Source organism: Marinobacterium ramblicola (assembly GCF_019084545.1).
In the GTDB taxonomy this organism is placed as follows: Bacteria; Pseudomonadota; Gammaproteobacteria; order Pseudomonadales; family Balneatricaceae; genus Marinobacterium_D; species Marinobacterium_D ramblicola.
The window spans coordinates 112234-169904 of record NZ_JAHREP010000002.1; the positions used below are offsets into that span (position 1 = coordinate 112234).

The 57671-nt window shown below is 61.2% G+C and carries 46 protein-coding genes and 4 tRNA genes (1 of these 50 running past the window's edge); 8 read left to right on the forward strand and 42 right to left on the reverse strand.

Features of this window, described 5'->3' with window-relative positions; translation table 11 throughout:
• From KQ940_RS01765 to KQ940_RS01845, 17 genes are all read right to left on the reverse strand, one after another.
• Positions 1-77: transfer RNA gene (locus KQ940_RS01765), tRNA-Met, on the reverse strand.
• 24 nt (positions 78-101) lie between these two features.
• Positions 102-176 (reverse strand) — tRNA-Gln (locus tag KQ940_RS01770).
• Between the two features lie 23 nt (positions 177-199).
• Positions 200-276, reverse strand: a tRNA-Met gene (locus KQ940_RS01775).
• 104 nt (positions 277-380) lie between these two features.
• Positions 381-1472 (reverse strand): redox-regulated ATPase YchF, encoded by a 1092-nt coding sequence (gene ychF / locus KQ940_RS01780; RefSeq protein WP_217411074.1) that lies wholly within the window; start codon positions 1470-1472, stop codon positions 381-383.
• A gap of 22 nt (positions 1473-1494) precedes the next feature.
• Positions 1495-2091, reverse strand: coding sequence for an aminoacyl-tRNA hydrolase (pth, locus tag KQ940_RS01785; RefSeq protein WP_217411076.1), 597 nt, complete (start codon positions 2089-2091; stop codon positions 1495-1497).
• A 22-nt stretch (positions 2092-2113) separates the two neighbouring features.
• On the reverse strand, positions 2114-2704 hold the full coding sequence (locus KQ940_RS01790; RefSeq protein WP_217411078.1) for a 50S ribosomal protein L25/general stress protein Ctc: 591 nt from the start codon (positions 2702-2704) through the stop codon (positions 2114-2116).
• Positions 2705-2822: 118 nt separating this feature from the next.
• The gene (locus tag KQ940_RS01795; RefSeq protein WP_217411309.1) at positions 2823-3764 is read right to left on the reverse strand and encodes a ribose-phosphate pyrophosphokinase; all 942 of its coding nucleotides are present in this window, start codon (positions 3762-3764) and stop codon (positions 2823-2825) included.
• Between the two features lie 75 nt (positions 3765-3839).
• Positions 3840-3914 (reverse strand) — tRNA-Gln (locus KQ940_RS01800).
• Positions 3915-3997: 83 nt separating this feature from the next.
• Positions 3998-5350 carry an HlyD family type I secretion periplasmic adaptor subunit gene (locus tag KQ940_RS01805; protein WP_217411080.1) on the reverse strand — a complete coding sequence of 451 codons (1353 nt, stop codon included), beginning with the start codon at positions 5348-5350 and terminating at the stop codon, positions 3998-4000.
• Between the two features lie 14 nt (positions 5351-5364).
• On the reverse strand, positions 5365-5847 hold the full coding sequence (locus KQ940_RS01810; protein WP_217411082.1) for a toxin-activating lysine-acyltransferase: 483 nt from the start codon (positions 5845-5847) through the stop codon (positions 5365-5367).
• Positions 5848-5901: 54 nt separating this feature from the next.
• The gene (locus KQ940_RS01815) at positions 5902-15027 is read right to left on the reverse strand and encodes a cadherin-like domain-containing protein (RefSeq protein ID WP_217411084.1); all 9126 of its coding nucleotides are present in this window, start codon (positions 15025-15027) and stop codon (positions 5902-5904) included.
• Positions 15028-15031: 4 nt separating this feature from the next.
• Positions 15032-16234 carry a hypothetical protein gene (locus KQ940_RS01820; RefSeq protein WP_217411086.1) on the reverse strand — a complete coding sequence of 401 codons (1203 nt, stop codon included), beginning with the start codon at positions 16232-16234 and terminating at the stop codon, positions 15032-15034.
• 143 nt (positions 16235-16377) lie between these two features.
• Positions 16378-17256, reverse strand: coding sequence for a hypothetical protein (locus tag KQ940_RS01825; protein ID WP_217411088.1), 879 nt, complete (start codon positions 17254-17256; stop codon positions 16378-16380).
• A gap of 32 nt (positions 17257-17288) precedes the next feature.
• Positions 17289-17774, reverse strand: coding sequence for a GNAT family N-acetyltransferase (locus KQ940_RS01830; protein WP_217411090.1), 486 nt, complete (start codon positions 17772-17774; stop codon positions 17289-17291).
• Positions 17771-19969, reverse strand: coding sequence for a peptidase domain-containing ABC transporter (locus KQ940_RS01835; protein ID WP_217411092.1), 2199 nt, complete (start codon positions 19967-19969; stop codon positions 17771-17773). Before KQ940_RS01835 ends, KQ940_RS01830 begins: the two co-directional genes overlap by 4 nt.
• 222 nt (positions 19970-20191) lie before the next feature.
• Complete coding sequence (gene lolB, locus KQ940_RS01840; RefSeq protein WP_217411094.1) at positions 20192-20758, reverse strand: lipoprotein insertase outer membrane protein LolB; 567 nt, start codon at positions 20756-20758, stop codon at positions 20192-20194.
• Positions 20758-22479, reverse strand: coding sequence for a tetratricopeptide repeat protein (locus KQ940_RS01845; RefSeq protein WP_217411096.1), 1722 nt, complete (start codon positions 22477-22479; stop codon positions 20758-20760). The genes lolB and KQ940_RS01845 overlap by 1 nt, the downstream gene beginning before the upstream one ends.
• Positions 22480-22671: 192 nt before the next feature.
• On the opposite strand from KQ940_RS01845, the gene hemA reads away from it, so the two are divergent.
• From hemA to KQ940_RS01875, 6 genes are all read left to right on the forward strand, one after another.
• On the forward strand, positions 22672-23943 hold the full coding sequence (hemA, locus tag KQ940_RS01850) for a glutamyl-tRNA reductase (protein WP_217411098.1): 1272 nt from the start codon (positions 22672-22674) through the stop codon (positions 23941-23943).
• An 11-nt stretch (positions 23944-23954) separates the two neighbouring features.
• Positions 23955-25043 carry a peptide chain release factor 1 gene (gene prfA, locus KQ940_RS01855; RefSeq protein WP_217411100.1) on the forward strand — a complete coding sequence of 363 codons (1089 nt, stop codon included), beginning with the start codon at positions 23955-23957 and terminating at the stop codon, positions 25041-25043.
• A complete protein-coding gene (gene prmC / locus KQ940_RS01860) occupies positions 25033-25875 on the forward strand; it encodes a peptide chain release factor N(5)-glutamine methyltransferase (RefSeq protein WP_217411102.1) in 843 nt (280 codons plus the stop codon). Before prfA ends, prmC begins: the two co-directional genes overlap by 11 nt.
• Before the next feature lie 45 nt (positions 25876-25920).
• Positions 25921-26676 carry a molybdopterin-synthase adenylyltransferase MoeB gene (locus KQ940_RS01865; protein ID WP_217411104.1) on the forward strand — a complete coding sequence of 252 codons (756 nt, stop codon included), beginning with the start codon at positions 25921-25923 and terminating at the stop codon, positions 26674-26676.
• 5 nt (positions 26677-26681) lie between these two features.
• Positions 26682-27089: a CoA-binding protein gene (locus tag KQ940_RS01870; RefSeq protein WP_217411106.1), complete on the forward strand. Its 408-nt coding sequence runs from the start codon at positions 26682-26684 to the stop codon at positions 27087-27089.
• A gap of 92 nt (positions 27090-27181) precedes the next feature.
• A complete protein-coding gene (locus KQ940_RS01875) occupies positions 27182-27625 on the forward strand; it encodes a DUF192 domain-containing protein (RefSeq protein WP_217411108.1) in 444 nt (147 codons plus the stop codon).
• Positions 27626-27649: 24 nt separating this feature from the next.
• Here KQ940_RS01875 and KQ940_RS01880 read toward each other — a convergent pair whose 3' ends face one another.
• From KQ940_RS01880 to KQ940_RS02000, 25 genes are all read right to left on the reverse strand, one after another.
• Entirely contained in the window at positions 27650-28264 is a 615-nt protein-coding gene (locus KQ940_RS01880) for a hypothetical protein (RefSeq protein WP_217411110.1), read from the reverse strand.
• A 35-nt stretch (positions 28265-28299) separates the two neighbouring features.
• A complete protein-coding gene (locus KQ940_RS01885; protein ID WP_217411112.1) occupies positions 28300-29256 on the reverse strand; it encodes an AEC family transporter in 957 nt (318 codons plus the stop codon).
• Between the two features lie 80 nt (positions 29257-29336).
• Positions 29337-29831 (reverse strand): SixA phosphatase family protein, encoded by a 495-nt coding sequence (locus tag KQ940_RS01890; RefSeq protein ID WP_217411114.1) that lies wholly within the window; start codon positions 29829-29831, stop codon positions 29337-29339.
• Positions 29832-29951: 120 nt separating this feature from the next.
• A complete protein-coding gene (locus KQ940_RS01895; RefSeq protein ID WP_217411116.1) occupies positions 29952-30473 on the reverse strand; it encodes a DoxX family protein in 522 nt (173 codons plus the stop codon).
• Between the two features lie 12 nt (positions 30474-30485).
• A complete protein-coding gene (locus tag KQ940_RS01900) occupies positions 30486-31256 on the reverse strand; it encodes an HvfC/BufC N-terminal domain-containing protein (RefSeq protein ID WP_217411118.1) in 771 nt (256 codons plus the stop codon).
• A complete protein-coding gene (bufB, locus tag KQ940_RS01905; RefSeq protein ID WP_217411120.1) occupies positions 31253-32206 on the reverse strand; it encodes an MNIO family bufferin maturase in 954 nt (317 codons plus the stop codon). Before bufB ends, KQ940_RS01900 begins: the two co-directional genes overlap by 4 nt.
• 46 nt (positions 32207-32252) lie before the next feature.
• Positions 32253-32549: a BufA1 family periplasmic bufferin-type metallophore gene (locus KQ940_RS01910; RefSeq protein ID WP_217411122.1), complete on the reverse strand. Its 297-nt coding sequence runs from the start codon at positions 32547-32549 to the stop codon at positions 32253-32255.
• A gap of 211 nt (positions 32550-32760) precedes the next feature.
• A complete protein-coding gene (locus tag KQ940_RS01915; protein ID WP_217411124.1) occupies positions 32761-34224 on the reverse strand; it encodes an MFS transporter in 1464 nt (487 codons plus the stop codon).
• 164 nt (positions 34225-34388) lie between these two features.
• On the reverse strand, positions 34389-35090 hold the full coding sequence (locus KQ940_RS01920) for an ABC transporter ATP-binding protein (RefSeq protein WP_217411126.1): 702 nt from the start codon (positions 35088-35090) through the stop codon (positions 34389-34391).
• A gap of 2 nt (positions 35091-35092) precedes the next feature.
• The gene (gene livG, locus KQ940_RS01925) at positions 35093-35860 is read right to left on the reverse strand and encodes a high-affinity branched-chain amino acid ABC transporter ATP-binding protein LivG (RefSeq protein ID WP_217411128.1); all 768 of its coding nucleotides are present in this window, start codon (positions 35858-35860) and stop codon (positions 35093-35095) included.
• On the reverse strand, positions 35861-37111 hold the full coding sequence (locus tag KQ940_RS01930) for a high-affinity branched-chain amino acid ABC transporter permease LivM (protein ID WP_217411130.1): 1251 nt from the start codon (positions 37109-37111) through the stop codon (positions 35861-35863). It lies immediately after the preceding gene.
• Positions 37111-38040 (reverse strand): high-affinity branched-chain amino acid ABC transporter permease LivH, encoded by a 930-nt coding sequence (gene livH, locus KQ940_RS01935; protein ID WP_217411132.1) that lies wholly within the window; start codon positions 38038-38040, stop codon positions 37111-37113. Before livH ends, KQ940_RS01930 begins: the two co-directional genes overlap by 1 nt.
• Before the next feature lie 84 nt (positions 38041-38124).
• On the reverse strand, positions 38125-39246 hold the full coding sequence (locus tag KQ940_RS01940) for a high-affinity branched-chain amino acid ABC transporter substrate-binding protein (RefSeq protein WP_217411134.1): 1122 nt from the start codon (positions 39244-39246) through the stop codon (positions 38125-38127).
• Between the two features lie 135 nt (positions 39247-39381).
• Positions 39382-40332, reverse strand: a complete 951-nt coding sequence (locus KQ940_RS01945) for a LysR family transcriptional regulator (protein ID WP_217411137.1) — start codon at positions 40330-40332, stop codon at positions 39382-39384.
• A 72-nt stretch (positions 40333-40404) separates the two neighbouring features.
• A complete protein-coding gene (locus tag KQ940_RS01950) occupies positions 40405-41187 on the reverse strand; it encodes an IucA/IucC family C-terminal-domain containing protein (RefSeq protein ID WP_217411140.1) in 783 nt (260 codons plus the stop codon).
• The gene (locus KQ940_RS01955; protein ID WP_217411142.1) at positions 41184-41975 is read right to left on the reverse strand and encodes an ABC transporter ATP-binding protein; all 792 of its coding nucleotides are present in this window, start codon (positions 41973-41975) and stop codon (positions 41184-41186) included. The genes KQ940_RS01950 and KQ940_RS01955 overlap by 4 nt, the downstream gene beginning before the upstream one ends.
• Before the next feature lie 12 nt (positions 41976-41987).
• The gene (locus KQ940_RS01960; RefSeq protein WP_343222599.1) at positions 41988-43031 is read right to left on the reverse strand and encodes a FecCD family ABC transporter permease; all 1044 of its coding nucleotides are present in this window, start codon (positions 43029-43031) and stop codon (positions 41988-41990) included.
• Entirely contained in the window at positions 43024-44013 is a 990-nt protein-coding gene (locus tag KQ940_RS01965) for a FecCD family ABC transporter permease (RefSeq protein ID WP_217411144.1), read from the reverse strand. The genes KQ940_RS01960 and KQ940_RS01965 overlap by 8 nt, the downstream gene beginning before the upstream one ends.
• A complete protein-coding gene (locus KQ940_RS01970; protein WP_217411146.1) occupies positions 44010-44948 on the reverse strand; it encodes an ABC transporter substrate-binding protein in 939 nt (312 codons plus the stop codon). The genes KQ940_RS01965 and KQ940_RS01970 overlap by 4 nt, the downstream gene beginning before the upstream one ends.
• A gap of 147 nt (positions 44949-45095) precedes the next feature.
• Positions 45096-47207: a TonB-dependent receptor gene (locus KQ940_RS01975; protein ID WP_246589609.1), complete on the reverse strand. Its 2112-nt coding sequence runs from the start codon at positions 47205-47207 to the stop codon at positions 45096-45098.
• A 240-nt stretch (positions 47208-47447) separates the two neighbouring features.
• Positions 47448-48674, reverse strand: a complete 1227-nt coding sequence (locus tag KQ940_RS01980; protein WP_217411150.1) for an MFS transporter — start codon at positions 48672-48674, stop codon at positions 47448-47450.
• The gene (locus KQ940_RS01985; RefSeq protein WP_217411152.1) at positions 48667-50517 is read right to left on the reverse strand and encodes an IucA/IucC family protein; all 1851 of its coding nucleotides are present in this window, start codon (positions 50515-50517) and stop codon (positions 48667-48669) included. The genes KQ940_RS01980 and KQ940_RS01985 overlap by 8 nt, the downstream gene beginning before the upstream one ends.
• Positions 50514-51743, reverse strand: coding sequence for a type III PLP-dependent enzyme (locus tag KQ940_RS01990; protein ID WP_217411154.1), 1230 nt, complete (start codon positions 51741-51743; stop codon positions 50514-50516). The genes KQ940_RS01985 and KQ940_RS01990 overlap by 4 nt, the downstream gene beginning before the upstream one ends.
• A gap of 1 nt (position 51744) precedes the next feature.
• Complete coding sequence (locus tag KQ940_RS01995; RefSeq protein ID WP_217411156.1) at positions 51745-53568, reverse strand: IucA/IucC family protein; 1824 nt, start codon at positions 53566-53568, stop codon at positions 51745-51747.
• Positions 53568-54785, reverse strand: coding sequence for an ATP-grasp domain-containing protein (locus KQ940_RS02000; RefSeq protein ID WP_217411158.1), 1218 nt, complete (start codon positions 54783-54785; stop codon positions 53568-53570). The genes KQ940_RS01995 and KQ940_RS02000 overlap by 1 nt, the downstream gene beginning before the upstream one ends.
• A 123-nt stretch (positions 54786-54908) precedes the next feature.
• Here KQ940_RS02000 and KQ940_RS02005 point away from each other — a divergent pair, with 123 nt between their 5' ends.
• The gene (locus KQ940_RS02005) at positions 54909-55487 is read left to right on the forward strand and encodes an RNA polymerase sigma factor (protein ID WP_217411160.1); all 579 of its coding nucleotides are present in this window, start codon (positions 54909-54911) and stop codon (positions 55485-55487) included.
• Positions 55488-55658: 171 nt separating this feature from the next.
• Positions 55659-57671: the 5' portion of a TonB-dependent receptor family protein gene (locus tag KQ940_RS02010; protein WP_217411162.1), read on the forward strand. Its footprint extends 162 nt past the window's final position; only the first 2013 of its 2175 coding nucleotides appear in the window; its start codon is at positions 55659-55661; its stop codon lies beyond the right edge, outside the window.

Sequence of the window (57671 nt, forward strand, 5' to 3'; positions counted from 1 at the left end):
TGGTGGCAATAGCGGGACTCGAACCTGCGACCCACGCATTATGAATGCGTTGCTCTAACCAACTGAGCTATATTGCCACATTTTGAATGTCTGAATCGTGATGGCAGGGGTAGCAGGATTCGAACCTGCGCATGACGGGATCAAAACCCGTTGCCTTACCGCTTGGCGATACCCCTGCAACAGTTCCAAAGCGTTTTAATGGTGGCAATAGCGGGACTCGAACCTGCGACCCACGCATTATGAATGCGTTGCTCTAACCAACTGAGCTATATTGCCACGCTTCAGAGGCGCGCATTATTCTCTGTTTACCTTTTGCTGTCAACAGCTTGAAGGGAAAAATAAAGCCCGCCGTGAGAGGCGGGCTTATCCGGGAGCGGGCGTCAGACGTTGAAGCGGAAGTGCACCACGTCGCCGTCCTTGACGATGTACTCCTTGCCCTCCAGGCGCCACTTGCCTGCATCCTTGGCGCCCTGTTCGCCCTTGTAGGCGATGAAGTCGTCGTAGGCGATCACTTCGGCGCGGATGAAGCCCTTCTCGAAATCGGAGTGGATCACGCCCGCGGCCTGGGGCGCGGTGGCACCGACCTTGACCGTCCAGGCGCGCACCTCTTTCACCCCGGCGGTGAAGTAGGTCTGCAGGCCGAGCAGCTTGTAACCGGCGCGGATCACGCGATCCAGGCCCGGCTCCTCCATCCCCATCTCGTCGAGGAACATCGATTTTTCGTCGTCCTCGAGTTCGGCGATCTCGGCTTCCAGCTTGTTGCAGACCGGTACTACGCTGGCATCTTCGCCGGCGGCGAACTCTCTGACCTTATCCAGCCAGGGGTTGTTCTCGAAACCGTCCTCGGCCACGTTGGCGATATACATGGTCGGCTTGGTGGTCAGCAGGTGGAAGCTGCGCACCAGTTTCTGTTCGCTGTCGTCCAGCTCCATGCCGCGTACGGGCAGGCCCTCGGACAGGCGGGGGATCAGCTTCTCGAGCAGGTTCTTGGCCGCGACGGCCTCCTTGTCGCCGCCCTTGGCGGTGCGCTGGACGCGCTGCAGCTGTTTCTCGCAGGATTCCAGATCCGCCAGCGCCAGCTCCAGGTTGATCGTCTCGATATCCTCGATCGGATGGATGCGGTTGGCGACGTGGATGACGTTGTCATCTTCGAAGCAGCGCACCACATGGGCGATGGCATCGGTTTCACGGATATTGGCGAGGAACTTGTTGCCCAGCCCTTCACCCTTGGATGCACCGGCCACAAGCCCGGCGATATCGACGAACTCCATGGTGGTGGGCAGTACCCGCTCCGGTTTGACGATCTCGGCCAGGGCGTCCAGACGCGGGTCCGGCATCGGCACGATTCCGGAGTTGGGCTCGATGGTGCAGAACGGGAAGTTCTCCGCCGCGATGCCCGATTTGGTCAGTGCATTGAACAGGGTGGACTTACCGACGTTGGGCAGGCCGACGATGCCGCATTTGAATCCCATGATGAAAATCCTGTCTAGGGCCCTATTGGGCACCGGCGTTAAAACTATGCAGATGGTTCATGGCACGTGGCCAGTCACCCTTGATCGCCAGTGGCAGCTGGCGGAGCGCTTCATCGATTGCCGCCTGGGTCAGTTCGCGCTCCTTCGGCGAGGCCTTGCTCAGCACGAAGTTGGAGACCTGGCTGGCGTGTCCGGGATGGCCGATACCAAGGCGCAGACGGTAGAAGTCGCGGTTGTTGCCGAGCTGGCTGATGATGCTGCGCAGGCCGTTATGTCCGCCATGACCGCCGCCCTTTTTCAGGCGCGCCGTGCCCGGTGCGATATCGAGCTCGTCATGTGCCACCAGAATGGCCGTGGCCGGGATCTTGAAGAAGTTGGCGAGCGCGGCAACGGCTTGGCCGCTCAGGTTCATGAAGGTGGTGGGTATCAGCAGGTGTACCGGCTGACCTTCAATCAGAATCTTGCCGTACAGACCGTGATAACGCTTGTCGGTCTGCAGGGTGGTGTGCTGGTGGGCAGCAAGCTGCTCCACCAGCTCGGCGCCGGCATTGTGGCGGGTGTGCTCGTATTGGGCCCCGGGGTTGCCGAGGCCGACGATCAGCTGTATCCGATCCTGCATGCCGGTGCCTTAGCGGCAGCTATTACTTGCCGGCTTTGGCGCCACGCGGAGCGTAGCAGTAGCCAACGCCCTGGTCGTGGTCTTCACCGCGACGCAGCGCAACGACCTCAACACCTTCCGGCAGGGTGATGTCGGACAAGTGAGCGATCTGGCCCATTTCGATCTTGGACAGATCCACTTCCAGTGCTTCCGGCAGGTCCTTCGGCAGGCAGAGGATCTCAACGGTAGCCGCTTCAGCGGCAAACTTGGCGGAGGCCTTGGATGCAGCGGACTTTTCGAAGTTAACGAACTTCAGCGGTACCTGGATCTTGATCTTCTTGCTTTCGTCCAGACGCTGGAAGTCAGCGTGCAGAACGACCGGCTTGGCCGGGTGGCGCTGCAGATCCTTGATGAACACGGAAGTTTCCTTGCCATCCAACTTCAGGGTCAGCTTGGAGGAGTAGAAAGTGTCGTCCTGCAGAGCCTTGGCCAGCTCATTTGCGGAGATGGCGATAGCAACCGGGGTTTCGCTACCGTAGACGATGCCCGGCACTTTGCCTTCACGACGCAGGCGGCGGCTCGCACCTTTCCCCTGATCGTTACGGGCTTCGGCGTTAATTACGAAAGTACTCATTGTAGTTACCTTATATAGTTCAAAAGCTGCAGACCCCCGCGACCAGGAGTGTGCAGCATTTTTATCCCTTTCGGGGCATGTTGCCGACCGTTGTCGGCGCGTTCAGCGCATGTTGCCGTTATCGGAACATGGCGCTGATCGATTCTTCGTTGCAGACGCGGCGTACCGCCTCTGCCAGCATCGGTGCCAGGGTCAACTGGCGAATCTTGTCACACTTCTGCGCCGCTTCGGAGAGCGGAATGGTGTCGGCCACGACCAGTTCGTCCAGCTCCGAGTTGCTGATGTTGCTGATCGCAGGTCCCGACAGCACCGGGTGGGTGACATAGGAGATCACGCGGGCAGCCCCTTTGTCCTTCAGTGCCTTGGCGGCCTTGCACAGGGTGCCGGCGGTGTCGCACATATCGTCGACCAGGATGCAGGTACGCCCGGCAACATCGCCGATGATGTTCATCACCTGGGCTTCGTTGGCGCGCTCGCGACGCTTGTCGATGATCGCCAGGTCGCAGTCGAGCTGTTTGGCCACGGCGCGGGCACGGACTACGCCGCCCACGTCAGGGGATACCACGATGGGGTCGTCGTAACCCTGGTCCATGATATCGTCGAGCAGAACCGGCGAGCCGTAAACGTTGTCCACCGGGATATCGAAGAAGCCCTGGATCTGGTCGGCGTGCAGATCGACGGTCAGGACGCGGTCGATGCCGACGTTGGAGATCATGCTGGCCACGACTTTGGCGCTGATCGGTACGCGGGCGGAACGCGGACGGCGATCCTGGCGGGCGTAGCCGAAGTAGGGGATGACCGCGGTGATACGGGTGGCGGAAGCGCGGCGCATCGCATCGGCGAAGACGATCAGCTCCATCAGGTTGTCATTGGTCGGTGCGCAGGTGGACTGGATGATGAACACATCCTTGCCGCGCACGTTCTCCTGAATTTCGACGCTGACTTCGCCGTCGCTGAAACGGGCGACGTTCGCTTTCCCCATCGGGATATCCAGCCGCTCAACCACTTTCTGAGCCAGTGCAGGGTTAGCATTGCCGGTGAAAACCATCATTTTAGACACGGCGAGTACCTTCTCGATTGCATCAGGGTTGGCGGATGAGGTCGCTGAAAGGGAGTCAGTCATCGATACTTTATTTGGCAGGGGTAGTAGGATTCGAACCTACGCATACTGGAATCAGAATCCAGTGCCTTACCGCTTGGCGATACCCCTGTATCCATGGGTGGCGAACCACCAATCCAAGAAGGCGCGTATTTTCGATAAACAGGCCGCGAAAATCAACCCCTATGAATGGATTAACGTTCCTTACCCGCTTCTAGCCAGACTTTTCTTATTGGTGAAAGCAGGTATTCCATTACAGTTCTGTATCCCAGATGTATGTCAGCGCTGAGCTGCATGCCGGGAGTGAGTTCCAACTGACCGCCTGTCGTCGTTAAATTTTGGGAGTTTAGCCGTATCAGCGCCTTATAGCCTGAAGTTCCGGCACCCACATTCGTAGAGTCTGTTGAATTGCCACCCAGATCCACTGAATCCGCGCCAATATTCACGAGGGTTCCAGTGATCATTCCATATTTTTGGAAAGGATAAGCTGCAAGTTTGAGTTTGACCTCCTGTCCTTCATGCACGAATCCTACATCCTCGTTTTTGATATAGACCTCCGCCTGAAGCGACTCATCATGGGGGACGAGCGTCACGAGTACGGTGCCGGGGGACACGACAGTGCCAATCGTATGGGTAGCCATATCCTTTATGATGCCCTTTTGAGGTGACTTCAGTGCAAGGAACTCCGACTTGTGCTCCAACTTTTGGAGCTCTTCCCTGAGACGGTTGAACTGTGACTCGGCGTCCACCCGTTCGTCTTGCAGATTGCTGCGATAGCTTGATGTAAGACGATCAAGTCTTCGCTCACCGGCAAGGACGGTCGACTCCAGACTGGCGACGCTCGCTTTCTGGGCTTTCAGTTCCTGCTGCTTCTCCAATAACTCGCGCTTTTTATCCTCGACTGCCAATTCACTGTAGTAGCCCTTTTGGGCTAACTGATCGAACGCAAGAACATTGCGTTTATAAACAGGAAGCGTTTCTTCGAGCCGGTACAGTATCTCCTGTGCCGCCTTTAGGTCGTGGTATGCTTTTTCGAGAGCGGCATTCTCCGTAGCGACCGTATCCAGGTACGCCTGCTTATGGGCTTGAAGCTGGCGAGCGATCTGATCGTAAAGGTCTTTGGAATCCCCCGGTTTCAGGACCATCTCTTTACCAGATAACTCCGCATCGATTCGTCGCAGCTGTAGCTGTTTAAGCTCGAACTCCAGGCGTAGCCATCGTTCATCAGCGTTGGCTAAAGACGGGTCCATGCGTATCAGCACTTGCCCCGCGTCCACGGTTTGTCCCTCGTGTACCAGTATTTCACGCACGATGCCGGAATCGGCAGGCTGAACGATCTTCACATATGTTTCAGGTACGAGACGACCTTCTGCCGAGGCCACTACATCGAGCTGCCCGAAGAGAGACCATACAAGCAGAATTCCGAATAGAGTCGCCACACTGTAAAGAATGGTACGTGGCATTTTGGGAGGCGGACTATCCTGTATGACCAAAAGACCGGGGGAAAACTCGAGTATGTCACGTGACAATTTCTTTGCAGTGGCCATGAAAGGAATCCTTTTCAGCAAGACGCTTTCATTTCACTGGCCGGCCAGTCGTGTACCACTACAGCCCCGGCTTTTGACGGGTCGGGCAGCAGAGCACTGACCGGGAGGCCGGGGAAGATGTTTTCCCGCAACTCTTTTATGGTCTCCTCGAGTTGTCCGAAGGGTGCTACTGCGTCAATGATCCATACGTGTTCACCGCAGTTCCATTCGTGAGGGGCGAGTTTGGCATGGGACGTGCGCAGACGTGAGTCTATCTGGTCATTGACTCGCGCCCAGGTGAAAAAGGCGTAGGGCAGTTCCTCTTTGGTATACAAGCGACACTGATCGAGAACGACCGGAGGTAGTAATACCCAATCGATATCTCCCATGAACAGATACTTCTTCATTGGGTCGCGTGCATACAACCACAGGGCCGGCCCCAGAATCGGCAGTTTGGAGAGTGCGCCGCGGGCATCGTTTAATGCGGCCAGGGCTGCATCCGCGTTCTTATCTGTCATTTCATACTCCTTAAATATTAATTTTGCCTTTGCAAAGCCGGTCGGTTCAATTTTTTACCCAATCCGGAAAGCCTGCAGGCTGTCGTTGAATTGGCGACCTACGGTTTGTGCAGTGCTGCCGTATATAGGGTTACTGAGTACTTTTTGGGTCGCTCCGGCGGACAGGGTGATAGCACCGTCCTCGGCATAGTCCATTGCCAGTTCTCCACCTATAACGACGTTGGTACTGTTTTCCAGATGGGCATCGAGCAGACCGTTCATCAATGACCAAGAGGTTGTCGACGTTGTCCCGGACTGCGCTGTATCGAAGTGCTCAACCAAGTTTTGGAAATCGAAAAGTTCGACAGATGTCGTTTTGTTCGATCCATTGTCTGGATTGGTATCGATAACCTGAAGGGTACGAATACTTTGGTGGGCAGTATCCTGATACCAGTCTTTAAAGGTGATCCCATTCTTATTGCCGATCTCTAATAGCAGGTCTGGTCCGATGTGACGGAAGGCGAGATCTTCCACTTGAATGCCACCGCCCAACGAGAGTGTGTTTGTCGCATCGGCAGAAGAGAGTACGGTATCGCGACCATCGCCCAAATTGAAGGCGATAACGTTAGAGCCGCCGCCGGCCTGAATCGTATCGTTATGGCTACCGCCGGCAATAAAGTCGGCGCCGGAACCGGCCTCAACGAGATCGTCCTGGGAGCCGCCCAATAAGATGTTATTCCCTTCAGAGCTGCGTAGAACGTCCCGACCGTTGTAACCAAACAGTATGTTGTCACCGCAGCCACCGTCCAGAACGTCGTCGCCGGTGCTGCCCAGAAATACGTCGTTTCCACCTTCCCCGTATGCCTGGTCACCGCCGGATCCCGCATAAATTATGTCATGTCCCGTTCCGGAGTATACGGTGTTGCCTCTCGGACCTGCGTAGATGACATCATCATTCCTCCCGGTCACGATCTCAGTGTCGTGTGCCGTTCCTATATGAACGACGGTCTTGATCAACAGATCGTCGAAAGCGGCTTGGCTATCGTCAGCGAATATGAACCTCTCGATGGGTGAGATATAACGGCCCTGATCGTCCATGCCGATAACGAGGTCGAAACCCTGATCGGGTTGCTCACAACCGCATTCGTCCAGTACCCGGATATGCGCGGTATATACACCGTTCTCCTGTGTGACCCTCAAGGCTACATTATCGAGGTTAAGCCCCTCCCCGAATCGAACGGTATCGGTACCTTCAATATCTTCGATTCGGTCAAGTCCGTTGTTTAGATTGATGATGTAGGTGTCATCGCCTAGTCCTCCGTTGAGTAGATCGTCTCCGGCACCGCCGTCGAGTCGATCATCACCGCCGTTGCCGATCAGGGTGTCGTTGCCGTCCAGGCCCAACAGGGTGTTGGCGGCATCGTTACCGGTCAGGGTGTTGTCGAGCGCATTGCCGGTGCCGTCGATGGCGGCCGAACCGGTCAGGATCAGGTGCTCCACCTGCTCAGGCAGCACATAGCTGATGCTGGAGTAGATGGTGTCGATCCCTTCGTTAGCATTCTCGATGACCTTGTCGTCGGCGTTGTCGACGATATAGATATCGTTGCCGGCACCGCCGGTCATGATATCGGCACCGCTTCCTCCATCGAGAGTATCGTCACCGCCGTTGCCGATCAGGGTATCGTTGCCGGCCAGGCCCTTCAGGGTGTTGGCACCGCCGTTACCCACCAGAGTGTTGTCGAGGGTGTTGCCGGTGGCATCGATATCGTCGCTGCCGAGCAGCTCAATACGTTCCACGTTGTCCGGTGCGGTATAGCTGATAGAGGAGTGGACGGTATCGATGCCCTCGTCGGTGGCTTCGATCACCTGGTCACCGATCTCGTCGACGTAGTAAAGGTCATCGCCGGTTCCGCCGGTCATGATATCGGCGCCGCGACCGCCATCGAGAGTATCGTCACCGCCGTTGCCGATCAGGGTGTCGTTGCCGGCCAGGCCCTTCAGGGTGTTGGCACCGCCGTTACCCACTAGTGTGTTGTCGAGGGTGTTGCCGGTGGCATCGATATCGTCGCTGCCGAGCAGCTCGATACGTTCCACGTTGTCCGGTGCGGTATAGCTGATAGAGGAGTGGACGGTATCGATGCCCTCGTCGGTGGCTTCGATCACCTGGTCACCGATCTCGTCGACGTAGTAAAGGTCATCGCCGGTTCCGCCGAGCATGATATCGGCGCCGCTGCCGCCGTCGAGAAGGTCGTCACCGCCGTTGCCGATCAGGGTGTCGTTGCCGGCCAGGCCCCGTAGAGTGTTGGCGGCAGCGTTGCCGGTCAGGGAGTTGTCGAGCGCGTTACCGGTGCCATCGGTAGCAGCTGAGCCGGTCAGGATCATGTGCTCCACCTGCTCAGGCAGCACATAGCTGATGCTGGAGTAGATGGTGTCGATCCCTTCGCTGGCGTTCTCGACGACCGTATCGCCGGCATTGTCGACGACATAGGTATCGTCACCGGCACCGCCGGCTAATGTATCCGCGCCATGGCCACCATCGAGTCTATTGGATCCGCTATTACCGATCAGCAGGTTCGCAGCGTTGTTGCCGGTGCCGTCGATGTTGGTTGTGCCAGTAAGACGTAGATTTTCCAGATTCTCTCCTAGTGTCCAGGAGAGGCTTGAAACTACTGTATCGTTCCCTTCATTTGCGAACTCGATGATATTGTCGGCTTGATCGTCCACCACATAGGTATCGTTACCCAGACCACCGAACATTCGGTCGGCGCCTGCTCCGCCATCCAACAGGTTACTCCCGTTGTTACCGGTCAAGATGTTGTTCATTGAGTTTCCGGTGCCTGAGAGGGCGGCGGAGCCCATGAGCATCAAGTCTTCGACATTGTCGCCAAGGGTGTATGAGGCTTCGGCAAGAACGGTGTCATGCCCTTCATTAACCAGTTCTACAACGACGTCATTGGTGTTATCCACGACGTAGGTATCATTACCTGTTCCACCGACCAGTATGTCAACACCGGCCCCACCATCAAGTCTGTCATCACCGGCATATCCGTAGAGGAGGTTGTCGGCCAGATTGCCCCGGATAATGTTGCCGTGCATATTGCCTTTGGCAGTTGTGGCCACGAGAGAACCATCGGGGTTAGAGTCATTTTCCGTATTGCTCAGGAACAGGTTTTCGAAATTCTCGCTGAGGACGTAGTTGTCCAGGTTGGTGATAACTGTGTCATTGCCCTCGTCTGCAAGTTCGGTGATCTTATCCTCCTGGTTATCGACCAGATAGGTATCGTTTCCTGGCCCGCCGATCATCTCGTCCGCGCCGGAGCCGCCATCCAGTCGGTCGTTACCGGCGCCACCGTTGAGGTAGTCGTCATCGTCCATGCCGAGCAGTTCGTCATTGCCGTCGCCACCGAATAGCGCGTCGCGACCGGATTCGCCGAATATCCGGTCGTCACCCTCATCGCCTGAAAGGACGTCATTCCCCCAGCCGCCGGAGATCAGGTCGTTGCCTGCACCACCGAATACCAGGTCGTTGCCGCCTTCGGCAAAGAGTGCGTCATGCCCGTCGCCGCCGAAGACTATATCGCTGCCAAGCCCCGCATGAATCGTGTCATTACCATCGCCGCCAAAAACCAGATCATTGTCAGCGCCGGAATAAACCTGATCGTTGCCATCGCCCGCATCGATAATATCGTTTCCGCCGTCTTCGAGAATTACGTCATCGCCTGCAAAGGCGTTGACTATGTTGTTACCGCTCTTTCCTAGAATCAGGTCGTCCTGTTCAGTACCGTTTATCTCCTCGCCGCTCGGTGAAAAAGGGGAAGTCGATGCGGTTTTGACAGAGCCGTCTGCTTGCGGTATCTGAACCTCGTTGCTGAACGCGAGGGTGACATCGGCGATATCCAGTGGGCTGCCATCGGTCAGACTCATCGAACCGATACCGTGTACCGTCTGGCCATCGATGATCTGGAACTGACCGTCGCTGGTCAGCTCGACGGCGGTCACGCCCAGATCGGACAGTGAACGCAGTTCGCCTTCATCGGTGATGCCGTTCTGGTTGGCATCCTGCCAAATACCGAATTGCGCCCACTTCTCGTCGTCGGCGTCGAAGCGGCCGTCGCCGTTGCTGTCGAAGGCAGCAAGCCCCTCCAGATCGGTTTGTGCGTTATCGTCATAACCTGCGAAGCTGATCTCCTCCGATTTGTCGATCAGGCCGTCACCTTCTACGTCGTAAACCAGCAGGCCATCGTCCTTACCTACCCAAGCGGTACGATTCTTCCAACCGTCGCCGTTTACGTCGAAGAACACGTTGGAGTCATCTAAGTCCACAAATGAGAAACCGTCCCCGTTCAAATCCACGGCTATTGGTTTCCCTCCTCCACCGGATGGGGTCGATGGAATATAAGGACCGTAGTGTGCTACCGAGATCGACTCGATCGTGCTTGCGCCATGGGGATCTGTGATTCTTACCTGGAATACATCTTGAGTTGGATAAACAGCATACTTGGGCAAGTTGGATGCAGTATAGAATTTACCGCTCTGGAAGACCGCATATTGGCCATTTATAACACTGTAGTTACTTGGCGTATCAGGTGAACGCCAGCCCGTATATTTAAACGTGCCATCTGGATTTACGTTGACGCTACCGTACTGAGGTGCGTTGACTAGTTCATAGGTAAGCGTGGATGCGTCATCATCCGGGTCCGCCCCGGTTATTCGACCTGCACCACTTTCATCATATGCGATTCTCGTGGTGTGATAGTCTATGTACCACTTGCCTGCCGGTGGGTTAAGGGTAACGTATGAGTCTCCGGATTCAGGTGGGTGCACAATACCATATGGACTATAGATTGGATTCCCTCCACCATAATAGAACTTGGTGCCCGACTCCGAGTAGTCGTATTTTATATCCGTATATCCATAAACCGACCGCATCGTGTGATCCACATGATCCAGCGTCGGCGCATCGTTAACACCCTGTATCACCACATCGACCGTTGCAGTGCCCTCCTGACCGTTTTCGGCACTGACGACATAGTCAAAGCCGGCATCGTCACCAGAATAGTCTGTTTTCGGCGTGAAGTGCACAAAGCCATTGGTGTCGATAAAGCCGGTGCCGTGGCGGAAATTAGTGAGCCCGGTAATGTTCAGGTCGCGACCGAGAACCCCGCCAAGTGTATCGTTGGCCAGCAGGTCAGCGGTGCTGACGATGACTTCCACATCCTCGTAACCGGTTACCCCATCCCGGTTGGCTTCGACCTCCGCCTTGTCGTCGATGCGGGTGACCAGCAGTGACAGATGACCTTCGCTGCTCTCCTGAATCAGAATCCCCTCAGGTACGACGGAGACGCGGGTGCCCTCCTTGTCGGCCTCCTGGTCAGGGCTGCCCAGCTGTTTCTTAATACCATCCTGGGTGAAAGTGCTCATCGAGTAGTTGAGTTCGGAGATACCGATATCATCGAGCCCGACCGTCTCGCCTTCATCCTGCATACCGTTCTGGTCCAGGTCGCGCCAGAGTTTGAGCTCATCCCAGACTGGATCGGCGCTGGTGAGCTTGCCGTCGTAATTGGCATCCACCCATGCCATGCCAGCTAGTCCTCGGCGGGAACGGTCAACAGCAGCGTTGCTGAACATCTCCTTGCCGCTATCGGTCTGGCCGTTGTAGTTGCGGTCCAGCGTCAGGAAAGCATCGTCGCTGCCGAGCCAGCCTGTGTGCTTGAGGTAGCCGGAGTCGTCCACGTCGAAGTGGATTGCTGAGTCGTCGCGGTCGATGGTCTCGATTCCGTCGCCATCCAGGTCCAGCATCACCGGGCGGAATATCTGGGTATCGCCCTCGACCGGTGCGGCGAGCTTGCCGTCGCGCCCGGCGCGGGCCTCCTCGGTGAGGCCCGCCTTGGGGTCACCTGCCACGGCTTGCATCCTGGCGGTCTGCACCTCCCACTGCGGCGCGATCGCGCCGTGCTCCAGTGCGGAGTAGATCATCCCCTCGACGATGGACTGGTAGGATTCGTCACTGCCTGGTTCGGCATTGTAGGGGTTGCCGTCGGTATCGAAGCGTAGAGCCGGGTGTTGTTCCTCGCCGGTGAGCGGGTCGATATCGGTATAGCGGTAACCGGACATATCGTAGCCCACCGTGGGCATACGGTTGGGGATAATGCCCAATTGACTGCCGGGGTTGGCCTGACGTTGCTGTTCGATCAGCGCGTTCAGCGTGGCGAGGGTGCTCTGCATCACGCCGGTGACGGCCTCTTCACCGCCGGTTTCGCCCGCAGCTCGTATTTTGATGCCGGTGCCATCCCAGACGAACTGACCTGAACCCCAGGGGTCGGGGATATCTTCGCTGTTGAAGATCGAGTCGACGATGGTATAGACGGCGTAGGCCCAGCCGACAGCAGGAACCGCGATGCTGATGGCCGCCACGGCAGCTCCGACTTCGTCACCATGGGCGAGGCTGTTAATAATGCTCAGGTAAGGCAGGGCGTCACTAATTGCGCCAATCGCTTCTGTTGCTGCACCGAACGTATTAGTACTGCTGAGAGCAGCGCCCAAGCTTTTTTGCCCCACGAAATTGGCATAAGCCGTTGCACCGAAGGTGATTGCCTGTGCGCCGGCCGTCACCGCAGCTAGAGTGTCGCCGCGCTTTAGAGCTGCATCCAGACTCATCAGGCTTAGAATGCCGCTGCCGACGTTGGCGGCGCCGGAGAGGTTGTAGTCGACGAGTTTTTGTCCCTGGACAGCGTCTATGGGGTTCTCATTGTAGACGGTGTTAACCAGATCATTGGTCAGTCGTAAACCAGAGACTGTTATCGGTAACGGTTCCCCGGACTGGATAGCTTTGACCAGGGATAGTGCGTCCAAAATAGCCGGACCATAGTGGTCGATGGCATCTGTAACCTCTTTGTATACGCTGGGGTGATCCTGCTCATACTGCTCGATTGCGTAGGCACTTTGTTCGAGCGTTGCCTCGCTGTTTGAGTCCGATCCAATATGAATAAAGTCTTTCGCGTCGAGGTCTGCGGCATTCAACTGGTCAATGAGCGCCGCTTGGTCGGAGATAGAACTTCCGTTGAGTTCGACAACCTCGGCCAACTCTATTGTCGAGCTGGAATCGCCGGCATACTTCAGTACGATATGGTTGCCGCCGATATCGGCGGAGACGGTCTGGGTTATTTGTCCGTCGAGCTGTGTTGTTTCGATTGTAGCGGTTAGCTGATTCCGGTAGTTATAGACTTCTACTCTGTCGATTTGGGTCAGTTGGCCGTTCTCCCGAAGGATTTGCGAGTTGGTTTCCTTGATTCGCCCGGTCATGCTGTTCGGGCCATATCCTGTACGTTCGGTCACTACCGACCACGAACCATCCCCATTGCTTTGGGCGACTTTGATTTCTTGCTCGGTTATAACTGTCGCAGTTGAACCATCTGCGTTGGTTATTTCCTGAGTTTTGTATCGTCTCAGGACCTCGCTGCCATCCGTGATCTCCCCCAACTTCAACTGTTCGAGAATATAGCCGTCGCCACCGCCGACGAGCGTAAGGACCGGTGTGCCTTCCAGCAGAGAGGTGTATTCGTATTTGCCGCCACCTTCCCACCCCGGGACATCCAGCGTAGCGTGCGAAATCGATGCTGCCTCGCCGTTTATCATAACGCCACACTCGTCGCTACCCGGCGGCGGTGGCATGTATTGGATCTCCAGATTTTGTTGAGTGATCGATCTTTGTTGCAGGACAATACCGCCTAGATCACCGGCTTTGATAACGGTATTGGGGAGAACTGCCCCAAGGGTCTGCGTGCCATATGTGAGAGTGGCGTAAGGGCTATCGGCCTGCCATGTAACGGTAAAGCCGGCCGGGGATGTACAGACTTCAGTCGTTCCCGTGATAGAGGACTTCCATATGCCGCCATCCGGGGTGAGAACCTGATAACGGGTCATGATTTCATTGGTGTCTTTGACCACGGTGGTCAGGTTGCCCGCGGGGTCGTAGGTCTGGAAGGATGTCCTCTGTAGGCCCGTGTGAACCGGATCGAAGCCGAGCGCTGCCAACTGCTCGTTCGATACCTGGTCAGACGTCAGATGAGCCAGGTTGGCAATGCCGAGCTCGGCAATCACCGTTTCCAGCCAGGCGATGGGGTTGGCGATCAACAGCATCTTGGAGATCACTTCTACACCTGCGCCGATAGCGGTTCCCGCCTCTTCGCCGAGGTAGCGCGAGGCGATGTCGCTGACCAGCTTCGCTGTATCGCCTGGCGGGCTCAGTGCCGCACCGACCAGCAGCGCCACGCCCATACGGGCGGCGCTCTCGGTACTGTCCATCTGCCCGTTGCTGCCGATGAGGGCGACGGCCGCGCCGATCTGCTGAAGATCGGCGGTATCCAGCGTCTGCTGTGGAGAGGCGGTCAGGCCAGCGAAGTCGGAGTCGATCTTCTCCAGCGAGTCCCAGAATCCGAGGGTGATGCGGTGCAGGTAGCCGACATCGCCCTGGCCATCGGTGGGCAGGTAGTAGATATCGGTGTTGCTGCCCACCATGGCGCCGCCCACCATATTGATCGCTTCGCCCTGGGTGGTGTAGTGGTATGACGCAATCTGTTGTATTTCCGGGTTGTTGGGGTCGAACCCCGGCGTGGCCGTGAGCAACTGATCGGTGATGCCGGGCGAGGCAAAGGTGACCAGGGCGGTGTTATCCAGAGAGTGGACGTAAAGTGGGTTTTGAATCTGTGTTTGCTGATTCGTTTCAGGGTTTGTGACGGTGATGTATTCCGATTTCCTCGCCTCCGTAAAGCCCACCGCGGCGAATTGCGCCAGCGCACCGCCGAGCGACTGGCCGCCGAAATAGATTCGGGTATCGGCGTCTACGACGCCACCTAGGGTGATGAAAAACTCCTTTGCATTATTGTTCCACTGGTTGTACCCGGTATAGAGCATATCCGCCGCATAGTCCTGCAGATTGATACCGTCGGTACCGACCGGGATGGCGAGCACCTCGTTGGTGTCGAAGTTTTTGTAAAAGGCCGCCCGGAACCCGGTAGTGGGATCGCTTACTGTATCGACGACCACGAAACCGGACGGTGTAGTGTAGGGCTGTACCGTCGTGCCGCCAAAATTGTTGATCGGTGCTAGCGGTACGCCCTGCCACACCGGGCCGTAGGTCTGGTCGGCAGCGGTCAATACCAGTTTGGCCAGGCGGTTTAACTCGTCGTTGGTCAGTTCCATGGCTCTACTTTCCCTTGCAGACGTCGATCATTTGGATGGTGTAGGGCGAGCGGTATTTGGTCAGTACGCCCTTGCCGTGTTTGAAGGCTACCTTGCAACCGGATGGCGAGATGGCGATGCCTCGATTGCGGAGCCCTTTGAAAAGTGTTTCGGTGTTGCCTATGTACCAGTCGGCGAGACGTACCCAGTTATCGCCACGTATCAGATAGAGCCCGCTTTCGCCTGGGTTATGTTCGATGGCAGCGCGCGTACTGCCTACCAGCAGACCGCGACGGGTTAGCGCTATAGTGGCTGCTTCGTTGCGGCGCGAATAGCGTGCTGGAATCGGTATCCATTGCAGCGTGCCATCGGGATGCAGCAGGGGTACCCGGTCAGGTTTAGGGGGGATATGGAGTCCGTTGGCTGTAAACTGATCCAGTATGTAAACGCCGGCCCACTCCTCCCACCACACCCCATCCATTTCGATAGGCAGCAGCGGCAGATCCTTGCGCGCACCGTCCGGCCGGATCAGCACCACGGGATCCTTGCGATCCATAAGTGCCTGCTTGCGTGAGCCTGTATCGAGGAAGCCGTCCTGTTCACGAAGTTCGAAAACCACATGATCGGCCGGGGCTACTGTCTTTGGTGGACCATCGTAAATCTGGCAGGTATGCATATCTTGGTGCTTGATCGGGTCGCCCTCTCTCCAACCCCTTGTTACGTGAAAGTTGTTGAGTGAGCCCTTTTTAAGCCATGACATGGAGTCTTTGCCCTTGTACCAAATGGTGAACGCTCCACTATGCGAACACCACAACTGACCTTCTCCGAGGTCGGTGACTTTTTCAGTTAGGGTATTCCATACCACGACACGCCCCGGAGACTGCTTCCTGGCACCGAACGTCCCCTGCATGCGCGGCTCTCCCGGCGCCAGCGCCGAGAAGATCACCCGCTCCTCGTCGAGCCACTCCACGGCGGTATCGCCGTCGATACGCACCTCCACTCCGCTGTCCTTGACCGGAAAGGGGTAGTCATGGTCGGGGAAGGGGCCTGTAAACTTGAGGGCGCCGTCCTGTATTGGATGCGTATCGACAGGTGCGTTACCAACCTGCACCTGTTCCGGCGCGGAAACATCGGTGCTCACCGCCTCCGTCAACTGGGTGCTTTCGCAGCCCGCGGGAAGAAGGCATGCCGCTATAAGCGCATAGATGGATAACGGGGGCTTTTTCATGATGCTCTCCATCTGACGGTGGGTTTCATGGTTCTACTCTCCCTTGCAGACGTTGATCATCTTCTGAGGCCAGGTGGATGCGGTTGTCAGCAGATACCCGCGGGTACTGACTGTTCCTGGATTGATTGTCGAGATGTGTCCATTCACTGCCATGACTCTGTTCTTCTTTCCTTAGGCTTGGGTTCATAGCTTTTCATCAGGTCATATGGCTTGGGGTGATCCTTCTTCTCTTTCCAGATCGGGTAATGTTTATCGCGAATAGCGGCGATTTCGTCTTTTATCTCGGAAAACTGTTGCAGTGCCGCTTGGGATGGGGTCACAAGTTGCTTGGGTTCTGAAAGTAGCTCGCAGAAGCGACGGAAATCCCACCTATAGGAGTCGATATCCATGCTCTGCATGTAAGTCTCTATTTTTGTTTTTCGAGTTTTCCTGTCGGTATAGGATCCGCGTTCACTACCTGCCAGCCCTTCGCAAAACACCCTGTCGGGTCCGGATATCGCTATTTCATTGAATTGCGGTTTCAGCATGATGCCGTGGCGTGTCAGCACGATTTGTCTGATTTGGCCAGGCAATGTATCGAACTCGATAAAATCGACCAGTCTCACGAAACCGTCCGACAGGGTCGCAATGGTGTTGGCCGCTGGTGCTTCCACCAGCATCAGAGTCGTGCGACCGGGAGATGCCTGGAACTCTATCCAGGGGGCGCCGCTGATGTTTTTGAAGCTGTTGACCCAAGCATCGGGATTGTCGAACGCCAGGTTGCCGAGATAGCGGATATCGCCGGTTACATCGTAGATTGAAGCGCCGACGGGATATTGCGGTGCGCCAAGCAGGAAGTGGAATGCTTTTGCGCCATCTGTCTGATTGATGAGAATACCGAATTTCCCGATACGAACCTGTGCCTTGTCCGGAGGCAGCGCCGAAAACGAGGTGCTCACAGGTTCCGTTAATTGGATACTCTCGCAGCCTGCAAACAGAAGAAATGCCGCGATAAGAGCGCAAAGTGATAGAGGTTTTTTCATGTCCAGTGTTGCTCCATTTAATTAGTAGGCCGCTATCGCGGTGTGACCGGACCAAGCATCAAACTGTAATTACCCCCCGTCTGGCGAAACCCGAGCTTGCGCAGGAAACGGTCCATTTTCTGGATCTCGGCGCCACTGTTCACGCCTGCCGAGATCTCGAATGCGCCGCGGTTTTCCGCCCACTTGCGGAAAGCGGTCAGTAGCCGGAGTCCGGCGCCGCCCATGCGTCTTTCCGGCAGTACGTCGTAGTGGATGATGCTGGCGACCGGCTGGTCGGAGAAAAAGTGGCGCTCGATGCAGCCGATCAGGCCGCCCACCGGCTGGCCCTGGCTGTCTTCGGCGACGAAGAAGCAGTGGCTGCCCTTGCCGTTCTGGCCGATATCGATCACCGCCTTGAGGTTGTGCGCTACCCGCTCCGGGTTGTAGTCGTAGGCCGCAAAACGGGTCATGGCGTGGAAGACGCGGCACATCTCGACGAATGGGGCCACATCGTCCGGGGTGGCAAAACGTATTTTCATACCTCTCCTCCTGTGGCTTTGGGGGCAGCACTCTCGGCCCTGTCTCCGATGCGTATGACGTTGTCGACACGCAGGCTTTTCGGCAAGGCATGGGTGATAAAGAGCATGGTGACCTTGCCGTGCAGCTGGTTGACGGTGGCGGCAAAGTGCTCGGCTGTCTCTGGGTCGAGGGCGCTGGTGGCCTCGTCGAAGATGAGAATCTTGGGGCGCTTCATCAGCGCCCGGGCGATGGCCAGCCGCTGGCGCTGGCCGCCGGACAGCCCGCTGCCGCGTTCGCCGATCTCGGTCTGGTAGCCGTTGGGCAGTTGCTCGATCATGTCGTGAATCTCGGCCAGTTTGCAGGCGTGGACGATCTGCTCGAAGGTGGCATGGGGGTTGGCGGCCAGCAGGTTGTCGTAGAGGGTGCCGGAAAAAAGCACTGTTTCCTGGGGTACGACGCCGAAATTGTTGCGCAGCTCGTTGGCAGAGAGGTTCTGGATATCGATGCCGTCGATGCGGATTCGACCGTCGGTTGGGGAGTAGAACCCCTGCAGCAGCTTGGCAAAGGTGCTTTTGCCGCTGCCCGACGGACCCATGATCGCCAGCGTCTGGCCCGGCTTCACCTTCAGGTTGAAATCCGTATACAGGAGGGGAAATTGCGGGTTGTGGCGAAACGCCAGGCCTTCGATCTCGATCAACCCTTTGCCCTGTTTCATTCGTGAAGGCTGCACCGAGTAGGGCTCTACCGGCGCGTTCATGACATCCCCCAGCCGTTTCACGCTGAGGCTTGCCTGCTGGAACTGCTGCCAAAGACCGACCAGGCGCATCATCGGCTGGGAGAGCTTGCCGGCGAACATCTGAAACGCCACCAGCATGCCGATGCTGAACTCGGTGCCGGTCATGACCGTATAGGCGCCAACTACAAGTATCAGCAGGTTCATCAGCTGTTCGAGCGAGCCGGATACCGTGTTGTAGGTGTTGGATAGCTGTCGTGTCTTGAAGGTGGCGTGCAGATACTCGGCCAGATAGTCGGAGAAGCGCTGCTTCAACTGGGGTTCCATCTGCAGGCTTTTGACGGTTTCGATACCGGAGATGTACTCGGTCAGGAATGCCTGGTTGCGCGCACCGAGCAGGAACTGCTGGTTGAGCTGCGCCTGAAATATCGGCGCCACTACCAGACTGAGTAGAGCGATACAGGCCATGATCGCCAGTACGATAAACGTCAGTTTTGCGCTGTACCAGAACATGATGCCGACGAATATCAACAGGAACGGCAGGTCGAGTACCAGCGTTACCGCCGCGCTGGCAATGAACTCCCGGATCGTCTCAACCCCGTGCAGACGGGCGGAAATTACCCCGGTGGGACGGTGCTCGAAGTAACGTGGCGGCAGCTTGAACAGATGGTCGAACACCTCCGAGGCGAGCACGGCATCGACTCGATTACCGGTATGCAGAACCAGATACTGACGAACCCAGGTAAGCAGTGCTGAAAACACCATGAACACAGCCAAGCCGATGGCGATGACGATGAGCGTGCTCTCGGTGCGATGCACGACAACCTTGTCGATGATGGCTTGCGTGAATAGTGGCGTACCCAGCGCCAGTAATTGGATGACGAGCGAAGCCAGCAGCACTTCATGCCAGGTTTTCTTGTGCTTGAGCAGGGCTGGCAGGAACCAGCGAAAGCCGAATCCGCTCTGCTCCTGAGTCTGGTCCGGATCGGCAAGGGCGGGACGCTCCGGCGTTATCAGGAATACGATACCCAGGAAGGATTCGGAGAACTCATTTAGCGATTTTTCGACAGGTGTCTGCGCGCCGGCTTCGAAATATCGAAGAGAGTTGTCCGATTGGCCGGCGATCAGCGCGGGGAATGCCGTGAAACCGCTCTCTTCGCTCTCCTGCTCGTCATCCGGGCAGGAGCGAGAGGGTGGCGCCACCATTGCCAGACAGGGTGTCGGCATCTCGGCCAGTTTCGCTGCACTGCAGTCGACTCTCTTGATCTTCAGCCCCAGCGCACGCGCAGCCTTGATCAGGGTATCGGCGCCATATGGCGGCGGGAACTGTCGGAGCAGCAGTTCGGCATCGAAGGGGAGGCGGTTGAGCGCACAGAGGCTGCCCAGCGCCCACAGCAGATGGGAGGTATCAACTGTCCAATCGCTATCTGGTGCTTGCCGCCGTTCCTTGCACTCAGCGAGGCTACAATCCGCTTGCTGCATCATTTTGGATCGTCTTCTTCCTTGTATCCCGGACATGCCATGCCCGGTTCCTGTTGGGCGGTAGTCTTGGCGATATCGCTGTTAAGTGTCTCCAAAAAGAGACATATAGCGTTAATGGATATATTGTGTCAATAGAATGACGACATGCAACTGGCATGGTGTGGGTGCAACGAAGATTTCGAATGAGATCTAGAGGACGGCTGTGAGGCGAGCTTTAAGCAATTAATCCGTACGCTGCCAGTCCCGGATCACCAGGCGGATACGCAGGTCGTCGTAGCTGAACTCAAGGCGGGCCGGTAGCACCAGCAGGTCGCTGATCTGGGTCAGGCGCTGGATCTCGATACGCCAACCCAGCTGCTCGAATCCATCGGTCCCGGTCAGCGGGCTGAACGGGTAGTCCGGATCGGGTCGTCCCTGCACCCAGAAGCGCGCCTGGCTGACCGGCAGGTGCCAACCCAGGGCTTGTTGCATCACCCCTTCAGGCGTTGCTGCCCGGTAGGTCTCCGCTTCGCCGGAAACCTGCATGTTGACGCCATCGGGGCCGCCCTCGATCTGCATGCCACCCTGGCCGAGTGGGCCGCTAAGGCGGATCTCGAACTGCTCGCCCTGCTGTCGCCAGTCGATGCTGGCGCTGTCGGCGTGGGCTCCCTGACGAATACCGGCCTTGCCTTCGAACAACCAGTTCGGCCCCAGGCTGCCCTGCAACTGACCATCGATGGCGGGAGGTGGGGGTTGCAGGGTGCTGCAGGCGCTAAGCAAGAGGGCCGTCGCGAGCAGGAGCCAGCGCATCAGCGATCTGCTCCGAGCTTTTCGGCGACGGCATGCAGGCGCTCGTCATCCGGGTTGCTCTCCAGACTGCTGCGCAGCAGTTTCAGTGCTTCCTCGGTTTCGCCGCTGGCCCAGAGAACCTCGATCAGGTGGCTGGCGACCTCGGGATCGGCGAATGTGTCGTGGGCGCGGCGCAGGAAGTTAAGCGCTTCCGGCAGTCGACCAAGCTTGTACAGTACCCAACCCATGGAGTCGAGCACGGCGGCATCGTCCGGGTGCTGCTCCAGTGCCTGGGAGATCAGCGCGTGGGCACGGTCGTAGTCGTCGCTGTACAGGGTCAGTGAGTAGCCCAGCGCGTTGAGTATCATGCCGTTGTCCGGCTCCAGCCGGATTGCCGCTTCCAGATCGCTGAGCATGCGTTGTGGATCCCGCGGCTCGATCATCAGCGCGTGGCTGTAGAGCAGGCCCACGTTGTCCGGATGTTTGGCCAGGGCGTCCTCGATCAAACCCAGCGCGGCATCCAGCTGGTCCTGGCCATGCAGCCAGTCAGCCAGCATCAGGGTCAGTTCGATGCGCAGTTCCGGGTGGGCGGCGATCCCCCGGTCGATGATCTTGCGCACCTCTGCCTCCTGCTCCGGGCGGGGCAGCAGGCTGAGGGCTCTGTTGTAGGCCTGCTGCAGGTTAGGGCCTTCGGTGACTCTGAGGTAGTGCGACAGCGCGACTTCCGGCTCCCCGGCGTCCTCTTCGACGATTCCGAGGTAGAAATGCAGGTTGGAGTTGTTCGGGTTTCTCAGCAGCAGCGTATTCAGTAGTTGCCGACTGGCGTCATACTGCTTGTGGTCAAGCGCCAGCAGGGCGAAGTAGTAGTGCAGCTGGTCATCCTCGGGGTAGGCACTGGCCAGTTCCAGCATCGCCTTCAGTGCACGTTGGGGAGAGGATTCGATCTGAAGTTGGACGTACTGAATCTTCAGCGGTTTGGCATCGGGGTTGGCTTTGAGCGCCTGGACCACCAGACGCAGCGCCTGATCGGCATCGCCCCGGGCACGCAGTATCTCGATCTTCTGTTGCAGCAGGTCGGTCTGCCCGGGTTCCACTGCAAGCCCCAGGTCGATCAGGCTCAGTGCGCCCTGATCGTCGCCCATCCGCCGCTTGAGCAGGGCGCGGGTGAGCAGGAGCTCCAGCCGCTCCGGATCCTGCTCGGCGTATCTGGCCAGCAGGCTTTCGTACAGGCGTGCCGTCTCCACCGGCATCTGCTGGCTGTGGCCGCCGACCATCAGTACCGCTTCGGCGCTGCCGTCGTCGAGAATCTGCTCCAGTATCGGCAACGCCTCGTCGTAGCGCTGTTCGCTGATCAGGATATTGGCCAGGATATGCTTGGGCTCGGGGTTGTCGGGCTGGAGTTCAGCCCAGATCCCGGCGGCTTGCAACACCGCCTGGCTGTTGCGCAGGAACTGGGCGATGCGGGTTGCACGCTCGGCGATGGCGGGATCCTGGTTCATTAGGGCCTGGTGCAGGTAGTAGTCCAGTGCCTGGTCGAACTGCCGGCGCTGGCCGGCGATCTCCGCTGCCAGCAGCTCGAATACCGATTCTTCATTGAGTTCGCCCGGTTGGTACTGCACCGGCGCGTCTGACGTCGTCGTGGGCGCGGACTGGGGCGCTGAATCTGGTCCTTGGGTGGCCTGACCGGCACAACCGCTTAGCAGCAGGGCGCCGAACAGGAGGGCAAGCCCGGGTGTTCTCATCTTTGCTCTTATCCTGGAGACAAAAAGCCACTATAGATGAAGCGTGCCGGGTTTGTCATCGCCACGCCCGCAGCGCCGCTGCACGGACAGGTTGATCCGCGGCAAGCCTTGGATGCACAGCTTCTTAATCCAGAGAGCGTAAAGGTGTATGATGTCGCGCTTGTCTCATCTGGGTAGTGCGAAGCGTAATCTATGGCGTTGCTGGCATTGGGGATCAATCATAAGACCGCGTCGGTCGAGGTGCGCGAGCGGGTGGCGTTCGCCCCCGAGCGGATCGGTGAGGCGATGTCCGATGCCCGTGAGCAGGCGCGTCTGCAGGAGGTCGCGATCCTCTCCACCTGCAACCGCACCGAACTTTACTGCGCCACCGAACTGACCGATACCCAGCAGGTACTGGAGTGGATCGGCCGCTACCATGGCCTGGATCCGGCCGAGCTGGCCAAGTGCTGCTACATCTATCGCGATGAAGAGGCGGTGCGCCATATGATGCGCGTTGCCTGCGGCCTGGACTCGCTGGTACTGGGCGAGCCGCAGATTCTGGGGCAGCTCAAGAGCGCGTTCAGTCTGTCCCAGGATGCGGGCATGATCGGTGCCGAACTGGGGCGGCTGTTCCGCCACACCTTCTCCATCGCCAAACAGGTACGCACCGAAACCGCCATCGGCCAGAACCCGGTCTCCGTGGCCTATGCCGCCGTAAGTCTGGCACAGCACATATTTGCCGATCTGGGCGAGAGCCATGCCCTGCTGATCGGCGCCGGCGAGACCATCGAACTGGTCGCTCGGCACCTGAAGCAGGCGGGCGTACGCTCGATCACCGTGGCCAACCGCACCCTGGCGCGTGCCCAGGCGCTGGCCGATGAGGTCGGTGGCGAGGCGATCGAGCTGGCGGCGATGCCGGCGCGACTGCCCAAGGCCGATATCCTGATCTCCTCTACCGCCAGCCAGCTGCCGATCCTCGGCAAGGGTGCGGTGGAGACGGCGCTGAAGAAGCGCAAGCACCGACCCATGTTCATGGTCGATATCGCCGTGCCGCGCGATATCGAACCCCAGGTGGCCGAACTCGACGACGTCTACCTGTATACCGTCGATGACCTGACCGAGGTGATCGAGGAGAACCAGCGCTCCCGCGAGTCCGCCGCCGCCGATGCCGAGGCGATTATCGAAGCGGGTGCTCACGCCTTCCTCGGCCAGCTGCGCGAGCTGGAAGCGGTGGATACGCTGACCGCGCTGCGCGAGCAGGGGCAGGCGATCTGCGATGCCGAACTGGACAAGGCACTGCGCCTGCTGGCCCAGGGGCGCGACGCGGAGCAGGTGCTGCGCCAGCTTGCCCGTGGTATTACCAACAAGATGCTGCACCAGCCCACGGTCCAACTGCGCAAGGCGTCGGCCGACGGCCGTACCGATCTGGCGACGCTGGTGCATGAGCTCTATCAACTCTCTACCCCCGCCGAACGCTCCAACTGACAGGCAGTGCCATGAAAGACTCGATTCAGACCAAGCTCGAGAAGCTGAGTGACCGCTATGAGGAGCTGTCCGCGCTGCTCAGCGAACCCGAAGTGATCTCCGACCAGAGCCGCTTCCGCGACTACTCGCGCGAGTACGCCGAACTGGAGCCGGTGGTAAAGACGTTTGGCGACTGGCGCCAGGCGCAGGAGGATCTGGCCGAAGCCAGGCTGATGCTGGAGGACTCCGATCCTGAGCTGCGCGAGATGGCGCGGGAGGAGATCGACTCCGCCAAGGAGCGCATCGAGACGCTGGAGGGGGAGCTGCAGATCCTGCTGCTGCCGAAGGATCCCAACGACGGTCGCAACGTGTTCCTCGAGATCCGTGCCGGTACCGGCGGCGACGAGGCGGCGATCTTCTCCGGCGACCTGTTCCGCATGTACTCCCGTTACGCCGAGGCGCGTGGCTGGCGGGTCGAGGTGATCAGCGCCAACGAGGGCGAGCATGGCGGCTACAAGGAGATCATCACCCGCGTGGCGGGCGAGGCGGTCTATTCGCGGCTGAAGTTCGAGTCCGGCGCCCACCGCGTACAGCGGGTGCCGGAGACCGAATCCCAGGGCCGCATCCACACCTCGGCCTGCACCGTGGCGGTGATGCCGGAACTGGACGAGTCCGCGGCGATCGAGATCAACAAGGCCGACCTGCGTATCGACACTTTCCGCGCCTCCGGCGCCGGTGGTCAGCATATCAACAAGACCGACTCGGCGATCCGTATCACCCATATCCCCACCGGGGTCGTGGTCGAGTGCCAAGAGGAGCGCTCCCAACACAAGAACCGCGCCAAGGCGATGACGCTGCTGGCCTCTCGTCTGCAGCAGGCGGAAACCGACCGCCAGCAGGCGCAGCAGGCCAGCACCCGCAAGAGCCTGGTTGGTTCCGGCGACCGTTCCGAGCGCATCCGCACCTACAACTTCCCCCAGGGCCGGGTCACCGATCACCGCATCAACCTGACCCTGTATAAGCTGAACGAGGTGATGCAGGGCGACCTGGACGCGGTGATCGAGCCGCTGCTGCACGAGTATCAGGCCGAACAGCTCGGCGCTCTGTCCGATGTCGGCTGATACAGCACTCAATATCCAGGCCGCATTGGCGCTGGGTGCGCAACGGATCGACAGCGACTCGGCACGACTGGATGCCGAACTGCTGCTTTGTCATGTGCTGGAGAAGACGCGCAGCTACCTGTTTACCTGGCCTGAGCGTGAACTCGACCCTGATCAGCAGGCGCAATACCTTGCCCTGCTCGAACGCCGGATCGCCGGGGAGCCGGTGGCTCACCTGACCGGGTTGCGTGAGTTCTGGACCCTGAGCCTCGAGGTCACCCCCGATACGCTGATCCCGCGCCCGGATACCGAAACCCTGGTCGAAGCTGCATTGGCGCGCCTGTCCGACGGTCCCTATCGGGTCGCCGATCTCGGCACCGGCACCGGCGCCATTGCGCTGGCGCTGGCCAGCGAACGCCCGCACTGGCAGGTGGTCGCCACCGACCGTATCGCGGCGGCCGCGGCCCTGGCCGAACGCAACCGTGACCGCCTGGGCCTGCACAATGTGGATGTACTGACCGGCAGCTGGTGCGAGCCGCTCAGCGGTCGGTTCGACATGATCCTGTCCAATCCGCCCTATATCGATGAGACCGACCCGCACCTGGCGCAGGGCGACGTGCGCTTCGAGCCGCGCTCGGCACTGGTGGCCGCCGCATCCGGACTGGCGGATATCCGTCAGATCGCCGAGCAGGCGCGCGCCTATCTGAAGCCCTGCGGCTGGTTGCTGTTCGAACACGGTTACGACCAGGGCCAACCGGTACGGGCGCTGCTGAACGGCCTGGGTTATGCTGAAGTGGCAACACTGAGCGATCTGGGCGGACATGAACGTGTGACGCTTGGCCGCTTGGCTTGATAGAAAAGGCCTGATCAAGAATGCCTGAAAGAGAGGGATAAGACGGTGCTATCTGACCAGCAGTTACTGCGTTACAGCCGCCAGATCATGCTGCCGGAGGTGGATATCGACGGCCAGCAGGCCTGGCTTGACAGTCGGGTACTGATCATCGGCCTCGGCGGCCTGGGCAGCCCGGCCGCAATCTATCTTGCCTCCGCCGGTGTCGGTCATCTGGTGCTGGTCGATGACGACGAGGTGGATCTGACCAACCTGCAGCGGCAGATCGTGCACACCACGGAACGGGTCGGCGAAGCCAAGGTGGAGTCGGCGCGGCAGACGCTGCTGGCGCTCAATCCCGAGATCCGCATCGATACCCTGGCCTGTCGGCTGGAGGGCGCAGCGCTGGCCGAGCAGGTGGCCGCTGCGGATCTGGTGCTGGACTGCTCCGATAACTTCAGCACCCGCTTTGCGCTGAATCGCGCCTGTGTGGCTGCCAAAACGCCGCTGGTGTCCGGCGCCGCGATCCGTTTTGACGGCCAGATCAGCGTTTTCGACCCCCGTGTCGAGGGCGCACCCTGTTACCAGTGCCTCTATCGCGAAGGCGAGGATGAACAGCTAAGCTGTTCCGAGTCCGGCGTGTTTGCGCCCATGGTCGGCATCATCGGCACCACCCAGGCCGCGGAAGCGCTGAAACTGCTCGCCGGTATCGGCGAGACACTGGTCGGACGCCTGCTGCTGCTCGATGGCAAACGCATGGAGTGGCGCATGCTGAAGCTGCGACGCGATCCGAACTGTCCGGTATGCGCCGCCAAGGGGGAGTGAAGCTGATGGCAAATGAACAGGCATTGATCGAGAAACTTGAGCGCGAAGTGAAGCTGATCGCGCTGGTGGGCGCCAGCAACAAGCCCCACCGCGCCAGCTACCGGGTGATGGAGTTTCTGCTGCGTCACGGCTATATCGTCATTCCGGTCAATCCCAGGCTGGCCGGGCAGAGCCTGCATGGTCAGCTGGCGGTGGCGCGCCTGGCCGATATCCAGGTGCCGATCGATATGGTCGATATCTTTCGCAACTCCGAGGCGGCGGGCGAGGTGATCGACGACGCGATTGCGGTCGGCGCCAAAGCGGTCTGGACGCAGTTGGGCGTGATCAACGAACCGGCCGCCGAGCGTGCGCGCAAGGCCGGACTGGATGTGGTCATGGATCGTTGTCCGGCGATCGAGTGGGGGCGGCGCTGAACGTTCGATCGGCGCGCCGATATCCAGTGTGTCCTCCGGGTCTTGTGACGCCTGCACGGTGTCCGGTCCCGGTTCCGGGCCTGTGGCGAAGAGTGTCGCGGTTTGTGCTGCTGCTGGCATGGTCGGCACCGTTGCTGGCGTGCAGCAGTCAGAGTGCGGTGGTGCGCACGCTGCAGGTGGGTCCTGCCAACTTTCGTACCGAGATTGTTGCCGGTCCCGAGGCGCGACAGAGGGGGCTGATGGGGCGGACAGAGCTGAGCGATGAGATGGCGATGCTGTTCGTATTTCCGGATGAGCAACGGCGAGCTTTCTGGATGAAGGACACACCGCTGGCCCTGTCTATCGCCTATATCGATCGTCGCGGCATCATCCAACAGATTTCGTCAATGGAGCCTTACAGCCTGGAGCGGGTGACCAGTCTTGAGCCGGCCATGTATGGGCTGGAGGTCAAGCAGGGAGTCTTTGAACGCCGGGGCGTCAGGGTTGGCCACCGGTTGGATCTGGATGCTCTGCACGGCATCACTGCAGAGCATTGAGCTCACGCATCGTTTCGATACCGATCAGCGGTTGCCCAGCATCATCTCCCTGATCCTCTTGTCTTCGGCGCAGCGCTTGGCGTAGGCGCGCAGTTCGTCGCTGCAGTCGATCAACTCGATCGGCTCCGGCAGCGGGGCGCCGGAATGGATCAGGAAATGTACGCAGGGTTGGTCGCTCCGGCGCAGTGCTTCGGCAACCAGTTCAGTCTCGACGCTCAGGTCGGCACCGTGTTGAACCAGTCGGCTCAGATGCAGCATCAGCTGTTCCGGCTTGACGTTGTCGAAGCACCAGTGCAACAGTGAGCGGCCCTCGACACGAGCGTTGGCGTCGGCGCCTGCCTGCAGCAGTGCGCTCAGCAGTCCCAGGCTCTGATCGGCATGGCGCAGGGCAAGCAGGGTGTAGGGCGTGCCATCTGCGCTCCGGCCATTAGCCAGCTCGGTACGCTCCAGTACCCAAGTCAGTGCAGCGCTCTGGCCGGCCTGAAGGGTGATCTCCGCCGCGTTCAGCCCCTCGCTGAGCGGGGCGCTCAGTTGTGCGCTATCCATCTTCCCGGCCAGTTTGGCCAGCGTATCGCGATCGCCCGTGTTCAGGGCTGTGACCAGCTTGGCGGTACGTGCATCGCGAAAAATCCTCAGCATGGCATCTCTCCTCAGGCTTATTGACGGGCTGCTGGCTAAATGACACCCAACAATTTGACCAGGTAGATGGCGCAACTGAGCGTCACCACAGACCCGAGCGTCGTGGTCAGGATCACGTTGGCGGAGAGCTCTGCATTGGCGCCCATCGCCTTGGCCATGACAAAACTGGCCGCCGCCGTGGGGCTGGCGAACAGCACCATCAGTATGACCAACTCCTCGCTACGGAATCCAGCCAGCCAGGCGAGCGGGGTGAGCAGGGCGGGAAGCAGAACCAGCTTGATCAGGGTGGCCCAGAACGCGGTGCCCGAGCTGTCGCGCAGGCTTTTAAGGTTCAGCGAGCCGCCGATCGCCAGCAGCGCCAGGGGCAGGGTCAAATCGGCAAAGTAGTCGCCGGTACGTGCGATCAGTGCGGGCAGGCCGATATTGAAGTAGGAGAACGGCAGGGCCAGTACCACCGCCAGTATCAGCGGATTGCGTACCACCTCCAGCGCGATCCGCCCCGGCTTGACGCCCCCGGCCCGTTTCAGCGGCAGGGTCAGGCACAGGATCGCCAGCACGTTGTAGAGCGGAATGATCAGCGCCAGCAGCAGCGAGGCCTGGGCCAGGCCGGACTGGCCAAACAGGTTGTAGGATACCGCCAGGCCGATGATGCCGTAGTTGCTGCGAAAGGCGCCCTGAACAAACGCGGCCAGGTCTTCGGGGTGACCGATCCAGCGGCTGCCCAGCCACCAGATCAAGGCATAGGTGATCAGCGTGGCGATGATCACATAGCCGAGCAGGTCGGGGTTGAACATGGCATGGAAGTCCATCCGCGCGATGGCCAGAAATACCAGTGCCGGCAGTGTCAGCGTAAACACCAGCTTAGATGCGGTATTGACGAAATTCTCGTTGATCACGCGCAGGCGCAGCAGAAAAAAGCCGAGAAACAGGATGAAGAAGATGGGGGCGACAATGTTGCCGGTGAACAGCAGTGTTTGCAGATAGAGATGCACGGGCGCCTCAGGCAGGTCCGAGTGAAAGCGGCAATTTTATCGGAAAAGCCCGGCGTCGCGCAGAGCAGTATCGGAAACGCTCAGGTATGCAGTTTGGGATAATCGAATATCTGTGTGCTGCCGCAACTCTCCGCCAGTTCGCTCCAGCTCAGCACGTTGAGCATCAGGTGTTGTACCGCCGAGGTGGGGAAGTGGTACTGCGCATGGCCGCTCAGATAGCTGCCGAGATCGGCCATGCCCGGGTTGTGGCCCACCAGCATAATGCTGTCGAGATGATCCGGTTGGCCCTGCAGCAGGTTGAGCAGGGTTTCCCAACAGGCTTCATACATCTCCGGAATCGCGATGAAGGCCCGGTCATCGAGCTCCAGCGTCTGCGCCAGGGTTCTGGCGGTGACGGCGGTGCGGGTGGCGCTGCTGTACAGCAGGCGTTGAGGAATGAGTCCCATCGCTTTTACCCGGGTTGCCATCAACGGCAGGTCACGCATGCCGCGGGCATTGAGTGGGCGGTCGAAATCATCTAACCCGGGATTATCCCAGCTGGATTTGGCATGACGGATCAGGGTGAGCTGCTTCATCGTGTTCGAATCCCCTGCTGGTTATACGCGATGTTCCTTGCAGTATTGTTCCCTACAGCAGGAAAGGCAATTCGATGGCAGCGCAGAATCTGCCTTGCGCTACCGGGCGGTCCGATGCGCCTAGCCGGCAAAGCGGCGTCGCAGCCAATGATCGATCGAGGCTTTTCCCGGTCCACGGATCATCAGGTACAGCAGCACTGTGGCCCAAACGCCATGGGTTGGGTACGCGCCGGGGTAGACGAAGATCTGGATCACCAGGGTCATGATCAGCAGGGCCAAAGATGAAAAGCGTGTCGCCAGGCCGAACAGCAGCAGCACCGGGAACAGGTGTTCGGCGATGGTGGCCAGCGTGGCGGCCAGCTCCACCGGCAGCAGCGGCAGGGCATACTCCTCACGGAACAGATACAGCGTCGAGGGGGCGAAATGGGGCCAACCCAGCTCGAAACGGCCCTCGATGAAGTTGAGCGCAAAGCCCTCGATCTTGGTCTGTCCCGAGCTCCAGAACACCGCGGCAATAGAGAAGCGACCGAGTAGCGCGAGCAGAGATTCCGGAATCCGACTGAACAGCGATATCACCCAACGGATACCGTGCACAAACGGCCTGCCTTCTGTTTGACTGGCGTTAGGGGATGAGCTCTGCATCTTGGTTACTCCTTAATCTTCAAACGATAGCAGCGCCCGGCGCTTGAGCAGCGTGACCAGGGCAGAATTAAGATCGAAATCGGGATAGCTGGACAGGGTGTTCTCCAGCGCGCTGCCCATTGCCAGCCCCTGCTGCAGTGATGAGATGAAGCGGGCGCTGGCGTCGTCGAGGGGGATCACCTCGACCTCCAGTTCAGGGCGCAGGATCAGTGCCTGTTCCGCTAGCATCGGGTCGACCTGAGACAGCTGGAGTAAACCCTGATGGGCTGCCCAGAGCGACACCACGGCGTAGCGCGACTGCAGCAGGTGCGCTGAAGGGTGCAGGACGATGCCTAGCGTCGGCAGCCGCTCCGGCTGTGCCAGGGCCTGTTGCAGTGCCTCGAACGACAGTGGCTCGGCATCCGGGGCGTGATAGGCCCTGACCCTGAACCACTCCAATCGAGCCGTGTCGGCCAGATAGGGTAGCGTAGCGGCGGGCTCGAACTGATCGATGAAGTCAGGGAAATCGCCGCCGAAGTAGCTCAGCACCGGGTTGTCAGGCATCTGCCGGTGCAGGTACTCGCGTGCCATGGCGCGAAAGAAGGTTTCACCGACCAGACTCAGGACCACGCTGAAGGTACTCTCCAGCGCTTCAATCAATGAAACGATTACGTTGTTGCGGTAGACATCGAAGCGTGCCGTCGGATCGGATCCGTTCCACGCATACAGCCCTTCGGGTACCGGGCGGCTGGGGTCCAGCAAAGCGGCCTCGAACTGGGCTTCGGGGTACTGGATGCGACTCATACCCGGGCCTCCGCTGTCCGCGCTGCCGAGTTCTGCTGCTCAAGCAGGGCTTGTGCCTGCAACGCCTCGGCCACCAGTATCGGCAGCGCGGGCAGGTTGTTGTCACGCTCGATCAGCGTGGCGACAGGGCCGGTCAGTTCCAGTGCGAACTCATACAGTTGCCAGACCGCTTCTGCCACCGGGGAGCCGTGACTGTCGATCAGCAGAGGCGCGCCGGCAGCGTCCCGGTCGCGGCTGAAACCGGCCAGGTGGATCTCGCCGACCCGCTCGTGGGGCAGGGCGCGGATATAGTCCCGGCTGCTCAGCCCGTGGTTGATGCAGCTGACATAGACGTTGTTCACATCCAGCAGCAGTCCGCAGCCGGTGCGCGCGATCACCTCGGACAGGAACTCCGTTTCCGGAATCGCCGAGTCGGCGAACTGGACATAGGTGGCCGGATTCTCCAGCAGAATCTGTCGATTCAATCGCTGTTGAACCTGGTCTACGTGCTCGCACACCCGCTGCAGCCGCATTTCGGTGTAGGGCAGCGGAAGCAGGTCGTTGAAAAATTGGCCGCTATGGCTCGACCAGGCCAGGTGTTCGGAAAACTGCTCGGGCTGGTGACGATCGAGCAATGTCACCAAGCGCTGAAGATGGGCCTCATCCAGCGGTGCATCACCGCCGATCGACAACCCGACGCCGTGGATCGACAGCGCGTAGTGCTGGTGAACTCGGCTCAGATAGTGATGATAGGGGCCTCCGGGCACCATGTAGTTTTCGGCATGCACCTCGACAAAGCCGATAGCTGGACGGCTTTCGAGAAGGTCCACGAAGTGCTCGGGTTTGAGCCCGATGCCACCTGAGCGGGGTAGCCTCTCTGAAGGGGGGGTACCCACAGGTGACTGGTGCGCGACGGCTCGCTCTGTCGACGTTGCCGAACGAGCGGGCACTGAAAGCTGATGTGTCTTCATTTCGGAAACTCCTGTCGATAGCAACCGAACCGCCGCGACTTGTGCCTTACATCTTCTCGGTGAACTCTTCCAGCTGGCCGTAACCGGTCGGAGAGGTCGGCGACTCCATCTGAGTACAGGTGCCGGCCGGTACGGCTTTGAATGCATTGCCCTGGTAGTCCTTCTTGGCGGTGCCCGCGCAGGTGGTGCCGGGGCCTGCCTTGCAATCGTTCTGACCTTTCAGTGCAACGCCGTAGCACTTCTCCATCTTCGTCTCTTCGGCGGAGGCCGGCAGAGAGGCGACGCTCAGAGCCGTACCCAGAGCCAGTGCAAGAGCCGCAGCAGTGGTAGTCGTTTTAGCCATTTTTGTATCTCCAGTTTGTGATGGTATGGGCCTTTATGGCCTGTGTTTTTACTTGAAAGCTGTCGGAAGAGTGACTGCATTCATCCCTTCTTGCTGCTGTAGTCGGGAAACCTGGCGCATCCTTACACGGGAGATGAAAAAAATTTTAAATGAGTCTGAAAATGACAACGCCGCTGGCGGGGCAGCGGCGTTGTGGTCGGTCGGGTTGACGTCAGCGAGTGGGCTTTTCACCCTCGGGAGCGGCTGGCTCGGTTGTGGAGTTGCCATCCTCGGCAGTGTTCTGCTCCCGAGACTCCTGTAACGGGTGCTCCTCCATACCGATCATCTCGCCGCCGATCTCTATCTCGGCACTGACGGCAGAGGGTTCGGGTTCAACCTCTTTTTTAGCATCGTCGCCCCAGGCTTCGACCCACTCATCGGGGAAGATGTCCTCGATGGTGTTCTCGTTCTCCACCTCGTAACGCGGGTCGAATTCGTTGGATAGCTGGCTCTCCGGCATGCTCGCGACATAGTGTTCCTGGGCTGTAACGGGCAGCGGCGGCATACGGTTCTGGCGGTAGCGTACGTAGATCGATAGGCTGACCAGCAAAATCGCGAAGCCGATGAACATGGCGGCGGGGTTGAATGCCTCCATCACCATTGAGCCGGCGATAGGGCCAATGATGCTGCCGATGCCGTAACTGAGCATCAGTGCCGAACTGGCAGCCACGCGCGCGCTGCTGTCGATACGGTCGTTGGCCAGCGCCACGCCCATGGAGTAGACCAGGGAGGTCAACCCGAGCAATATGGCGGTGATCACCAAGCGTACAGGGAACGGCATCTCGGTGGTCAGCGACACGCCGCTGCTCAGCAGTGTTGCCAGAATCAGCACGATCAGCAGTACCTTGCTGCGCTGGATGCGGTCGCAGATCCAGCCGATGGGCCAGGCCAGCAGCAGTGCCATCAGTACCGACACCGTCATCAGTTGGGATACCTCTTTCACGCTCATGCCGGTCAGGCTGCCGAACAGCGGGGTCAGCGAGTAGTAGGCGCCGAGCAGTATGCCCGCGGTGAAGGCGCAGGTGAGGCCAAGCGGCGCCTCCCGGTAAAGCGAGATCAGCGACATCTTCGGGCCCTGCTCGATCACCGGCGACTGCATCCTGGAGAGCGACAGTGGAATGATCGCTGCGAGCAGGATCAGGCCGGCGCCGGTAAAGGGTACGGCGCTGATGGGATCGGTGTAACCGACCGTGAGCTGGGCCGATGTGGACGCGCCGTAGGCGGCCACCTGATACAGGGCGAACAGCGTCGAGCGGTTCTTGTTGGTGGCGACGGCGCCGAACCAACTTTCGATGATCACAAACAGCCCGGCGGCCGTGATGCCACCGATAAAGCGCAGCAGCGACCAGAAGTAGACCGATTCAAGCAGCGGATAGCTGATCGAAGCCATTGCCGTCAGCGAGGTCAGCGCGGCGAAGGTGCGGATATGGCCGACCTTGGCGACCAGGTTGGTGCACCAATGCGAGCCGACCGCAAAGCCGATGGAGTAGCACACCATAACGAAACCGACCTGAGTCGGCGGTACCCCCTCGGCGCCCAGGCGGATGCCCAGATAGGTGAGCAGGAAGGCGTTGCCTGCAATCACCAGCATCAGGCTTAAAAACAGGGCGGCCAGGGATATAACGATCAGTCTCACGGTCAGGCTCCATCCGTGCCGGATAATCGGGCCGCCGTATGCGGCCCGGAGTTCACGTTAAGCATTTAGAGTTACAAGTCTAGCAAGCAATGTTTCGGTTAAAAAAATAAGAGCGATACCGGATCCGGTATCGCTCTTGATGGTTCCTGATGGAGCGCGCCGGATCAACCGCCGAGATAAGCCTTCCTCACCGCATCATGGGTCAAAAGCGCCTCACCCGTGTCGCTCATTACGACACGACCGTTCTCCAGTACGTAGCCGCGATCGGCGATCTTCAGCGCCTGATTGGCGTTCTGCTCGACCAGGAAGATAGTGACCCCCTCATCGCGCAGCCGTTCGATGATCTCGAATATCTGCTGGATGATGATTGGTGCCAGACCGAGCGAGGGTTCGTCGAGCAGCAGCAGACGCGGATGGCTCATCAGCGCCCGGCCGATCGACAGCATCTGCTGCTCGCCACCGGACATGGTGCCACCGCGCTGGTTGTAGCGCTCCTTCAGCCGCGGAAACAGGCCGAGCACGTGATCGAGCTGGGCTTCATAAGCCGCTTTGTCGCTGAAGTAGGCGCCCATGTGCAGGTTTTCGGCCACGGTCAGGCCGGAGAAGATGCGACGCCCCTCCGGTACCACGGCCAGCCCCTTGCGCATGATCAGCGATGTCGGCATCTGCCGGATCGATTCGCCTTCAAACAGGATATCGCCGGAAGAGGCCTTGGGGTCACCGCACACCGTCATCATCAGCGTGGTCTTGCCGGCGCCGTTGGCGCCGATCAGGGTGACGATCTCGCCCCTGTTGACCTTGATGGAGACATCATGCAGGGCCTGGATCTGGCCGTAATGAGTATTGACGTTCTTGAGTTCAAGCATGCTCAGCTCTCCCCCAGGTAAGCTTTGATAACATCGGGGTTCTGCTTCACCTCATCCGGTGAGCCTTCGGCGAGCGGGGTGCCCTGGGCGATCACGTAGATATGATCGGAGATCCCCATCACCAGGCCCATGTCGTGCTCGATCAGCAAGATCGAGATCTCGTGCTCGTCACGCAGGCGAACGATGAGCTGATCCAGCTCCTTGGTCTCGTTCGGGTTGAGACCGGCGGCGGGTTCGTCGAGCAGCAGCAGTTGCGGCTGGGTCGACATGCAGCGGGCGATCTCCAGCTTGCGCTGCTGGCCATAGGCCAGGTTGCCGGCGGCACGGTTGGCGTGCTGCAGCAGGTTCACCTCCTCCAGCCAGTAGACGGCACGGTCCATCGCCTCCTTCTCCAGTCGGCGGTAGGCCGGAGTCTTGAACATCCCGGCGAACAGGTTGGTGTTCAGATGGCGATGCTGCGCCACCAGCATGTTTTCGATCACCGTCATCTTTGAGAACAGCCGCACGTGCTGGAAGGTGCGCACCAGCCCCTTGCGTGAGATCTGGAAATCCTTCAGCCCGGCGAGCTGCTGGCCATTGAACATGACGCTGCCGTCGGTGGGGATGTAGAACCCGGACAGACAGTTAAACACCGTGGTTTTACCGGCCCCGTTGGGGCCGATGATGGAGACGATCTGACGGTGTTTTACCGACAGATTGACTGAATTTACCGCGAGCAGACCACCGAAGCGCATGGTCAGCTCGTTTACATCAAGCAGTAACTGACTCATCTATTTCAACTCCAGGTGGGGGCGTTTCATCGGCACCAGGCCTTCCGGGCGCCAGCGCATCATCACCACCATCAGCAGACCGAACATCAGCATGCGGTAGTCGGAAAATTCACGCGCCAGCTCCGGCAGTACGGTCATCACGATAGCCGCGAGAATGACACCGATCTGGGAACCCATGCCACCGAGTACAACAATTGCCAGGATGATCGCCGATTCGATAAAGATGAACGACTCGGGGCTGATAAAGCCCTGGCGAGCGGCAAAGAAACATCCGGCAAAGCCCGCCGTCGACGCGCCCAGCGTAAACGCCGACAGCTTGATCACGGTACGGTTAAGACCCAATGAGCGGCAGGCGATCTCATCCTCGCGCAGCGCCTCCCAGGCACGGCCGATCGGCATGCGCATCAGTCGGTTGATCAGGTAGATAACGACGATGACCAGCAGCACCGCGATCAGGTAGAGGAAGATCACCTTCTGCCCGCTGCTGTACTCGATACCGAAGAACTCATGGAAGGTCTGTGTACCCTCGCTGGCGCGACGGCTGAACTCCAGTCCGAACAGCGTCGGCTTTTCGATGCCCGAGATACCGTTGGGACCGCCGGTGATACTGGTCCAGTTGTTGAGCAGGATACGGATCATCTCACCGAAGCCGAGGGTCACGATCGCCAGGTAGTCACCGCGCAGGCGCAGCACCGGGAAACCGAGAATAAAGCCGAACGCCGCCGCCAGCAGTGCCGCGATCGGCAGACAGGCCCAGAAGGAGAAGCCGAAATACTCCGACAGCAGGGCATAGGTATAGGCGCCGACGGCGTAGAAGGCGACGTAGCCGAGATCGAGCAGTCCGGCCAGACCGACGACAATGTTTAGCCCCAGGCCAAGCATGATGTAGATCAGCGTCAGCGTGGCCAGGTCAACCGCACCACGGGAGACCATGAAAGGCCAGACCAGCAGGCCGACCACCAGTGCCGCCAGCAGCCAGGGCTTGATCGCTTTCCAGGTCGCCTCCTGCGGCTTGAGCGTTCCCAGATCAGGTCTCGGAATGCGGCTGGACAATCTGCCCAACTGCGTCGAAAACAGCTGGCTCAGGAAAACCAGGCCAACACCGGCCAGGATCCACTCCCAGCGGTCGGCACCCGCACCGTACACGGTCAGGGTCGTGCCTTCGGCGCCGAGCCTGACGCCCAGCATCAGGCACGCCAGCACCAGGGTGATGCCGGCAGCGAAAACTGCGTTATAAAGTGAACCGCGCATCAGACTTTCTCCACCTCCGGTTTACCCAGAATGCCGGTGGGGCGGAACAGCAGGATGGTTACCAGCAGTCCAAACGCCACCACGTCCTTGTACTCGGACGGGAAGTAAGCGGCGGTCAACGCCTCGGTAACACCCAGGATCAGACCGCCCAGCATGGCGCCCGGAATCGAGCCGATACCGCCGAGCACTGCGGCGGTGAACGCCTTCAGACCGGCCATGAAACCCACGAACGGGTTGATCACACCGTAGTAGAGACCGAGCAGCAGTCCGGCGATCGCCGCCAGCGCCGCCCCGATGACGAAGGTCAGCGAGATGATGCGATTGGTGTCGATGCCGAGCAGGTTGGTCATTCCCAGGTCTTCTGCGCAGGCACGACAGGCCCGACCCATGCGGGAGCGGGAGATAAACAGGGTCAATGCGGTCATGGTGACCAGCGTCACCACCCAGATCAGCAACTGCATCCAGGACAGGGTAACTTCGAAGGTTTCCAGCGAACCAAGCTCCAGTACACTGCCGGAGATCAGCGGCGCCAGGGCGACATCACGTGAGCCCTGGGACAGGGCGACATAGTTCTGCAGGAAAATCGACATGCCGATCGCCGAGATCAGCGCGATCAGACGGTTGGAACCGCGCAGCGGCCGGTAGGCGACGCGCTCCACTGTCCAGCCGTAGGTACTGGCGATCAGCATGGCGACCACCAGCGCGATAAACAGGACCAGCGGCAGGACGAAACTTCCGATCGCCAACAGGCCGGTGATCACGATAAAGGAGACGTAGGAACCGATCATATAGATTTCGCCGTGGGCGAAATTGATCATGCCGATGATGCCGTAGACCATCGTGTAGCCGATGGCGATCAGGGCATAGGTCGAGCCGATAGTCAGTCCATTGATGATCTGCTGCAGGAGGTAGAGGCTGGCTTCAGTCATCGATACTTACCAGATAGATAAAACGATACCCCTGCGCTGTTGGCACAGGGGTATCCGGGTTCAGGGTTTAAACGCGACTCAGGATCACTGAGCGGGCGTTTTGGATCCGTCGGCGTGCAGCTGGTAGACGAGGAAGGTGGACTCGGTCAGGTCGCCCTTGTCGTCATACTTGACGGTACCGATAGCGGTATCGAAGGTGTTGGCTTTGATGTACTCGGCCATCTTCATAGCGTCGGTGCTGTCGATCGCCTTGATAGTATCCGCCATGATCTGGACCGCGGCGTAGGCCGGGAACACGAACGGACCGGTGGGATCTTCACCCTTGGCTTCGATCGCTTTTACGCGCTCGGCGTTTTCCGGGTTCTGGTCGAAGGCTTTCGGTGCGGTGGCCAGTACGCCTTCAACTGCGTCGCCGGCGATCTTGGCCAGGTCGGAGTTGACGATACCCTCAGGACCCATGAACTGGGCTTTCAGGCCTTTTTCAGCCGATTGACGCAGGATCAGCCCCAGCTCCGGGTGATAACCGCCGTAGTAGATGAAATCCACATCCGCTTTCTGCAGCTTGGCGATCAGCGCGGAGAAGTCCTTGTCGCCGGCGGTCACGCCTTCGAACATCACCGGTTCCACGCCCGCTGCTTTCAGACCATCGCGGACAACGGTGGCCAGGCCTTCACCATACTGCTGCTTGTCGTGAATCACGGCGATGGTTTTAGGCTTGGCGGTGTCGAGGATGTACTGCGCTGCCATTGAGCCCTGCAGGCTATCCAGACCGATGGTACGGAAGATCATGCCGTAACCTTTTTCGGTAATGGTCGGAGAGGTGGACGCCGCGGTGATCATCAGCACGCCTTCCTCCTCATAGATGTCGGAGGCGGGCTCGGTGGAGCTGGAGCAGAGGTGGCCGACAACGTGGGTGATACCGTCGTTGACGATCTTGTTGGCTACGGCCACGGCCTGTTTCGGATCGCAGGCGTCGTCATAGATCACGCCTTCCACATCCATGCCGTTGATGCCGCCGTTGGCGTTCAGGTATTCGATAGCGGCGAGGACGCCGATCTTCTGCATATCACCATACTGGGCGACCGGGCCAGTGGCTGGACCTGCCAGTGCGATTTTCAGAGTCTCTGCCTGCACGGTTCCGGCAATGGTCAGCGCGGTTGCTGCCGCCAGAAGAGTCTTGCTAAAACGCTTGAAGCTTTTCGCCATCTTATTTTCCCCTTCGTCCATTTTATATGCCGAACCACAACAGTTCGGCCAATGGTTAGCAAGTTAGTCAAACTTGGTGATTATTACACAGAAAAATTTTGTCGGTATAGGCAGGTTTTCGTGAATTGGTCATTATTAGGCGTTTTTTTCTGCTCGGTCCGGTGCGATCTGCAGTTTTTCCTGTAGTAAATCGATAAACAGGTCGCGCGCTTTGTTGGCACGGGCCGATTTACGCACGATCGCACCCAACTCAAGGGAGTAGATGTTACGCTCCGGGCGCAGGGCTCTCAGCTCGCCCGCCTCTGCGGTATTGGCAACATAGTGCTCGGGCAGAAAACCCAGGTAACGTCCCGAGCGGATCAGCGCGAGGCGGGTTTCGTAATAGTAGGCGGTGGCGCGCAGCTCCATCTGCTCGATCAGGCTCGCGGCATCCTTGTGCGGTTTAAGGCCCGCCTGTACGAACGGGTGGCTGTCGATCAGCTGGTCGGTGATTTCGCTATCCGGCACCGAGAACAGCGGGTGGCGGCGATGGCAGTAGAGGTAGCAGTTGTCGGAAAACAGCGGGATATATTCCAGCCCTTCGATGTGACGATGGAGGGGGATAAAGCCGACTTCCGCCTCCTCGTTGATCACCATCTGCTCGATCTCGGACATCGACGCGACATCGACGGTGATATAGACCCCTGGAGCCAGTTCATTGATCCGGTTGATCAACTCGGGCAGACCCAGACGTGGATCGCCGCTGACCGTATCCGAGAAGATCAATCGCAGATCACCGGACAGGGTGGCATTCAGATTGTTGACGGTGGCGCGGAACTCCTCCACCGAGTCGAACAGCTTTTTCGCCGACTCGTAGATGATCCGGCCCTCCTCGGTCAGCGCGAAACCGGCACGGCCGCGGTGACACAGCTTGAGGTTGAGGCGGGACTCCAGGTTGGCGATATGGATACTGATGGTCGAACGGGTGATATTGAGCTCCGCTTCGGCCGCGGAAAAGCCGCCGCACTGGACCACGGTGGTAAATACCCTGAGCTGCTTGAGCTCGAAATCGCCTACCTGGCCGAGCCAGTATTTACGTGAAGTCATCTTATGCCGGGGCTCCTGCGCTCTGCTGCAAGCATGGTAATCAAACTGAGCGGAATCGGAAAGGCGGCCGGATTATGGTTGTCCGGGCGGGAGAGCCTTCCGGCGTAACAGCGGGCAGGTGCCGCAATATTCGACCGGATCGGTGGTCTTGTAGTACAGGCAGCAGGTCCGACGCAGGCGGACCTCGCGGCCGTTCAGTTGGGTCGGGTCGCGGCGGAAGCGCTGTAGCGGGTTATGGTCGAGGCCGAACAGCGCCGGTTCCGCCCGGTGCAGCAGCCAGTCGAAATCGTCGTCGCAGCGCTGCCGTATGCAGGGCGTTTCGATCTCGGCCAGTCTGCGGTCATACAGTGAATAGACCCGCACCGCGGTATTTTCCCACAGCACACGCGGCGAGATGCCCCCGACGCGATGCAGGGTGTGCCACACCGGCGCCAGCAACTCGGCGAACAGAGTGCGCACCAGGTTCTCGCGCCAGAGCGGACGCTCGCCGTCGGCGTAGCCGATGGGGTCGAGGTCGTGCAGCGGCATCGATGAGGTCCAGAGCCTGCCGTCGTGGCCATACTCGATCAGGCAGTTGTCCGGCGTCAGCCGCAGCCCCTTGTCGCAGGCCGACATGGCGTACAGGCAGGCGCCGGTGGCCAGGAACGCCAGCCGCTTGGCCAGCAGCGAAGCGGCGATCGCCGAAGAGGGCGCGCGAATGAGCGGCGCAAGCTCGCTCAGCAGCCGCTCGCAACACTCCTCGTTCAACAACTCCGCGACGCTAAGCGAATGTCGGTCCCGCTCGCCGGACGGTTTCAGCCGCAACGGCCCGGTCAGTACCGCCCACTCCTGCGCGGTGAACGCCGCCGCTATCACGGCGGCAACTCCCGTCCGAACGGGATGCACAGCGGCGTGGCAAAGAACGGGTCCGGGATGATGCGGCAGTTGAGGTCGAACACGGTTTTCACCAGCTGCTCGGTCAGGATCGCCTCGGGTTTACCTTTGGCGAACACGGTGCGGTCGTGTACCACCAGCATATGGTCGGCGTAGCGGCAGGCCAGGTTGAGGTCGTGCAGCACCATGACGATGGTCTTGCCCTCGTGCCGGTTCAGCTCCTTGAGCAGGTCCAGCACCTCGATCTGGTGGGCCAGGTCGAGGAAGGTGGTCGGCTCGTCCAGCAGCAGGGTGTCGGTATCCTGCGCCAGGGTCATGGCGATCCAGGCGCGCTGGCGCTGGCCGCCGGACAGGGCGTCCACCGGCCGCTCCGCCAGCGCCGACATGCCGGTGCGCTCGAGCGCGTGGTTGACCATCGCTTCGTCCTGCACCGACCACTGCTGCAGCCAGTTCTGATAGGGGTAGCGGCCCAGACTCACCAGCTGGCGCACGCTGATCCCCTCCGGCGGGCTCGGCATCTGCGGCAGAATCGCCAACTCCCGCGCCACCTCGGCGGTGGCCTTGTGCTGGATGTCGCTGCCGTTGAGCAGCACCGTGCCCTGCTGCGGCTTGAGCAGGCGGGCGAAGGATTTCAGCAGCGTGCTTTTGCCGCTGCCGTTGCCGCCGATCAGCACCGAGACTTCGCCCTTGGGCAGTGCGACGTCCAGGTCATCGATGATCACCTGGCGCTGGTAGCTCAGGGTCAGGCCGCGACTTGCGATCGCTGTCATGGTTCGGCGTCCTTAATGTCGTTGCTTGATTAATAGATAGAGAAAGAACGGGGTGCCCAGCGCGGCGACGAAGATACCGGCGGGCAGGTCCAGCGGCAGGAACGCGGTGCGTCCGATCAGATCGGCCAGCATCACCAGCATCCCCCCGGTCAGTGCCGTCATCACCGTCTGGCCGCCAAAGCCGGGCGGCACCAGTTTGCGGGCGATATGGGGCGCGATCAGACCGACGAAGGTGATGGCGCCGCCCCAGGCGATGGCGGCCCCGGCCAGCGCCACGCTGACCAGCAGCAGCCAGGCGCGCAGCCACTGCACCCGCACGCCGATGCCCAGCGCCAGAGCGTCATCCAACTGCTGCACCACCACCTGGCGCGCCAGCCAGACAAGGGCCGGCAGCAGCGCCAGCAACCAGCCGCCCAGCGCCAGGGTGTCATCCCAGGTGGCGCCGAACACGCTGCCGGTGAGCCAGACATAGGCGGAAAGAGTGGTCATCAGCGGGCTGAACACCAGCAGGAAGGTGGTCGCCGCACTCAGCAGCGCGGATACTCCGACCCCGACCAGCACCAGACGCAACGGCGTGGTGCCCTGTTTCCAGGCCAGCAGGTACACGGCTAATGCTGCCAGTCCGGCACCGGCCATTGCCGCGAGCGGCAGGTAGCCAGGCCCAAGCGAGAGGTTGAAGAAGGCCAGGTAACACACCGCGGCCGCCCCGGCACCGCTGGAGATCCCCAGCAGATCGGGGGAGGCCAGCGGGTTGCGCACGATGCTTTGCAGGATCAGGCCGGACAGGCCCAGCGCCGCGCCCACCAGAAGCCCCATCAGCGTGCGCGGCAGGCGTAGCTGCTCGACGATGAAGCTCAGGCCGGAACCCTGCGAAGAGCCCTGCCCGGACAGCAGGAGCTGCACCACTTGCAGCGGCGAGAGCGGCACCTTGCCCAGTGACAGCGACAGCATCACCACCAGCAGGGTAGCGAGCAGCGCCAGTGCCAGCCGCAGCAGGGTGGTCGGATCGATGCGTCGCGAGACGGGGCCGATGCGCCAGGTCAGTTGCTTACTCACGTCGACCTCTCCGGCGGGCCAGGATGATGAAGAACGGCGCCCCGAACAGCGCGGTCATCACGCCCACCGGCACCTCCTGCGGCAGGATCGCCACCCGCGCGAATATATCCGCCAACAGCAGCAGAATGGCGCCGACCAGGGCGCAGCCGGGCAGCAGACGGCGGTGATCGATCGACAGCCACCGGCGCACCATATGCGGCACCATCAGACCGATAAAACCGATATTGCCGGCCAGCGCCACGGCACTGCCGGCCAGGGCGACGATCAGCAGGCTCAGCAGCAGCCGGACCAGACCGAGCCGCTGGCCCAGCCCGGTGGCGATCTCCTCGCCCGCGTTCAATACGTTGACTTGGCTGGCACACAGCAGCGCCACCAGCAGCAGCGCCAGGCTGCCCGCCAGCAGCGGCGCGACCAGCGCCAGATCGCGCTCGCTGAGCGAGCCAGCCAGCCAGAACAGCACAGTGTCCAGCCCCTGCTGATCGGTCACCAGCAAGGCTTGGCTGAAGGCGGAGAACAGCGCCGTGATCGCGGCCCCGGCCAGCACCAGGCGCAGCGGGTTGAGGCGGCCCTGGCCCAGGTTGCCGACCAGCCATACCAGGGCACCGGCCAGCGCGGCGCCGAGGAAGGCACACCAGATCCAGGATTGCGGCGAGGCGAGGGAGAACAGCGAACTGAACAGGATGATGAAGAAGGCGGCACCGGCGTTGACGCCGAACAGGCCGGGGGAGGCCAGCGGGTTGCGGGTCAGTGCCTGCATCAGCGCCCCCGCCACCGCCAGCGAGGCGCCCACCGATACCGCTATCAGGGTGCGCGACAGCCGTGTGGTCGAGACCAGGATGTGGTCGATGTTCATCGGGTCGGGGTGGATAAAGGCATCCAGCACCTCCCCCGGCGCGATCCAGCTTGCGCCGGTCATCAGGCTCAGCAGCATGCTGAACAGCAGCAGGCCCGCTGCCGTGCTCAGTTTGAGGGCCGGGCTCATGCCGTCTCTCCGTCGATCACCGGGCCTTCGATCACCAGACGCTCGATCTGATCCAGCATCAGGTTGGCACCGAGGAGGCCGCCGGACAGGCTCCAGGCCACGCCGTCGACCCGGTAGACCCGGCCCTGTTGCGGTGCGCGCATTCGCTGCCACAGCGGATGTGCCGTTAGCGCGGCATAGTGCTGGTGTATCGACGGGCTGTCCGCGCGCAGGAAGAGGAAGAAAATATCCGCGTTGACCACCGGCAGGCTCTCCCGACTGGTGATCTTGATCGACACCCCGTCGGCGCTACGGGCGGCCGCACTCCAGTCGAATCCCAACTCGCTCAGCACGCGGCCGGAGAAGCTGCCCGGCAGATAACTGCGGATATGGTCGGCGCGGATATCCAGTACCGATACGGTCAGCGGTCGACTCCCGGCGAAGTGCCGTTGCAGCCTGTCGCGCAGACGGTCGATCCGCCGTTGCCAACCCGTCAGCAGTGTCTGCGCCTGCCGCTGCCTCTGCAGCGCCTGACCCATCAGCGCCAGGGTCTGCTTGAACTCATACACCTGATCCAGCATCACCAGCGGTGCGAGCTGACGCAGCAGCGGCGCGATGCGCGCGTGGCGGAAGCGGGAGGCGACGATCAGGTCGGGCTCGAGCAGGGCGATATCCTCCAGGCTGGGCTGGGTCTCCAGCCCCACCTGAGGCACCCCTTGCAGCGAGGGGCGCAGATAGCGGTAGATGGGTTTCTCGGTCCAGGACTCCACCGTGGCGCAGGGGACGATACCCAACGCCACCGCGCAGTCGGTGGCGCCCTGGAACAGGGTGATCACCCGCAGCGGGCGGGGTTCGGTATCCGCCAAGGCGATGCCGGGCCCGCCGCAGGCCAGCAGGCCCAGCCCGAGCTGCAGCAGCGTGCGGCGGCGGGCGGGATCGAATCTCGTCTTCGTCATGCGTTCATTCCTGGGTCGGAAATGCTCCATTGCCGTAAACATGGCCGCTCCTGCGCATCCCTGCGTTCGCGGCATACCGTACTTCCTGTACATAAAAAAACTCTGCCGCGAAGGGGAGCGGCAGAGTCCGGTGTGCGAGCGAGACGCTTAGAAATCCAGCGAGTAGCCCAGGGTCAGGGTACGGCCTCTACCCATGAAGTAGCGGTTGTCGTTTGCCAGCGCGCTCTGCGAGTAGTAGGTGATGTACTCCTTGTCGAACAGGTTCGCCACTGACAGGTTCAGCTGGCCGTGCGGCAGCTTGTAACCGGCCGAGGCATCGACCAGCAGGTAGCCGTCGAACTCCAGATTCGGGTTGTCGAAGCTGCGATCGAAGGCGTAGTTGGCCTGCAGGAAGGTATCGAGCCTGTCGTTCCAGTTCGCCGACCAGGAGGTGATCAGGCGGTTCGGCGCGATGTTGAGGCCGTTCAGCTTGGCGTCCAGCGTGCCGTTGTCGTCGCTGTCGTAGCGACCGCGGATGTAGGAGTAGGCCAGCTTGACCTTGTGCAGATCGTTGACGCGGTAGCCCAGCGAGGCTTCGACACCGTCGATCCGGGTTTTCTCGCGGCGCACGTAGTAGACGTCGTCGATCCGTTCGAGACGGCTGCCCAGGTCGGAGTCGGAGCGATAGTAGCTCAGCTCGAGATCAAGCTTGTCGCGCTTGAAGCGGGTACCCACCTCGATGTTGTCGGTGACGATCGGCTGCAGGTCGAGGAAGGTATCCACATCCTGATCCGCGGTCTTGATGCCGCGCAGTACCCGGCCGACGTCGGGCATGCCGAAGCCTTCGGAGTAGTTGGCGAACAGGCTGAGTGCAGGGGTGAGATTGTAGACGGCGCCGACGTTGTACAGCGTCTCTTCGAACTCGGGGCTGCCGCCGTCGACGGTGACGCCGTTGGCCGAGGCCAGGGTGGTGTAGGTATCGACCTCCAGCTTGGCGATTTCGTGGCGCACGCCGCCCTGCAGCACCAATGCATCGGTGGCCTGGAGCTCCAGCTGCACGAAGGGCGCGTAGTTGGTGTAGTTCACCTCCGGCACCCAGGTGCGGTCGGTCTGGTAGAGATCCTGTTCGGTTTGGTCGAACAGGATGTCGAAACCGCCGGTCACCTTCAGACGGTCGTCGAACAGATCGTCCTTGGTCAGGTTGATCTTGGTACCCCACTTGGAGGCCAGTACCCGAGACTGATCGTACAGCGTGCCGACCGGAGCGATGGAGGCGTCCTGGAAGGTAGAGGTGAGGGTGGCGCCGAACAGGGATTCGAACTGCTGGTTGAACAGCTGTGCCGACAGCTCCATGCCGTTCAGGTCGAAGTCTTCGTAGGTCAGGCTGGAGGTGGTCACCTTATTGAACGGCGCGTCGCCCTCCGGCGTGCCGCGTTCGGAGGTGGTGGGGATACCGGCATCGCGATCGCCGGTGACGCTGACGTAGTTGTGGTTGCTCTTGATCCGGTAGTGGTTGACGCTGCCCTGGACACGCTTGTCGTCATCGAGCCAGTAACCGAGCTTGGCGATCAGGTCGTAGGACCTGGTGTCCATTTGGTCGCCCTGGGTGTTGTCCACGCCGATCGGGTCGCCGTTGCCGTCGACGAACAGGCCCTGATCCTCATGGCTCAGGCCGAACAGGTAATCGACATTGCCGGAGGTGCCGTCCACCCGGTAGTCGGTCTTGTAGCCGAGGGTATCGGAGCCCGCGTTGGAGGTGGGCAGGGTGGCTTGCACGGAGACGTGCTGATTGACCTGCCCCTGCTCGGGACGGCGGGTGATGATGTTGATGATACCGCCGGTGGCACCGAGGCCGTGCAGCGCACTGGCGCCGTGGATCACCTCGATCCGCTCCACCATCGAGAAGTCGATGGTATGCCCCTCACGGCCGGTGGCGCGCAGCGGGTTGGACTGAGGCACGCCGTCGATCATCAGCAGCGGCGTACGGCCGCGGAAGGTTTCGCCGCTGGCGGTCATCTTCTGGCGGCTCGGCGTGTAGGCGGGCAGCAGACTGCTCAGCAACTCGGATGAATCGGAGGAGATCGCCAGTTGCTTTTCGATCTGTTCCCGGGTGATGACGGTGACCACCTGGGGCGACTTATCCTGCTCGGTCTTGGCGCGGGAGGTCTCGATCACCATGGTGTCCAGGGTGACCGCCTCGGACGATTCGGCACCTTGCGCAATGACCGGCGCGGCGAGTATCAGGGGGAGAAGTGCCCGAAACTTGGCATCTCTGTTCATATGCATCCTCTTTTTTTTAAACGGCAAAAAATGAGCGTCCGGTGCTGCTGAAAATCAAAGGGACCGAAATATTAAACTGAATGCAAATGATAGTAAATATCATTTGCAAATCGAATGAGAGGTAAAGGTAAGAGCAGGGCTTACTGACCTTTCTGGATAGGTCAGTGATAGGGGGGCAGAATGCGCCGAAAAGGGTAGGTGGGTAGTTCTAGTGTCGGAGGGCGGAGGAAGGAGTGCCGACTAGCGGGCACTCCCCTCCGACCCGGCGGTAGCCTGGCGCGAAACCCGCTGCGTCAGTCGCGACCAGGCCAGCAGCAACACGGCGGCGGCGAGCAGGTAGGCTAGCGTGGCGCCATGGAAGCCGCCGGTGTAGCTCCATTGGCTCATCAGCAGGGCGCCGCCGCCGACCCCGGCCAGGTTGCCGAAGCGGATGCAGCTTTGTGCGGTGCCGATCAGTCGACCGTTGCGGCCGCTGTCGGCGAGGCGGATCAGCGTTGCCTGCACCATCGGCAGCATCGCCCCGAGGCAGACACCCCAGGCGAAGCGCACCGCCAACAGCAGCAGCCAGCCGCTGTGCAGGTGGGCCAGATAGCAGGCGGCCGCCGTCAGTGCGATGGCGCCGAGCAGGGCAAGGCCGGTGGCCGGGCTCAGGCGGTCGAACAGCTGCCCCCAGCGTGAGGCGCTGAGCATCATGCCGAAGCCCGCCGCGCTGAACAGCAGCCCGGTCAGCAGTGGCGTGCTGCCGAGCTGCTGCTCGGCGAACAGGGCGAAGAAGGAGTTCGGCATCGCCTTGGCGCTCTGCAGCAGCAGGATGACGAGCAGCAACAGCACCAGCATCGGCAGGCCGCCCTGCAGGGTGGCGGAACCGGAGGTTACTTCCGGTGTGGCTCTGTTGCGGCCGCCGTCGTGCCGCAACCGCCGCGCCAGCAGCAGGGTCAGCAGCAGGCAGATGACGGCGCCGCCGAGGAAGATGGCGCGGTAGTCGAGCCACTGCACCAGCGCACCACCGACCACCGGGCCGATTATGGCGCCGGCGGCCGTGGCCGCGGTCAGCCTGCCCACCACCGACGCGCGCCTCTCCTGCGGCGCGACGGCGGTGGCGAAGCAGAGCGCGGCGGTGATGATGCCGGCTAGCGCGCCCTGCAACAGGCGGTAGAGCAGCACCTCCCACAGGCTGCTGCTGAAGTAGAGCAGCGCCTGGGTCAGCATCAGGCCGAGCATCGAGCGCAGCACCATCGGCTTGTGGCCGAAGCGGTCGCCCAGCCGCCCCCAGACCGGTGCCGCGAACCCGGCCACCAGCAGCGGCGCGCCGTAGATCAGCGCGCTCCACAACGCCAGAGATTCCGGCTCCACCCCCTGCAGTTGACGCAGGAACAGCGGCCAGAAGGGTTCGCTCATCTCCATCGCCGCGACGGCGATCAACTGGCTCCACCAGAGCAGTCGTACCTGTTGTTGCCAATCATTCATCTGCGGGTGTCAGTGCTCTCTGAAACGGGTTGGGGATAGGGTTGCAGACCGCATGCCGCGACTGGTCCTGCAGTCGCATGCGGATAAACGCGGTGGCGGGCCAGGGCTGCTCGAAGAACGCCTGGTGCTCCTGCTGCCGGGCCGCATCGCCGTAGCGAAGGCTGTAGTCGTCCAGATAGCGTTCCAGCAGCCGGGCGACATCATACCAGAGCTGCCGGGCGTCGAGCCCGAAGCGGCCGTCGAGCAGCTCGATCAACTCGCCGATATTGCTCTGCAACACGGCGTGGAAGATGTTGACCCGCGCCTGGGCGCGATCCTCGACCAGGGTCGCGGCGGGCATGAATTCTACCGGCCAGCCGCGTGCGGCCAGGGTCGGGCAGTGGATGCAGATGCCGCCCACATCCCGATTGAGGAAGGCGACCGGCTGCGCCTGCCGGTCCAGCACCAGCATCAGGTTCTGCTGGTGCGCCTCCAGCGCGATGCCGTAGTCCAGGTAGAGGTTCAGTACCCCGGCGAACAGGCGGTCGCAGTAGCGCCCGAACCAGGCCGTGGCGCTCTCCCGGTCGCTCACGCCCGCCTGGCGCATCAGCTCCAGCAGCAGCGGCTCGCCGGACAGCGGCGAGGTCACGAACAGCGCCGCCAGTACCACCGCCTGCTCGTGATCGGCCAGCAGGCGGCAGGGATTGCGGCGGAACAGCACCGCCAGGTAGCGGGCATCGTCGCGATCCTCGTGGTCGACGTCCAGGTGCAGCCCCAACTCGTCCCACTGGCAGCGCAGCGCCGCCGCGATATCCGGGCGCTGGTTGAGGATATCCTGCAGCACCGCGGAGATGCGGGGGGCGTTGACCACCGAGGGGGTGGACAGGTTGCGCACCGAACTGGTCATCTGTGCCGCCACCGGCAGCTTGATATAGGGTGGTTGCTCCGCGGTGCCCGGTGCCAGGGTGCGGAAGGAGAGCGTGGGCGCGGCGTGGTAGCGCGCCTCGGTGACGCGGATCAGACCGCTGTTCAACTCGTCGGCGAAGCGCTGCGGCAGATCGTGCTCCAACTGCCAGGGGTGGACCGGCAGCGGCAGGTAGTGCTCCTGGTCCGGCAACTGTTGCTGCCAGCGGGCGAACCAGTCCGGGTAGTGCAGGGCGAACCAGCGTCGGTAGTCGAGCCCCTTGATCATCGTGCCGACCCGGGCCAGCGAACGGTGCACGCCGATCAGCACCAGCGGCACCGCGGGAGCGAACTCCGGTGCGTAGCGCCAGACCTCGTCGCTGCTCAGGCCGAGCTTGGTCTTGCTGCCGGGGTGGTAGGGGTGGCCCACCGCCGCCCACTGCTCCAGGCGGATGCCGGCGTTGCCGCCGTCCAGTCGAGCCCAGTCGAGCAGGTTGTCGATCCCCTCCCGGGCGCAGCGCTGCGCGATCGCCTGGTCCTGATGGCGTCGCCAACACAGCGTCAGCGCTTCGTTGTGCAGGCCGTTGGCCAGTTCGTCGGCGATCCGCTGCCAGGCGGGGTCGGCGCCGTCACGGCGCAGGGCGAGGATGCACTGCAGCGCCTCGAGCGGGTCCTGCAGCGGTTCGGGGGCGGCATCGAGCGGCTGCCGGATCAGGGCGTCGAAGTCGCATAGCGCATCCAGGCTGTTGAAGCGCGGCGCGACCAGCCGCAGCGACCCGCTGTCGCCATGCAGGCTCAGATCGGCGGTGCCGTCGGCCGCGAACATCATCGGCAGCAGCTGTTCGCGCAGCAGGCTGCGCAGCAGGCGGAACAGGCCGTTGCGCGCCGCTTGGGCATGGTCGGCCGGACCGGGCGCGAGCCATTCGGATCCCGGGGCGATATCGGGCAGGATGGCGTTCATCGGCTTTCCTCCAGGCTCATATCCAAATCCTCATCCAGGTAATGGAACAGGGGTGCCGGGTGGCACAGGAAGTTCTGATGCGAGATGTTCCAGGCGTAGGCTCCGGCGAGCGGGAACAGCAGCAGGTCGCCGACGGCGACGCGCTCCACCTCGGCCTGCCGCGCCAGAATATCCTTGGGCGTGCAGAGCTGCCCGGCGACGCTGAGGCTGACGTTGTGCAGCGTCCGGCCGGCGGGGTGCCTGCCCTGCCCGGGCAGGCAGACAAAGGGGTGGCTATGGCCCTGCGCCGGAGGCAGGCGGAACTGGTGGCTGCCGCCGCGGCAGATGGCGAACTGCTCGCCGTGGTTGCGTTTCAGGTCCATCACCTCCATCAGGTAGTAGCCGCAGAAGGCGGTCAGGTAGCGGCCCATTTCGAAGCGCAGGCGGATATCGCGCAGCGCGGGCTGCTCTACCCGCTCATGCAGCCCGGCGGCGAAGCGGGACCAGTCGTACTGCTGCGCCGGGTCCGTGTAGTTGACGCCGATGCCGCCGCCCAGGTTCAGGGTGCGCAGCTCGACCCCGTGCGCCTGGGCCAGATCGAGGCAGAGCCGAAGCAGATGGTCGAGCAGGCTCAGATGGCGTTCGGCGTCCAGCTGGTGCGACAGGGCGTGGATATGGAACCCCTGCAGGTCGACCCAGCGGCTGGCGCGGGCGCGGGCGATCACGCCCGGCAGTGTCTCCTCGTCGATGCCGAAGGCGGTGGCGCAGCCGGCCATGGTCAGCCGGGTGCGCATGCTCTCCGGCAGGCGCGGGTTGATCCGCAGCAGCACCGGCGCGACCAGACCGGCGGATTCGGCCTGGGCGATCACCCGTTCCAGCTCGCCGGCGCTCTCCACATGCAGGGCATCGACACCGGCAGCCAGCGCGGCGACGATCTCGCTGTCCAGCTTGCCCGGCCCGCCGAAGATGAAGGGACCGCTGTCGCGCAACGGCTCGATCAGTTGCAGTTCGCCGCCGGAGGCGATCTCCAGCCCGTGCACCCGGGAGGCGACCCGGTGCAGGATCCTCGGGTCCGGGTTGGCCTTGACGGCGTAGAACAGCGCCACCTGTGGCGGCAGGTCATCCGTCAGCCGTTGCAGATGGGCATCCAGCGCGGGCAGATCGTAGATATAGGCGGCCAATGGATCGGCCTGCTGCCGTTGCAGCTCGAGGGCCGCGGTGTGTACCGCCTGAGGGATCTCGATCATCTCAGGCTCCTGTTTCCGGGTTGAAGGGCTTGGCGTTGAACGGGCTGTCCACCGGCACGTAGCCGGCCAGACGGTCGGCATGCTTGTGGAAGCGCACCAGCAGGTTGGTCTTGCTCGGCAGCGGCTCGCCGTCGAGCAGTGGATCGAGCAGGGCGCGGGCGCGCGGCAGGTCGCACTGGTCGCGGTAGCCGCGAATCACCTGGGCGATGGTCTGCCAGAGCGCCGCTTCCAGCTGTGCGCTGTCGTTGCACAGGTAGTGCACCGCCTCGGCCAAGTTGTTGATGAACAGGCAGTAGCGCACCCGGTTCCAGCCCTGCGCCTCGCTGTACAGCACCGACCGGCGCGCGCGCGGGCTCAGGTCTTGGGTGCGCTCCGGCGGCCAGCACTCCTGCACCAGCTTGACCCCCTCGAAGTCGCGCACGGCGACACCGCTGGGGTAACCCTTGCGCAGGCAGATCAGCGTGTTCTGCAGATGGGGCTCGAAGATCAGGCCGTGGCGGAAGAAGGCGTCCAGCATCGGCGGGATCAGCGCCTCGGCGTAACCTCGCAGCCAGAGGCGGCGGTCGGCGATCGGCAGTCGGTCGGCCAGCGGCGCCCCCTCCTGGAACAGGGCACCGGCGAGGATCGCCTGCTCGCCCGGTGCCAGCGCGGCGTGCACGTTTTCGCGCACGATCAGACCGAACCCCTCCTGCACCGCCTTGTCGCTATCGGTATCGCAGCCGGGCAGCTCCAGGGTCAGGAAACCCGGCTCGCCGAGCAGACGGAAACCGGGGAAGCGCTCGCTCAGTTCCGCCTGCAAGGGTTGCAGGCGACGCTGGATCGCCAGTGCGCTCTCCAGTTCGTAGATCGCGTTCTTGCGCACGCAGTTGGTGATGCGGATATTCAGCGAGCCCTTCAGGAACCAGCGTCGCTGCGGGTGGTACAGGGTGCGTACCGAGGCGGTGGGGGCGTAGGGTTCGCCGCCCGGGCCGAGATCCTCGATCAGGCCCTCGGCCAGCGCCCGGCGGATGGCGGGCAGTCGCAGTAGATAACGCGCCTGCATCGGATGCACGGGGATCGCCACCCGCTCGCTCGGCGGCGCGTCCTGCGCGATATCGGCCAGCAGCCGCTCGGGGGTCAGTGGCGCGACTGTCTCCACCCTGAGCAGTTCGGCGGGTACTCCAAACCAGTGCAGTTGCAGGGTACCGCGGTACTCGGGGGCGTAGTCCGCCTCGTTGACCGGTTCGCCCCACTGGCGGCATTTGGGCGCCGGATGGAAGGGGTGGCCGAAGGCGAGGGACTGCTCGGAGTAGCGGTAGAGGTCGTCGTCGAACGGCTCGGCTCGGTGCCCACGCCGGGCGAGGATGTCGCGGGTCACCGCCTGACTCTGCTCGATCTGCTGCAGCAGCTCCAGGTTGAACGGCACCCCCTCGGCCAGACTCAGGTCGGCGATCAGTGCCCGTGCCAGTTGCCGTGCGCCGATCGGCTGCCAGGCCGCCGGGCCGCCATCGGTCTGGCGGGCCAGTATCGGCAGGGCGTAGCGGTAGTTGCCGGTGGTCGAGCGACGGCTGACCGCAATTACCAGCTGCCGGCCGGTGTACGACAGCGGCAGCATCAGCCAGTGTCGTCGGCTGTGGCCGTGGCGCCAGCCCAGCGGCAGCGTCTGGCGCAGGACCGGGTCCAGGCGCTCGTGCAGTTGACCGCGCGGGCGGGCCACCTCGCGCAGGTAACAGTTGAGCAGGTTACGGATGCAGCTGCGTTCGGCTTCGGATTCCGCGCGTGTCGGTGCCGTTGCGGCGTCGATATTGTGTGTCAGTCGTTGCAGGGTGAGATTCGGGGCGTTCATCAGGCGGCTTCCTGCGGGTTGGAAAGGGGATCGATGATCACTGCCAGTTCGGTGGCCAGGGTGTTGAGGGTGGCCTCGAGCAGGGCGTCGTTCGGGCCGATACCGCGCAGGATGCCGAGGTAGTCGCGGTTGGAGTGCTGCCGTTCGATACGCTCGCCCAGCTTGCACAGCGGCGTGAACTCGATACGGCAGCCGTCACGCTCCAGGCGGCAGGCCTCGGGTACCTGGGTGACGATGCCGCTGTGCTCGGCGCTCTGGCAGTGGATACGGGCGCCAAGGGCGCTTTCCGGCAGCGTCGGCAGCGGCTCGCCGAGGTAGAGGCCGATCAGCGCATCGAACAGATCGAAATCCAGTGCCTGGGCCAGCAGGAAGTCGGACTGGTCGCCGATGTTGCGGTAGTTCACCTCGATCAGTCGCGGCCCGCGCTCGGTCAGTACGAACTCGGTGTGGCAACTGCCGAAGCCGACGCCCAGTGCACGCAGCTGTGCCAGCACGACCGCTTCGACCTCGGGCGCCGCGCGGCGCTGCAGGTGCTGGCCCAGCTCGATGAATGCAGGCGGCGGCGACAGGAAGGTCTCGAAGCTGCCCATCACCTCCAGCCGCGCGCCGTCGCCCAGGGTTTCCAGGGTGTGCAGCGGCCCGGCCAGATACTCCTCCAGCAGCAGTGACTGGCCTGGGTGCCGCTGCCAGAACGCGCGGCATACCTGTTCCAGCTCCTCCCGGCTCTGCACCAGGCTGACATCTTCGCTGGCCACCCCTTCCACCGGCTTGGCGATGCAGGGCAGGGGCACGTCATCCAGCTCCTGCACTCGGCTGACGCAACGGAACCAAGGGTTGTCCAGCCCGGCGGCCTCTATCGTCCGGCGCATCACCAACTTGTTCTTGGCGCGCAGGCAGGCGCGCCAATCCTTGCCCGGCAGGCCGAAGAAACTGCCGACGATGGCGGTGGCGCTCTGCAGATGGTCGCTGTTGCTGAACACCGCCAACGGAGCGATCTGCCGCTCGGCCAGAGCGTTCAGTACCGCCAGTGGGTTGAACACGTCGGCCGCGAGCAGTTCGTCGGCCTGCAACAGACCGTCGTCGATCAGCCTGCGGTGGCGCTCCGGCTGGTCGGTCACCAGCAGCAGCGGCAGGGCGCGTCGACGGATGGCGGGGATGAAACCCCGGGTGACGGAATCAGTGGGGACGTGGGCGAGGATAACGAAGCGTGGCTGCATGTCGGATCTCCCTGTTGACCGGTGCGGTTATCGATATCTGATGCTGAATGAAATTGCGAATCAATCTCATTATGTTTAGGCTAAGACGCTCCCAACAGCCAATACCCAACCCAAGCTGGATGAATGACGACAAAAATGTTTGATCAGGCCCTGGATCAGGGTCGCCTCAAGGAGGGGGATGAATGGTCAGGGGATATGCCGGTGCAACTGCAGCCCATGACCATGGATGCATTGTACCTGCGCTATCGTGCCGGGCTGCTGGCGCATCTGCAGTCGATGGTCAGGGATGCCGATATCGCCGAAGAGCTGCTGCACGACACCTTCCTGCGTCTGTCGCGGATGCCGGGGTTGGGGAGCATCAATCAACCGAAGGCGTTTCTGTTCCGCATCGCCGGCAATCTGGCGATCGACCATCTGCGCCAGTGCCGGCGGGTACCGGAGAGCGCGTCCGAGAGCGAGCTGGAGGAGCTGGAGTCGTCCGAACCCGATCAGCTGGAGTTACTGGTACAGGAGCGGCGTCGGCGGCAGTTGCGCCAGGCGATCGACCAACTGCCGCCGCGAGCCAGGGAGACGCTGCTGCTGGTGCGCTACCGGGAGCTGACGCTGCGCGAAGCGGCACAGGAGCTGGGCATCTCACAGACAATGGTGGAGAGGCACCTCAAGAACGCACTGCTGAAATGCCGGGAACTGCTGCAGCCCTGAAGGCGATCGCATCCCTTCTGCCGGCTTGAAGCGACCATCGTCAGCTTCGTTTTTATTCGTTTTATACATTTTTTCGGAAACAGGGTTGGGTATCGGGGACACTCTTACGTCTAGCTCTTTATGCAAATAGTAATGATTAGCATTTAGTTATGCATGTAGGAGTAGGCAGTAGTGAATAATATCCAACCATCCCGATCCGGGTCTGGCGCACAGTCCGGGCTGCAACGGCACCGCTCGAGCCAGTACTTCCGTCATGGCGCCCTCTATATGGCCATCCTCGCTGTCATGGCGCCCCAGGCCTGGGCGGAGCAGCCGTCGCAGAGCGCGACCCTGGCACCGCTCGCCGTGGTCGGCGACTGGCTCGGCGAAGCGGACGAGAACACCGTGCGCGAGTTTCCCGGCGCGCGTTACCGTTTGAGCAAGGAGAGCTTTGACGAGGCGGGTGCCTCCAGCACCGCCGAGGCGCTACGCAAGATCCCCGGCGTGCAGGTGCTCGGCCAGTCCGAGAGCTACGGCGCCAACCATGCTCTCAGCATCGGCGTGCGCGGCCTCAAGGCGCGCTTCTCCGAGAAGTCCACCATTCTGGTCGACGGCATGCCGCTGTCGTTTGCCCCCTACGGCCAGCCGCAGCTCTCCATCGCGCCGATCTCCTTGGGTAATCTGGGCGCGATCGACGTGGTCAAGGGTGGCAGCTCCGTGCGCTACGGACCGCAGAACGTCGGCGGCATCATCAACTTCGTCACCCCGGCCATCCCCAAGGAGACAAAAGGGCGGATCACCCTGCGCGGCGAAGGCGCCACCGGTGACGGCGAGGGTGATATCCGCGGCCAGGTCAACGCCTTCTACGGCGGTCATGTCACCGAGGATACCGGCCTGGCGCTGCTCTACTCCGGCAGCCACGGCAGCGGCTTCCGCGAGAACTCCGACGAGGATATCGACGACCTGATGCTGAAGGCGGAGAGCTGGCTCAACGACGACGCCAAGCTGGACGGTCACCTGCGCTACTTCAACGCCGAGACCCAACTGCCCGGTGGCCTCAACAAGGCCGAGTTCGACGCCGATCCCTACCAGTCGCGCTACGACTACAACCATTTCGACGGTGATCGCACCGAAGCGCGGCTGCGTTACACCCAGTTCCTCAGCGACACCCAGGAGTTCCAGATTCAGGGCTTCTACGCCAACACCTATCGCCTGTACGGCCTGCAGTTCAGCCCCGATGCCCGTCAGCGCTACGACGAGTGGGGCCGGGAGTACGATGTCTACGGCATCGAGCCGCGCTACACCCAGCTGTTCGAAGGCGAAAACCTCTCCCACGAAGTCTCCGTCGGCTACCGCTACATCAACGAGGAGGCCGACCTGAACCGCTACCGCTGGAACAACTTCGCCGTCGGCAGCTCGCCGAAGACGGTCACCGGCGTGCTGCGCACTCTGGACAAGGCGGGCACCGAGGCCCACGCGCTCTACCTGGATGATCGTATCGCCTTCGGCGACTGGACCCTGACCCCGGGCGTGCGGGTGGAGGATGTGGAGGTGTACCGCCACAGCCTGATCAAGAAAAACGTCGCCAACGACTTCCGCAACGAGGAGAACTACACCGAAGTGCTGCCCTCGCTCAGCGCCGGTTACCGACTATCGCCGTCGACTCAGTTGTTCGCCAACTACAACACCTCGTTCGGCACCCTGCAGCACCTGCAGCTCTCCGATTCCACCGACAACAACCTGGAGCCGGAGATCGCCCATACCGTCGAGCTGGGCGGGCGCTACAGCAGCGGTCGCCTGGGCGCGGAGCTGACCCTGTTCCATATCGACTTCGAGAATAAGCTGCAGTGGAGCGATGCCCTCGGCCACCACGTCAACCGTGGCGAGACCGAGCATTACGGCGTCGAGATGGCGCTGGCCTACGACCTGACCGCCAACCTGAACCTGCACGGTAACCTGGCCTATACCTATGCCGAGTTCAAGGAGGGGGATCTTAAGGGTAACGAACTGCCCTACTACTCCAACTGGACCGCCAACCTGGGCGCGCAGTACCGTCGCGGCGACTGGAGCTACAACCTGGAGGGCTATGCCCAGTCCAGCCAGTACACCGACAACGACAACACGGAGTCACTCACTGTGGTCGACGACACCTACTTCCGTGGTCATATGCCGGGTTACATGATCTGGAATACCCGCGCGGGCTAC

Bases quoted from the DNA above. Each gene is read 5' to 3' on its own strand.
- ychF (WP_217411074.1), bottom strand. From the start codon at position 1,472: ATGGGATTCAAATGCGGCATCGTCGGCCTGCCCAACGTCGGTAAGTCC.
- pth (WP_217411076.1), bottom strand. From the start codon at position 2,091: ATGCAGGATCGGATACAGCTGATCGTCGGCCTCGGCAACCCCGGGGCC.
- KQ940_RS01790 (WP_217411078.1), bottom strand. From the start codon at position 2,704: ATGAGTACTTTCGTAATTAACGCCGAAGCCCGTAACGATCAGGGGAAA.
- KQ940_RS01805 (WP_217411080.1), bottom strand. From the start codon at position 5,350: ATGGCCACTGCAAAGAAATTGTCACGTGACATACTCGAGTTTTCCCCC.
- KQ940_RS01810 (WP_217411082.1), bottom strand. From the start codon at position 5,847: ATGACAGATAAGAACGCGGATGCAGCCCTGGCCGCATTAAACGATGCC.
- KQ940_RS01815 (WP_217411084.1), bottom strand. From the start codon at position 15,027: ATGGAACTGACCAACGACGAGTTAAACCGCCTGGCCAAACTGGTATTG.
- KQ940_RS01820 (WP_217411086.1), bottom strand. From the start codon at position 16,234: ATGAAAAAGCCCCCGTTATCCATCTATGCGCTTATAGCGGCATGCCTT.
- KQ940_RS01825 (WP_217411088.1), bottom strand. From the start codon at position 17,256: ATGAAAAAACCTCTATCACTTTGCGCTCTTATCGCGGCATTTCTTCTG.
- KQ940_RS01830 (WP_217411090.1), bottom strand. From the start codon at position 17,774: ATGAAAATACGTTTTGCCACCCCGGACGATGTGGCCCCATTCGTCGAG.
- KQ940_RS01835 (WP_217411092.1), bottom strand. From the start codon at position 19,969: ATGCAGCAAGCGGATTGTAGCCTCGCTGAGTGCAAGGAACGGCGGCAA.
- lolB (WP_217411094.1), bottom strand. From the start codon at position 20,758: ATGCGCTGGCTCCTGCTCGCGACGGCCCTCTTGCTTAGCGCCTGCAGC.
- KQ940_RS01845 (WP_217411096.1), bottom strand. From the start codon at position 22,479: ATGAGAACACCCGGGCTTGCCCTCCTGTTCGGCGCCCTGCTGCTAAGC.
- hemA (WP_217411098.1), top strand. From the start codon at position 22,672: ATGGCGTTGCTGGCATTGGGGATCAATCATAAGACCGCGTCGGTCGAG.
- prfA (WP_217411100.1), top strand. From the start codon at position 23,955: ATGAAAGACTCGATTCAGACCAAGCTCGAGAAGCTGAGTGACCGCTAT.
- prmC (WP_217411102.1), top strand. From the start codon at position 25,033: ATGTCGGCTGATACAGCACTCAATATCCAGGCCGCATTGGCGCTGGGT.
- KQ940_RS01870 (WP_217411106.1), top strand. From the start codon at position 26,682: ATGGCAAATGAACAGGCATTGATCGAGAAACTTGAGCGCGAAGTGAAG.
- KQ940_RS01880 (WP_217411110.1), bottom strand. From the start codon at position 28,264: ATGCTGAGGATTTTTCGCGATGCACGTACCGCCAAGCTGGTCACAGCC.
- KQ940_RS01890 (WP_217411114.1), bottom strand. From the start codon at position 29,831: ATGAAGCAGCTCACCCTGATCCGTCATGCCAAATCCAGCTGGGATAAT.
- KQ940_RS01895 (WP_217411116.1), bottom strand. From the start codon at position 30,473: ATGCAGAGCTCATCCCCTAACGCCAGTCAAACAGAAGGCAGGCCGTTT.
- KQ940_RS01900 (WP_217411118.1), bottom strand. From the start codon at position 31,256: ATGAGTCGCATCCAGTACCCCGAAGCCCAGTTCGAGGCCGCTTTGCTG.
- bufB (WP_217411120.1), bottom strand. From the start codon at position 32,206: ATGAAGACACATCAGCTTTCAGTGCCCGCTCGTTCGGCAACGTCGACA.
- KQ940_RS01910 (WP_217411122.1), bottom strand. From the start codon at position 32,549: ATGGCTAAAACGACTACCACTGCTGCGGCTCTTGCACTGGCTCTGGGT.
- KQ940_RS01920 (WP_217411126.1), bottom strand. From the start codon at position 35,090: ATGCTTGAACTCAAGAACGTCAATACTCATTACGGCCAGATCCAGGCC.
- livG (WP_217411128.1), bottom strand. From the start codon at position 35,860: ATGAGTCAGTTACTGCTTGATGTAAACGAGCTGACCATGCGCTTCGGT.
- KQ940_RS01930 (WP_217411130.1), bottom strand. From the start codon at position 37,111: ATGCGCGGTTCACTTTATAACGCAGTTTTCGCTGCCGGCATCACCCTG.
- livH (WP_217411132.1), bottom strand. From the start codon at position 38,040: ATGACTGAAGCCAGCCTCTACCTCCTGCAGCAGATCATCAATGGACTG.
- KQ940_RS01940 (WP_217411134.1), bottom strand. From the start codon at position 39,246: ATGGCGAAAAGCTTCAAGCGTTTTAGCAAGACTCTTCTGGCGGCAGCA.
- KQ940_RS01945 (WP_217411137.1), bottom strand. From the start codon at position 40,332: ATGACTTCACGTAAATACTGGCTCGGCCAGGTAGGCGATTTCGAGCTC.
- KQ940_RS01955 (WP_217411142.1), bottom strand. From the start codon at position 41,975: ATGACAGCGATCGCAAGTCGCGGCCTGACCCTGAGCTACCAGCGCCAG.
- KQ940_RS01965 (WP_217411144.1), bottom strand. From the start codon at position 44,013: ATGAGCCCGGCCCTCAAACTGAGCACGGCAGCGGGCCTGCTGCTGTTC.
- KQ940_RS01970 (WP_217411146.1), bottom strand. From the start codon at position 44,948: ATGACGAAGACGAGATTCGATCCCGCCCGCCGCCGCACGCTGCTGCAG.
- KQ940_RS01975 (WP_246589609.1), bottom strand. From the start codon at position 47,207: ATGAACAGAGATGCCAAGTTTCGGGCACTTCTCCCCCTGATACTCGCC.
- KQ940_RS01980 (WP_217411150.1), bottom strand. From the start codon at position 48,674: ATGAATGATTGGCAACAACAGGTACGACTGCTCTGGTGGAGCCAGTTG.
- KQ940_RS01985 (WP_217411152.1), bottom strand. From the start codon at position 50,517: ATGAACGCCATCCTGCCCGATATCGCCCCGGGATCCGAATGGCTCGCG.
- KQ940_RS01990 (WP_217411154.1), bottom strand. From the start codon at position 51,743: ATGATCGAGATCCCTCAGGCGGTACACACCGCGGCCCTCGAGCTGCAA.
- KQ940_RS01995 (WP_217411156.1), bottom strand. From the start codon at position 53,568: ATGAACGCCCCGAATCTCACCCTGCAACGACTGACACACAATATCGAC.
- KQ940_RS02000 (WP_217411158.1), bottom strand. From the start codon at position 54,785: ATGCAGCCACGCTTCGTTATCCTCGCCCACGTCCCCACTGATTCCGTC.
- KQ940_RS02005 (WP_217411160.1), top strand. From the start codon at position 54,909: ATGACGACAAAAATGTTTGATCAGGCCCTGGATCAGGGTCGCCTCAAG.